The organism is Tangfeifania sp. (genome assembly GCF_055108615.1).
In genome coordinates this window covers 1-50,682 of sequence record NZ_JBSQIC010000019.1, presented here as the reverse complement: position 1 = coordinate 50,682, position 50,682 = coordinate 1, and the positions used below count along the sequence as shown (strand labels likewise).

General features: G+C 42.4%; 41 protein-coding genes and 1 pseudogene. 12 read left to right on the top strand and 30 right to left on the bottom strand.

The window, feature by feature from the left end; translation table 11 throughout:
* Window positions 1-191 precede the first annotated feature (191 nt).
* The 3 genes from ACTCNA_RS06375 (at window position 192) to ACTCNA_RS06365 (ending at window position 1,741) form a co-directional block, all read left to right on the top strand.
* Complete coding sequence (locus ACTCNA_RS06375; protein ID WP_462947068.1) at window positions 192-407, top strand: hypothetical protein; 216 nt, start codon at window positions 192-194, stop codon at window positions 405-407.
* A complete protein-coding gene (locus ACTCNA_RS06370) occupies window positions 397-822 on the top strand; it encodes a putative toxin-antitoxin system toxin component, PIN family (RefSeq protein WP_462947067.1) in 426 nt (141 codons plus the stop codon). Before ACTCNA_RS06375 ends, ACTCNA_RS06370 begins: the two co-directional genes overlap by 11 nt.
* A 358-nt stretch (window positions 823-1,180) precedes the next feature.
* Window positions 1,181-1,741, top strand: coding sequence for a helix-turn-helix domain-containing protein (locus ACTCNA_RS06365; protein WP_462947066.1), 561 nt, complete (start codon window positions 1,181-1,183; stop codon window positions 1,739-1,741).
* 30 nt (window positions 1,742-1,771) lie between these two features.
* Here the strand turns inward: ACTCNA_RS06365 and ACTCNA_RS06360 are convergent, their stop codons facing one another.
* From ACTCNA_RS06360 to ACTCNA_RS06335, 6 genes are all read right to left on the bottom strand, one after another.
* On the bottom strand, window positions 1,772-3,388 hold the full coding sequence (locus tag ACTCNA_RS06360) for an amidase (protein WP_462947065.1): 1,617 nt from the start codon (window positions 3,386-3,388) through the stop codon (window positions 1,772-1,774).
* A 122-nt stretch (window positions 3,389-3,510) separates the two neighbouring features.
* Window positions 3,511-3,969 carry a Spy/CpxP family protein refolding chaperone gene (locus ACTCNA_RS06355; protein ID WP_462947064.1) on the bottom strand — a complete coding sequence of 153 codons (459 nt, stop codon included), beginning with the start codon at window positions 3,967-3,969 and terminating at the stop codon, window positions 3,511-3,513.
* Window positions 3,970-3,998: 29 nt separating this feature from the next.
* Window positions 3,999-4,535, bottom strand: coding sequence for a Spy/CpxP family protein refolding chaperone (locus ACTCNA_RS06350; protein WP_462947063.1), 537 nt, complete (start codon window positions 4,533-4,535; stop codon window positions 3,999-4,001).
* A 4-nt stretch (window positions 4,536-4,539) separates the two neighbouring features.
* Window positions 4,540-4,971, bottom strand: coding sequence for an anti-sigma factor family protein (locus ACTCNA_RS06345; protein ID WP_462947062.1), 432 nt, complete (start codon window positions 4,969-4,971; stop codon window positions 4,540-4,542).
* Window positions 4,972-5,020: 49 nt separating this feature from the next.
* A complete protein-coding gene (locus ACTCNA_RS06340; RefSeq protein ID WP_462947061.1) occupies window positions 5,021-5,599 on the bottom strand; it encodes an RNA polymerase sigma factor in 579 nt (192 codons plus the stop codon).
* A gap of 120 nt (window positions 5,600-5,719) precedes the next feature.
* Window positions 5,720-8,116: a penicillin acylase family protein gene (locus tag ACTCNA_RS06335; RefSeq protein ID WP_462947060.1), complete on the bottom strand. Its 2,397-nt coding sequence runs from the start codon at window positions 8,114-8,116 to the stop codon at window positions 5,720-5,722.
* A gap of 234 nt (window positions 8,117-8,350) precedes the next feature.
* Here ACTCNA_RS06335 and ACTCNA_RS06330 point away from each other — a divergent pair.
* Both ACTCNA_RS06330 and ACTCNA_RS06325 read left to right on the top strand, forming a co-directional pair.
* Window positions 8,351-8,686 (top strand): annotated as a pseudogene (locus ACTCNA_RS06330) (DUF2147 domain-containing protein); the annotation flags it as partial.
* Between the two features lie 77 nt (window positions 8,687-8,763).
* Window positions 8,764-9,597, top strand: coding sequence for a hypothetical protein (locus ACTCNA_RS06325; protein ID WP_462947059.1), 834 nt, complete (start codon window positions 8,764-8,766; stop codon window positions 9,595-9,597).
* Here ACTCNA_RS06325 and ACTCNA_RS06320 read toward each other — a convergent pair.
* The 7 genes from ACTCNA_RS06320 to dxs all read right to left on the bottom strand — a co-directional run bounded on the left by ACTCNA_RS06320 (window position 9,594) and on the right by dxs (window position 18,233).
* Window positions 9,594-10,895: a DNA methyltransferase gene (locus tag ACTCNA_RS06320; protein ID WP_462947058.1), complete on the bottom strand. Its 1,302-nt coding sequence runs from the start codon at window positions 10,893-10,895 to the stop codon at window positions 9,594-9,596. The genes ACTCNA_RS06325 and ACTCNA_RS06320 overlap by 4 nt on opposite strands.
* Before the next feature lie 542 nt (window positions 10,896-11,437).
* Entirely contained in the window at window positions 11,438-12,637 is a 1,200-nt protein-coding gene (locus ACTCNA_RS06315) for an amidohydrolase family protein (RefSeq protein WP_462947057.1), read from the bottom strand.
* Window positions 12,638-12,639: 2 nt separating this feature from the next.
* Window positions 12,640-13,032, bottom strand: coding sequence for a DUF4296 domain-containing protein (locus ACTCNA_RS06310; RefSeq protein ID WP_462947056.1), 393 nt, complete (start codon window positions 13,030-13,032; stop codon window positions 12,640-12,642).
* Window positions 13,033-13,122: 90 nt separating this feature from the next.
* On the bottom strand, window positions 13,123-14,484 hold the full coding sequence (gene radA, locus ACTCNA_RS06305; protein ID WP_462947055.1) for a DNA repair protein RadA: 1,362 nt from the start codon (window positions 14,482-14,484) through the stop codon (window positions 13,123-13,125).
* Entirely contained in the window at window positions 14,484-14,981 is a 498-nt protein-coding gene (locus ACTCNA_RS06300; protein ID WP_462947054.1) for an adenylyltransferase/cytidyltransferase family protein, read from the bottom strand. Before ACTCNA_RS06300 ends, radA begins: the two co-directional genes overlap by 1 nt.
* Before the next feature lie 108 nt (window positions 14,982-15,089).
* Window positions 15,090-16,274 carry a sensor histidine kinase gene (locus ACTCNA_RS06295; RefSeq protein WP_462947053.1) on the bottom strand — a complete coding sequence of 395 codons (1,185 nt, stop codon included), beginning with the start codon at window positions 16,272-16,274 and terminating at the stop codon, window positions 15,090-15,092.
* A 51-nt stretch (window positions 16,275-16,325) separates the two neighbouring features.
* Window positions 16,326-18,233 carry a 1-deoxy-D-xylulose-5-phosphate synthase gene (gene dxs / locus ACTCNA_RS06290; protein WP_462947052.1) on the bottom strand — a complete coding sequence of 636 codons (1,908 nt, stop codon included), beginning with the start codon at window positions 18,231-18,233 and terminating at the stop codon, window positions 16,326-16,328.
* 113 nt (window positions 18,234-18,346) lie between these two features.
* Between dxs and ACTCNA_RS06285 the strand changes: the two genes are divergently transcribed.
* Window positions 18,347-19,309 carry an OmpA family protein gene (locus ACTCNA_RS06285; RefSeq protein WP_462947051.1) on the top strand — a complete coding sequence of 321 codons (963 nt, stop codon included), beginning with the start codon at window positions 18,347-18,349 and terminating at the stop codon, window positions 19,307-19,309.
* 4 nt (window positions 19,310-19,313) lie between these two features.
* On the opposite strand, the gene ACTCNA_RS06280 is transcribed toward ACTCNA_RS06285, so the two are convergent.
* Complete coding sequence (locus ACTCNA_RS06280) at window positions 19,314-20,084, bottom strand: type III pantothenate kinase (protein ID WP_462947050.1); 771 nt, start codon at window positions 20,082-20,084, stop codon at window positions 19,314-19,316.
* A gap of 195 nt (window positions 20,085-20,279) precedes the next feature.
* Entirely contained in the window at window positions 20,280-23,477 is a 3,198-nt protein-coding gene (locus ACTCNA_RS06275) for a UvrD-helicase domain-containing protein (protein WP_462947049.1), read from the bottom strand.
* 196 nt (window positions 23,478-23,673) lie between these two features.
* Here ACTCNA_RS06275 and ACTCNA_RS06270 point away from each other — a divergent pair, with 196 nt between their 5' ends.
* A complete protein-coding gene (locus ACTCNA_RS06270; protein WP_462947048.1) occupies window positions 23,674-23,967 on the top strand; it encodes a hypothetical protein in 294 nt (97 codons plus the stop codon).
* 472 nt (window positions 23,968-24,439) lie between these two features.
* Window positions 24,440-25,342, top strand: coding sequence for a hypothetical protein (locus tag ACTCNA_RS06265; protein WP_462947047.1), 903 nt, complete (start codon window positions 24,440-24,442; stop codon window positions 25,340-25,342).
* Window positions 25,343-25,350: 8 nt separating this feature from the next.
* Here ACTCNA_RS06265 and ACTCNA_RS06260 read toward each other — a convergent pair whose 3' ends face one another.
* Together ACTCNA_RS06260 and ACTCNA_RS06255 are read right to left on the bottom strand one after the other, a co-directional pair.
* Window positions 25,351-26,301 (bottom strand): aldo/keto reductase, encoded by a 951-nt coding sequence (locus ACTCNA_RS06260; protein WP_462947046.1) that lies wholly within the window; start codon window positions 26,299-26,301, stop codon window positions 25,351-25,353.
* Between the two features lie 107 nt (window positions 26,302-26,408).
* Window positions 26,409-26,621 carry a dodecin family protein gene (locus tag ACTCNA_RS06255; protein ID WP_462947045.1) on the bottom strand — a complete coding sequence of 71 codons (213 nt, stop codon included), beginning with the start codon at window positions 26,619-26,621 and terminating at the stop codon, window positions 26,409-26,411.
* 117 nt (window positions 26,622-26,738) lie between these two features.
* Between ACTCNA_RS06255 and ACTCNA_RS06250 the strand changes: the two genes are divergently transcribed.
* Entirely contained in the window at window positions 26,739-27,284 is a 546-nt protein-coding gene (locus ACTCNA_RS06250; protein ID WP_462947044.1) for a nitroreductase family protein, read from the top strand.
* A gap of 80 nt (window positions 27,285-27,364) precedes the next feature.
* Here the strand turns inward: ACTCNA_RS06250 and ACTCNA_RS06245 are convergent, their stop codons facing one another.
* The 7 genes from ACTCNA_RS06245 to ACTCNA_RS06215 form a co-directional block, all read right to left on the bottom strand.
* A complete protein-coding gene (locus tag ACTCNA_RS06245) occupies window positions 27,365-27,538 on the bottom strand; it encodes a hypothetical protein (RefSeq protein ID WP_462947042.1) in 174 nt (57 codons plus the stop codon).
* A gap of 71 nt (window positions 27,539-27,609) precedes the next feature.
* A complete protein-coding gene (locus ACTCNA_RS06240; protein WP_462947041.1) occupies window positions 27,610-27,891 on the bottom strand; it encodes a hypothetical protein in 282 nt (93 codons plus the stop codon).
* 47 nt (window positions 27,892-27,938) lie between these two features.
* Entirely contained in the window at window positions 27,939-28,925 is a 987-nt protein-coding gene (locus ACTCNA_RS06235; RefSeq protein WP_462947040.1) for a DUF6427 family protein, read from the bottom strand.
* An 8-nt stretch (window positions 28,926-28,933) separates the two neighbouring features.
* Window positions 28,934-30,202 (bottom strand): phosphoribosylamine--glycine ligase, encoded by a 1,269-nt coding sequence (gene purD / locus ACTCNA_RS06230; protein WP_462947039.1) that lies wholly within the window; start codon window positions 30,200-30,202, stop codon window positions 28,934-28,936.
* Window positions 30,203-33,280: a protein O-mannosyl-transferase family gene (locus ACTCNA_RS06225; RefSeq protein WP_462947038.1), complete on the bottom strand. Its 3,078-nt coding sequence runs from the start codon at window positions 33,278-33,280 to the stop codon at window positions 30,203-30,205.
* A gap of 107 nt (window positions 33,281-33,387) precedes the next feature.
* Window positions 33,388-33,915, bottom strand: a complete 528-nt coding sequence (locus tag ACTCNA_RS06220) for a purine nucleoside phosphorylase YfiH/LACC1 family protein (RefSeq protein ID WP_462947037.1) — start codon at window positions 33,913-33,915, stop codon at window positions 33,388-33,390.
* Window positions 33,908-34,585 (bottom strand): Crp/Fnr family transcriptional regulator, encoded by a 678-nt coding sequence (locus ACTCNA_RS06215; RefSeq protein WP_462947036.1) that lies wholly within the window; start codon window positions 34,583-34,585, stop codon window positions 33,908-33,910. The genes ACTCNA_RS06220 and ACTCNA_RS06215 overlap by 8 nt, the downstream gene beginning before the upstream one ends.
* A gap of 268 nt (window positions 34,586-34,853) precedes the next feature.
* Here ACTCNA_RS06215 and hcp point away from each other — a divergent pair, with 268 nt between their 5' ends.
* The 3 genes from hcp to fbaA all read left to right on the top strand — a co-directional run bounded on the left by hcp (window position 34,854) and on the right by fbaA (window position 38,228).
* Complete coding sequence (gene hcp, locus ACTCNA_RS06210; RefSeq protein ID WP_462947035.1) at window positions 34,854-36,515, top strand: hydroxylamine reductase; 1,662 nt, start codon at window positions 34,854-34,856, stop codon at window positions 36,513-36,515.
* Window positions 36,516-36,706: 191 nt separating this feature from the next.
* A complete protein-coding gene (locus tag ACTCNA_RS06205) occupies window positions 36,707-37,003 on the top strand; it encodes a hypothetical protein (protein ID WP_462947034.1) in 297 nt (98 codons plus the stop codon).
* A gap of 145 nt (window positions 37,004-37,148) precedes the next feature.
* Window positions 37,149-38,228 carry a class II fructose-bisphosphate aldolase gene (fbaA, locus tag ACTCNA_RS06200; protein ID WP_462947033.1) on the top strand — a complete coding sequence of 360 codons (1,080 nt, stop codon included), beginning with the start codon at window positions 37,149-37,151 and terminating at the stop codon, window positions 38,226-38,228.
* Between the two features lie 158 nt (window positions 38,229-38,386).
* On the opposite strand, the gene ACTCNA_RS06195 is transcribed toward fbaA, so the two are convergent.
* From ACTCNA_RS06195 to ACTCNA_RS06170, 6 genes are all read right to left on the bottom strand, one after another.
* Window positions 38,387-41,779, bottom strand: a complete 3,393-nt coding sequence (locus ACTCNA_RS06195; protein ID WP_462947032.1) for a 3-keto-alpha-glucoside-1,2-lyase-like domain-containing protein — start codon at window positions 41,777-41,779, stop codon at window positions 38,387-38,389.
* 60 nt (window positions 41,780-41,839) lie between these two features.
* Window positions 41,840-43,111, bottom strand: a complete 1,272-nt coding sequence (locus tag ACTCNA_RS06190) for a Gfo/Idh/MocA family oxidoreductase (protein WP_462947031.1) — start codon at window positions 43,109-43,111, stop codon at window positions 41,840-41,842.
* Window positions 43,112-43,404: 293 nt separating this feature from the next.
* Window positions 43,405-44,340 carry a 3-keto-disaccharide hydrolase gene (locus tag ACTCNA_RS06185; RefSeq protein WP_462947030.1) on the bottom strand — a complete coding sequence of 312 codons (936 nt, stop codon included), beginning with the start codon at window positions 44,338-44,340 and terminating at the stop codon, window positions 43,405-43,407.
* Window positions 44,341-44,358: 18 nt separating this feature from the next.
* Window positions 44,359-45,657 (bottom strand): Gfo/Idh/MocA family protein, encoded by a 1,299-nt coding sequence (locus ACTCNA_RS06180; protein ID WP_462947029.1) that lies wholly within the window; start codon window positions 45,655-45,657, stop codon window positions 44,359-44,361.
* Between the two features lie 81 nt (window positions 45,658-45,738).
* Window positions 45,739-47,337 (bottom strand): RagB/SusD family nutrient uptake outer membrane protein, encoded by a 1,599-nt coding sequence (locus ACTCNA_RS06175; RefSeq protein ID WP_462947028.1) that lies wholly within the window; start codon window positions 47,335-47,337, stop codon window positions 45,739-45,741.
* A 22-nt stretch (window positions 47,338-47,359) separates the two neighbouring features.
* Window positions 47,360-50,275: a SusC/RagA family TonB-linked outer membrane protein gene (locus tag ACTCNA_RS06170; protein ID WP_462947027.1), complete on the bottom strand. Its 2,916-nt coding sequence runs from the start codon at window positions 50,273-50,275 to the stop codon at window positions 47,360-47,362.
* Window positions 50,276-50,682 lie beyond the last annotated feature (407 nt).

Genomic DNA, 50,682 nt, shown 5'->3' with positions numbered 1-50,682 from the left:
TCATTTTTATTTAGAATAAATCTACGTTTGATATGACTTTAATTCTCAGCGCATTGTTGTATTTTGCATCAACGATGGATAAAATACTATTACGTTATGGCGCATGTTAAGGAAAACCAGAATCGCAAAATAGGCATAAAAATAGTCGAGCCATTTCAGAATTTCTTACATTTGATAAAAAATAAATTGCCATGGAATCTTTAAGAATTGAAATATTAAATCCTAAAGCAAAACAGTTGCTTAAAAACCTTGCTGACATGGAATTAATCAAAATAAAAAAAGAAACGGTCAAATCCGATTTTTCTGAATTACTTGACAAACTGAGGAGCCAATCTAAAAACACTCCTTCTTTAGACGAAATCACTAAAGAAGTTGAATCAGTTAGAAAAACCCGATATGAAAAGTAAAAAAATTATTCTTGACACGAATCTTTGGATTAGCTTTCTTATCACAAAGGATTACAGCTTTTTAGATAGATATATTGAGAATGGAAAAGCAATACTTTTTTTCTCCGAAGAATTGATTCAAGAATTTTTAACAGTTGCCAAAAGACCAAAACTTCAAAAATATTTTACAGACAAAGACATTGAACACCTGCTTCACACCTTTGACAATTTTGGGATTTTAATAAAAGTAACTTCCCAAATAGAATTATGCCGTGACTACAAAGACAATTTTTTATTGAACCTGGCAGTTGATAGTAAAGCCGACTATCTTGCCACTGGAGACAAGGATTTACTGGAAATTAACAACATAGAAAAAACCAAAATTCTTACAATTCGGGAATTAAAAGACAAACTTAAAAAAAACACGACACCATAACAAAGTGCAAATGTAATGCGGGCGGGCGTGGTGTTCCAGCGTTTCCGCTTTGTTCAACCACCGCCAATCCGTCTTTGACAGATGACGGTTTTAAAATGATGTTTAATAAAAAGCCGGCTTGGCTCCGTGCAAACTTGACTGGTAACTGTTTCATAATCCCGCACTCCACTTGCACCAGCCGTTACCAACCATAGAAATCAAGCTACCCACGAAGACAAAAAATAAGATTTTAGTTTCATGTATTGTGAAACTTTTGTTTATATTTGTTGTTGTAAAATATAAGATTTGGAATTACTAAGAAAACATAAGCTGATTAAGCTCAAACAAAAGAACCGCGGGAATAAAAAATTGATTTAAAATGGATAGATTTTCAATACAAAACATACAGAGATTAAATTCATTAGAGAGTGAATTGGATTTTGAAAAAGCATCCTCGCTATTTCTAAAATTACGAGTGCTTGAAAAAGAGGATGAATCATATAAACCAATCCGAAAACATCTTCGCAATCTGATAAAAGACTATGAAGAAAAAAATTGGGATGATGAAAATTCTATCACAGATAATCAAATTAAAGATAGCGATTTAGCAGAAACATTGGTGCAAGCTGAAAACGACTTCTACGAAAAGAGAAAAGAACGAATTAAAGCAAAATTAAAAGAGGCAGGGTTAACTCAAAATGATTTAGCAAAGATTTTAGGTCATCGAAAAAGCTATATGTCGGAGTTGATTAATGGATTAAGACCTTTTTCAAAAGAGGATTTAATAGTTATAAACAGACTCTTTAAAATAAAATTGGAGGATTTAATCCCAACTTTTATAAAACAAGACAGAGCATCACATATCAAAAGGACTTTAGAATCATTGTCGCATAATAAGATAAGGCTAACTAAAAAAGATTTTGATTTACAAATGGTCTGATAATGAAAATTTAAACTACGGTTGGTAAATTTAAGTTGATTGATCCATCAAACTCCCCAAAAACCCCGGCGCTTTCCGGTGTTTCGTTGCCTGCTCAAACGCGTAGGCAATTTTCAGCAACGTTGGTTCGCTCCAGGCTTTTCCGAAAAATGAAATTCCCACCGGCAAGCCGTGTACAAACCCCATAGGAACGGTAATATTCGGATACCCCGAAATGGCTGCCGGAGAAGAGCTGCCCCCGCTGAAATGGTCGCCGTTTACCCAGTCGACGGTCCAGGCCGGACCGTTGGTTTGCGCAATTATAGCGTCCAGATTGTGTTTTTCCATCACTGCATCGATGCCTTCTTTTCCGGCAAATTGTTTTGAATTCTTCAGCGCTTCCAGGTATTCTTCGGTCGTTAAATCACCTTTTTCAGCTGCCTGCTCAAAAATTTCCTGCCCGAACCACGGCATTTCACTATCCGCATTTTTTCTGTTGAATTCAATGATTTCCTGCATAGTATTCACCGGAGCATTCGGATGTTCTTCCAAATATTTATTCAGGTCGGCTTTAAATTCATACAGCAGCACCTGGTAGGATGGACTTCCCCATTTACCGTTGTGTTCAAATTCTACGTTCTCAATTATCTCCGCGCCGTTGTTGCGTATAGTTTCCACCGCTTTTTTAAATACCTCATCCACTTTTGCATGGAAACCTGTCATTTGCGAAGCAATTCCGATACGCATTCCAGCCAGTCCGTTGTTTTCCAGAAATTGGGTGTAATCCGAATAAATTTTCCCCTGCTCAAGGTGTGTTTCTGCATCTTCGTTGTCGAATTCAGCCAGTGCCCCCAGCAGAAATGCGGCATCTTTCACGGTTCGCGCCATCGGCCCGGCAGTGTCCTGGCTGTGGGCAATGGGAATAATTCCACGGCGGCTCCACATTCCAAGCGTCGGTTTAATCCCAACCACACCGTTTACGCCCGACGGACAAACAATCGATCCATTGGTTTCGGTGCCAATGCCGATGGTGCATAAATTGGCTGCGACAGCCGCACCTGTTCCCGAGCTCGAACCACACGGACTACGATCCAGAATATACGGATTGCGCACCTGCCCCCCGCGGCCGCTCCATCCGCTGGAGGAGTTGGTAGAACGAAAATTGGCCCACTCGCTCAGGTTGGTTTTTCCGAGCACAACAGCGCCAGCATCCCGCATTTTCTTTACGATAAATGCATCCTGTTCAGCAATATGCCCTTCCAGTGCCAGCGAACCGGCCGTGGTTTGCATTTTATCGCCGCTGTCGATGTTGTCTTTTATCATCACCGGAATTCCATGCAACGGACCACGAACTTTTCCGTTTTTACGCTCTTCATCCATCTTGCGGGCAATTTCCAATGCATCCGGATTAATTTCCATTACGGCTTTCAAATGCGGATCGACTTTTTCGATTCGGCCCAGGTATTTTTCACAGATCTGCTCAGAAGTCAATTCACCTGATTGCATTTTTTGCTGAAGGTCGTCAACGGTGGCTTCATTCAGTTCGAAATCTGAAAAATCAGTTTTTATCGCTTTGTTTTTTGAGGTGGAAGTGCAGGCAGTTGCTCCGCCCAAAGCCAATGCGGAGCCCCCGAGGGCTGTTGTTTTGAAAAAATTGCGGCGTTTCATTTCAGTGGATTTTGTTAGTTCAATTCAAAAATAAGAAAAGCCTGAATAACGGAACTGAAACGCCTGTAATAATTGAAAAAAAAAGTGCCTGAATAACTTTCCAGACACTTTTTCAAACAAGATTACCAGTTCCCGCGATATCCGCAGCCTCTTCCGCCACGTCCCTGGAAACCAGCCTGACCTCTTCGTCCCTGCGCAAAACCTTTTCTTCCGTAATTATTGCGGGACTGCAATAAATCGTACTGTTTTTGCTGTTCTTCGGTCAGCAGGTTGCGAACTTCTTCGCGGTGTGCCCTCACTTTTTTCAGCATTTCAGTACGGATTTCACTTTTCTCAACGGGCTCAAATGTTGAACGTTGCTGCACGCGCAACTCAGCCATAGTTTCCTGGTGAGCCGCTTCCAGTTCGGTAATTTTAGCCTGCTGTTCTTCAGTTAAATCCGGTAAAACAGCGAGGCAGGTTCCCTGACCATAACCGTAACCATATCCCGGTTGATTTACACTTCTCCGGCCCTGGGCCAGTAACGTAGTTGATGTTAACATTAGCGCGATAAACATCCAAACAAAATTTTTCGTTTTCATTTTTCTTAATTTTTAATTATACCTAATTTCTATCTGTTGCCAAACCTGTTCCGCCTTCCCCGTTGCGGGAGTTTTACGTCCTCTTCCTGCCGGAGCATCGACATAAATATCTCATTGAGTTTTTGCCGTTGCCCGGGGTTGCACTCTTCCTCCATTTCGCGGTAATAGCCAATGGTTTCTTTTTTCAATTCAGTGTGTAATATTCCAATTTCTTCTGTAATTGAATTCAGTTTTAGTGAATCGGGAATTTCCTTTCCCAGCTCCTCAATCATTTGAATTCGTAACCCGGCAAGCTGATTGGTAATTTGCCACGCACTGCGGTTGAAATCACGGTTCAGCTCCCTGAACACCTTTACCTGGGCGGGTTGCAAATCAAGCTGCTCCCTGAAAAAACGGGTGCGCTGCTGTGCCGGAACTTCAATTTCGGTTTCTTCACTGTTTACTTGTTCCAGCAATTTTTTATCCTGCTGTTTATGATAAATAAATGAAACCCCCATTGAAATATTGGTTGCCAGCAGAATGACAACCAGCCAGGTAAGTATGCGGTATTTATTTCTGGTTATCATGATTTTACTCCATTAAAAATGCTTCAATCGGCTCGGCTTCCATTTCATTCAAGTACGGAACTACCTGTTCCTGCTGATAATAATCTACATCGGTATCTGCGGGTTGCCCGATTTTAATTCCGGTATAAATTCCGGCCAAAAGCAACAGCGAAAAAAACGCCGGTTGTAACACCCTCACCACAAACGGATTGCGAATAAACTGCGCCGGGTTTTCGGTTTGTGATTCTAACCGGGCTTTAACACGGGTATAAAAAAACGGATTCACTTCAGGCGATTTTTCTTCCTGCAAAATAGTTAGCGTTTTGCTCATTTCGCTGGCAAAAGCAGCGCATTCATCACACTCAGCAAGGTGTTGCTTTACCTGCTCCATCTCGTGATGGGGCAAATCGCCTTCCAGGAAAAATATCAGCTTTTTATGTAATTTTTTGCATTGCATTTTTATTATCGTTTATTGTTTTGACACATTCTTTTTTAAAAACTTGCGGTTAAATGCATTTCTTTTTATAACAGGTGTACAATTTTTTCTGAAGGTTTTTTTTGGCGCGGTGAATCAGCGACTCCACCGACGACAGGGAAACCTGCATGACTTCCGAAATTTCTTTGTACGACAAATCTTCGTATTTATTCAGTGTGAAAGCTACCCGCTGGTTTTTGGGCAGCGAGTCGATGGCCTCGTGCAAAAGTGCCGTACGCTGGTTATTTTCAAGGTCGGAATCCGGCGAATCGGTTTCTCCTGAAATTTTGTAAGCATCTTTGTCGTCGGGGGCGTTTGCTTCGTCAACCGACCGAAACCATTTCCGGCGTTTATTGTCGCGAATAAAATTGAGTGAGCGGTTCACGGCAATCCGGTAAAGCCAGGTGGAAATTTTTGAATCGGCCCTGAATTTATGAACGGAACGAAACACTTCGATAAAAACATCCTGGGCAATATCTTCGGCATCTTCGGTGTTGTGCACCAACCCGAAACAGGTATTTACAACCAATTGCTGATATTTTTCAACCAGTTGCCTGAAAGCTTTCTCGTCTCCTTCCTGAAGTTTTTTTATGATTTCGGCCTCGCTCATTCAAAAATTTAATACTGAAATTTACGAATAAGACACGGCACCTGAAAAAAACTTGCGTTCGTTTTCAAATTTCCCTAACACTAACCTGGCAACCTAACCCGGATTATTCACAAATAATCCCTATCTCCGATCAACTGGCTGAAGTTTCATTCTAAAACGGGCAGCTTTCTCAACTTTGTCAGTGCTGAAAGGATCAGCATGATACTGGTTGTTCAGGTACATTTCGGTTTGGTCGAGGTAAAAGTCGCTGGCAGGAATTCCGCTGGTTCCGGTTGGAATTACCGTTTTTGAAGCGTCCCAGTCGGATACATCAAAAATATGGCGGTGCGATGCGCCGTGGTTTACGTTATACAGGTTATTGTATGAATAGGCAAAAGGACACACCGTGTGGAAACTTCCGGGCATTTCGAAAGGCCCGCGGTTTAAGCCCAGTGCTTTGTCGAGCATTTTCACCACCCCAAGCGGATGGTTCAGCGTGAAAGTGTGAATTTTTCCCCAGTTCCAATTTTCCGGATCGTCGCCCAGCCGGCCGGAAAGTTCTTCTACAGTTTGGCTGAAAGAGCGGTTGACGATATCGCTGTAGGTTTCTGTTTCGGACGTGGTTTTATCATCGATCCAAGCAGAATTTTTATCCGGAAGCAGGTTCAGCATTAAATTCTCCAGCAAAATTCGCTGCCCTTTAACCGATTCGAAAAGCTCTTCAGAAAGTTCATCTTTAATAATATTTTCGGCCACTTTGCGGTAAAGCACATCAAAAACTGAGGCTGCCTGGCTTTCTTTGGCCATTTCATAATCCCAGTTCCTGAGTTTCTCCAGTGCGGCTTTCTCAGCGGGAGTGCGGTTACTTTCCCCGTTCAATTCAACTAAAAAAACAGGTGTCATCAACTCCGCTTTTTTCGATTTTACATCACCCTGCATCTCCTGAAAATCTTCAATGCCCAGTTTTTCTTTTGCTTCGAGCATCTCCCGGATGCGGTCGATGCGGTTTGGTGTGGCATACCAGTAACTGATGTAATGTGGGTAATCCTCGGAAACTGTTTTATTGTTGGCCGAAGAAACATATCCCCGTTCGGGATTAAATTCATAAGGCAATTCTTCGAACGGTACCAGTCCCTGCCAGTCGTAAAGCGAGGAGTCGCCGGGATAAATCTCAATGCCGCTTCCCTCGCGCACGGGGACACCGGCTGAGCATTGCAGCCCAATGTTTCCGGCAGCATCGGCATATACAATGTTTTGGCTCACCGACTTAAATGTTTTTACCGCATTTCGGAAATCACTCCAGTTCTGCGCCCGGTTGAGCATATAAATCGTACGGATTTCATCGCTCATTTCATTGCCAATCCAGTGAATGGAAAGTGCTGTTTCGTCAGCATCTTTAAACCGGTTGACAATGGGGCCGCGGTGGGTGAATTTCAGGGTTTCGTTAATTATTTCTCCCTCTTTTGTGTGAATAAGTTCTTCCTGAATGACGAGGTCTTTCCACTGCCCGTCGAGCAAATATTGCGTAGAATCTTCGTTCAGTGTTTCAGCATAAAAATCGAGGTCGTCCACCGCCACGTTGGTCATTCCCCAGGCAACAGAACCGTTGTGCCCGCAAATAACAAACGGCTGTCCCGGTAAAACAAGGCCGGTAACATTTACGGAGCCCTCGGCCACTTGGTGCATCTGGTACCATATTCCGGGCGCGAACAAGCCCAGGTGCATGTCGTTGGCCAGCAGCGGCATGCCGGTTTTGCTTTTGGCTCCCGAAACTGCCCAGTTGTTGCTTCCCAGAAAAATTCCGGCTCCAAGCTTTTCCAGCTCATGGTTTGCCGACAACAAGGTTTCCCCGGCAGAAATATTCACCGCATTAAAATCAGGGAAAATGGTTGTTGGGTGATTTTCCATTTGGGGAATCAAATCGGCAACCAGCTCCTGGCCCACTTCATTTTTCACATTCTGCAAAACCATTTCGGTGCCCCATCCCGAGGTGAGGTCCCACGACATGTAGCCAATCAGGTCAATGGAATGCACCGGTTCCCAGCGATCAGGATGATAACCCAAAACTTTAAACTCGGGTGGCAGCGGGAATTTTTGCATGTAATAATTTACGCCTTCGCAAAAAGCTTCTAATGTGGCCTTCACTTCGGGCGATGATTGCTCAAGTACTTTTTCCGACTTTTGCCTGATGCGCAGTGAACGCATGAGCAAATCGGTTTTCAGCTGGTCTTTTCCCAGGATTTCGGACAACCGCCCCTGAGTTACACGACGCAATAAATCCATTTGCCACAGCCTGTCCTGTGCCATAGTAAATCCCACCGCCCGGTAAAGATCCGCTTCACTTTTTGCCTGGATATGCGGAATGGCAAAGGAATCGCGCAATACGGTCACTTCTTCTTCCAACACCGGTAAATACAGGTTTTTATCATAATCCGGAAGCGCTCCTTTTCGCAGGTTGTTTAAAAAGAAAAAACCAGCTATTGCTACAAGGACAATTACTCCTGCCACTCCTGTTAAAATGCGTTTAAATATTTTCATCACCCGGTTTTTTAATTTGAAAAAAAGAAATTGTATTTTATGTTAATTCTTACTATTTTTAAACTCTATAAAATTAATAATCAATTTGATAAATACGAAACAGTCTGAAAAATAAAAATTACAGCTATGAAAAAACTTATTATTCTCATTTCCATGGCAATTTATACTCTGTCAGCAATAGCCCAGGAGGCCGATAAAATTACAGGTGTGTGGTAGAACGAAGAAAAAACGTCGAAAATTGAAATTGAGAAAAAGGATGGCAAATACATTGGTGCCATCGTTTTCATTATTCCTGAAAATTATGAAAACGGCGAGCCGCCAAAAGACGATGAAAATCCGGATGAATCGCTTCGAAACCGTTCGTTGCTGGGCTTACAGATTTTGAGCGGCTTTGAGTACGATGCCAAAGAAGAGGAATGGAAAAACGGTGAGATTTACGATCCAAAATCCGGGAATACCTATGATTGTTACGCCTGGCTTGAAAGTGATGATCTGCTGAAACTTAAAGGTTTTGTGGGCGGAATACGCTGGCTGGGAAGGAGTTCGGAATGGTACCGAACAGAGCTGTAAAAAACTTATTTCACTGAATTTAAAAACAATAACATGTTTTGTATCTTCAAAAAAATGAATAAATAAAGGCAAGGTTTATGAACAGAACTATTGATATAGAAAATAATCGAAATGAACTAAATGAATGGGTTTTAAAAAGTGTCGAACTTTTTGAAAGCACCGCATATCTGGATAACATCTTGAAAGTGTACCCATTACAAACTGCAAGACCTGAAAGATTAAACTCTCAACTTCGTCGTAGAATAATTTCCGCACATCAAGGGCGGAGAACTCAAGAGTTGATTGAAATTCTCCAAAATGAAGTAAAGTTTCCATATGATGAGCCTTTATGGTACTTAATTAAAAACATTCAGGGGTGTTTAAATAATAATCCACAACAAATTCAAAGGATTGCTAATTCTCTCTATGCAATGACTGCAGAAGAAACTGTAATTAGACTTGAATCTGCACCAAAATTGAATACTCAAATGGGGCCAATGTTTACCAATTGGTTGAGAAATAATTTCAATTTATTAGAGATTGACGATTTTAGAAATTCTACAAGTGGCATATATATTTTAAATTCCTCTGAAGAAATAGCTAAATCTTTTATAATTGATGAGCTAAATCAAAATTTAGAAAAACGACCTGACCTTGTTGCAAAAGTAAATGAAACATATATCGTTGGTGAAGCAAAATGGATTGGTTCACCAGGGGGTAATCAAAACAAACAAGTTGTTGAGGTAATCAATTTGTGTAGGAACCAACGAGGTAGTGTAAAAAGAGTTGGCATAATTGATGGTTTCCCTTGGGCTTTAAGGAAATCAGATGGAACTATAATAAATGATAAAACATGCGTTCAGGTTCAAGAATGTGAATATGATATTGTGAGTGCATTATTGCTTACCGAATACTTAGAGTCTTTCCTTTAAACTATAGAATGGTATTCAAAGTAATTACACTTAATATTTTCTTGTTTGAAAGTTTTTTTTATCACATTGTAGGAATGAGGAGAATTATCAATTCCAATCCATTGCCTATTCAATTTATTCGCAACCTTTAAAGTGCTTCCTGAACCTGCAAAACAATCTAAAACTAACGAATTTTCGTTTGATGAATTTAAAATTATTCTTTCGAGCATATCATTATTTTTTTGGGTAGGGTAATCGACATAAGACAATCCTTTGTCTTTATATTCCCAGACATCTTGAATTTTAAAACCTTTATGGTCAGATGCTAAAACAATTTTTCTTGGATTTCCATTTTCAGACCATTCAATGAGTCCTTTATTATCAAGTTCGGTCAAAACTTCACGGCTATATCGCCAATGACGCCCTTTAGGTGGCTTAATCCCTTTCCACTCTTTTCCAGTATCACCATTTAAAGTTTTACCTGGTGCATGAATTGGATTAGTCGTATAAAAACCATATTTTGGATGTCTTTTAGGAAATAATTGCCTCCGTTTGTATTCTGACATTTGATCTGTAACATTGTTCCAAATATTTTTGTCCCTTTTTTTTGCATAAAATAAAATCATATCAGAATAATTGCCATATGCATTGCGAGCAAAATTTTTTGGGTTGCATTTTATTCTTGTTATATCGTTTATGAAATTATTATACCCGAAAATTTCATCCATCATAATTTTAACATAGTGGCCAATTTTTTTGTCAATATGCAAATATATACTTCCATCATCTGAAAGTAATTCTCTCAATATAATCAATCTTTTTCTTAAAAAATCTAAGAATGCACTATCAACCAGTTTATCTGAATATGCGTTTTCCTCTTCAAATGAATTATAATCTTGTCCAGTTCCAAAAGGAGGATCAATATATATTAGGTTGATTTTGTTTCTATGTGTTTTTAATAATTCTCTTAAAATATATAAATTATCACCAAAGATGAATTTGTTTTCTGCTTTATTGTGCTGTTTTTCAATACAAGTAACAACTCCATTATAATTGTGATACAACACTTCAAATTCATCTGATTTATCAGAATACTCTAGTGTGCAATTTTTACTTTTTTTTAAATACGCAACTTCTGGATCATGCGCAATTGAGTTATTAGACAAAAATGATTCAAAGTCTTTAACTGAAATTCGATAGCTTTTATTTATTTTTATAGCATTAAGTTCCTTGTCTTTGATATATTTTGAGACAGTTTGGCGCGTAACTTTCAAATTGTTAGCGATATCTTCTACTGTAAGAAATACTGATTGACTCATATATATGAAAATTAACCTGTTTTAACAAAAATTTACCAGTGACAAATATAAATAAAATAGAAATGGCACACAACATTACTTAAGGATTTGATATTAGAAAGAACAGATAAGGAAATTTTAGTAAGGTTGCCAGCTATGTTGATTTAACCGAGCTTCAAGATATGCTTGACTATCTGGAATACAAAGAGACAACTGCAAAGTCGAAAGCAACTCAAAAAGATGTTAATGAACTTTCAGAAACTGTAAATCAAAACATTTGGACCAGATTAAAAAGAAAAAGAAATCTAAAATGAAATCAATTCTGCCAGTAATTCTCATAATTTGCAGCTTTTATTCTGGGCGATTCGCTTGATGAAAAAGTGGATCGGTATCTGGAATCAAAAAGATCAAGTTCCAGGGACCAATAAAGCATTAATGATGAAACAAACGCATGTAATACTACTTTTGTTTTTAATTCCGAATTTGGAACAAACCTTTTCACCGAATGCATTAGAAAAAATTTTAGCGTGGATTAGTTCCGTCATTCAAAAATGATTAACCTATTACGTTCGCATAATCAGTTTCAACTGACACTTATCCGTGAGTTTCAGGTTTTTTAAATCGGTGCCGGTAATGAGGTTTACACCCGGTTGTTTCCCCGGTTCAAAACTACCATAACGGTTTTCAACCTGAAGTGCTTTTGCCCCGTTGAACGTGCTCCACAACACCAGTTCTTCCAGTGTAATTTCAGGAAAATGTTGTTGAAGCGTTATCATTTCGGCAAGCACCGAAAGTTGTTTGTTGGAGGCGAGGCTGTCGGTTCCCAGGCAAATATTCAGCCTGTGTTTTTGAAAAAGCGGAACCGGAGGAAGTGTATTCTCAATGTATAAATTGGAGTTGGGACAAAGCACGAAAAACGTATTTTCAGATGTGCGTTGTTGCTTCAGTTCCAGAATATCAGATTCTTCTGTAAACGTATTATGAACCAAAAGCAGGGGATTTTGCGATGGTAAATAGTTCAGCGTTGTCAGCAGCGGGCTTTTGCCTGTTGGCCTCCAGTGCGAAATGTCTATTCCCAGGTTATCTTTTAAATGGCCGGCAATGGGACCTGAACCATCACTGAAAAACTGTTCTTCTGCCCGGCTTTCCTGATTGTGGATGGAAAGCAGGCTGTTTTTACCACGTGCGTTTTCGCTTATCTTTTTGAAAAGCTCCGCCGAAACGGAGTAGGGTGAATGCGGAACAACTGATGCGCTGAGGCCAAATTCATTAAACATCTCTTTCACAAAATTCGCCATGCTGAAAGCTCTTTCAGCACGCGAAGGATGAAACCCAAAAGCCTCTGCAAATGTGTGATAATAAATTTTGCTGTTTTGTTTTGTTTGAAGCGTTAAAGTTGAATTGGAAATATCGCCCACAACCACTGTTCCCTGGGCCTGTAAACTACGTTTTGCCTTTTCGGCTGCCCCTTCCACGATTTCAGGCTCTACGTTTCTGAGCCGGTTAATAGCAGCGAGAAAACCACCCATTCCGGATTTTTCTGGGATTTTTCCTTTCAGGTGCGATAATTCCAGATGACAGTGGACATTAACAAAACCCGGCACTAAAATTCCGCTGTACTGTTCCAGGCCAGCTTCTTCTTCTATCTGCCCGCCGGTATCGATTAACTCAATAATTTTTCCGTTATCGGTACAAACCAGAATCCCGTTTTTCAGCGGTGCCCGGTTCCCCGGGAAAATGTATGTGGCAGAAATTTTTCGCACTGCTACCGGTTCTGAATATCCAGTTCCTTTTGTTCCTTTCTCCTACCTATAAATTCTTCTTCCATCTCGTTGAGAAGGTTCATTGATTCGCGGTACATTTTTTCAAATTCACGGGGTTGGCTGGCGTAAAAAACATACGATTTTTCAAAAACCGTATCGGCCACCTGGTATTTATCGAGCACTGAGTAGTAAAAATCGGCAGATGAACTTTGTTCCACCAGCGAGTCGCGGTGTCTTTGCGTGTTGAATGCCGCTTCGGCCAGATGAATATCGGCCAGCATTTCAATCATTTTTTCCCTTTCAATCAGGTTTTCCGGTTTTTCAACAACAGGCTCGTCGCAACCTGTAAAACCCCATAAGAGAATGGCAACTAATATGTAAAACAGTTTCTTCATTTTAAAACGGGGTGCAAATTAAAAATAGTTTACGTTACCGGCAATAAGCTTTCCGTTAAAAAAAGCTATTTTATGGAAAGAATAACTCGTTTACTTCCTGAAAATTATGCGAAAAACCTCTTCCACCCGGGCAACTTTTTCAATTTGAATGTTGAAAGCTGAAGCATCGAACCCTTTATTTACAACGGGAATGAATATTTTGTTGAACCCCAGTTTGGCCGCTTCGGCAATGCGCTGTTCAATACGGTTTACACCGCGAATTTCGCCGGTGAGGCCCACCTCTCCTGTAAAACATGTTTTGTGGTCAACCGCCACATCGATGTTGGATGAAAGAATGGAACAAATCACCGCCAGGTCGGTGGCGGGATCATTAATTTTCAGCCCGCCGGCAATGTTCAGAAAAACATCTTTGGCCAGCAGTTTAAACCCGGCGCGTTTTTCGAGCACCGCCAGCAACATGTTGAGCCTGCGCAAATCGAATCCCGTGGAAGAACGCTGTGGGGTTCCGTAAGCGGCAGAACTCACAAGCGACTGAATTTCAATCAAAAAAGGCCGGATGCCTTCGATGGTGGCCGCAATAGCCGTTCCGCTTACATCGTCGCTCACTTTGGAGATGAGTTGTTCCGAAGGATTCAGTATTTCCTGCAGGCCGTTGCCGCGCATCTCAAAAATTCCCAGCTCGTTGGTGGAGCCATAGCGGTTTTTATTGGCCCGTAAAATCCGGTACATGTAGTTGGTGTCGCCTTCAAACTGCAAAACGGTGTCCACCATGTGTTCCAGCACTTTTGGTCCGGCAAGGCTTCCTTCTTTGTTGATGTGCCCAATGAGAATAACAGCCACATCGTTTTTTTTGGCAAACTTCAGAATGGCCGAAGTACATTCGCGCACCTGTGAAACCGAACCGGGCGACGATTCAATCACTTCGGTAGAGACAGTCTGGATGGAATCGACCACCAGCAAATCGGGCATTGTTTGTTCGGTTTGGGCAATTACATGTTCCAGCGAAGTTTCACTCAGGAAAAGGCAGCTGTTTTGCTTCATTTCCAGCCGGGTAGCCCGAAGTTTTATTTGCTGCAGGCTCTCTTCACCCGAGATGTACAGAATTTTTTTGTTGGGCAAACCCAATGCCATTTGCAACACCAGTGTTGATTTCCCAATGCCCGGCTCACCGCCAAGCAGCACAATTGACCCCGGAACAATGCCTCCGCCCAGCACACGGTCGAATTCATTAATCCCTACCGGGAAGCGCTGGTTTTTTTCAGCTTTTATATTTTCAAGTGTGAGCGGCTGATTGCCTGAAAGCTGAACCGAAACTTTTGAAGTTGATTTTTTCTTTTCAACCACTTCTTCAATATACGTATTCCACCCGCCGCAAGAAGGGCACCGTCCGAGCCACTTTGGCGACTGCGCCCCGCAATTCTGGCAGGTGTAAATTGTTTTTGTTTGGGCCATCAATCCAGGATTTTAATTTTGTTAATAATATCCGAAGTAGAAATCCCCGGAACCAATTCGAGCGTTTCCACTTTCCCGCCGTTTTCGAGCACGGTGTCATGCCCGGCAATTTCATGAATGGCATATTGTTTCCCTTTTACCAAAACATCGGGCAAAATTTGGGCAATTAATTCGGCAGGTGTTTCTTCATGAAAAATAATAACAGCATCGACAAAAGAGAAAGCGGCCAAAACAGCTGCCCTCGATTTTACATTTAATATGGGCCTCCCTTTTCCTTTGAGCAGTTGTACCGATTCGTCAGAATTCAAGCCAACAATCAGCCGGGTTCCCATTTTTGCCGATTTAATCAACGAATCGATGTGCCCGTGGTGAATAATATCAAAACATCCGTTGGTGAAAACGACAGTCTCTTTTTGCGATTTCCAATTTTTTAATTCAGGTTCAAACGACTGAAAGTCAGCATGAATTTTTGAAAAAATATCGGTTTTGCGGTTCATACTATTTTAACTCCAATTTTTCGAAAACCAAAGGTATGGATAAATTTAAGGAACATCTTCTTGCAAGAAAATTAAATTCTTTCCTGCATTTGGTAACATACAATTCGGTTATTTGTTAAGGACAATCCGGAAGGTAGTTCCTTTTCCTGATTCAGACCATTTAATAAAAATTTTACCATTATGGTAGTTTTCAATTATGCGTTTTGCCAGCGACAGGCCAAGCCCCCAGCCTCGTTTTTTGGTGGAAAAACCGGGTTGAAAAATGGTTTTTTGCTGCGATTTCGGAACGCCTTTTCCGGTGTCGGTAATATCAATCAATACGTTTTCATTTTTTTCCTGAAGCTCGAACGTAATTTTCCCGTTGTTGTCCATTGCATCAATTGCGTTCTTACACAGGTTTTCAACAACCCACGAAAAAAGTGCAGCATTTAGCGGGGCTTCCACGCGGTCGCCTTCTGAAAAATTCATTTCAAATTTCACCTTTTCAGAAGAACGGGTTTTGAGGTAGCTAACCGTTGAAAGCAATACCTCAACCAGATTGGTCGTCAGCAGCTCGGGTTTTGAGCCGATTTTGGAAAAACGCTCGGTAATTTTTTCGAGCCGTCTCGTGTCATTTTCAAACTCATCAATCAGTGCCGGATCAACATTCTGCATTTTAAGCAGCTCAATCCAGGCCATTAGCGATGAGATGGGAGTGCCCAACTGGTGCGCGGTTTCTTTCGACATGCCCACCCAAACCTGGTTTTGTTCGGCGCGCTGGGTGGCATCAAAAGCAAAATAGGCAACAATAATGAAAATGATTATTACAAAAAGCTGGACCACAGGATAGTACCTCAGGTTGCGCAAAATATTCGATTCGCGGTAATAGAGGTACAGCGTGTTTTCGTCGGATAGCACAATGGGTATCGGTTCTGAATACCCCTTCATTTTTTCCAGCTCATTTTTCAGCACCTGTTCGCGCCGGCTTTCGCTGTAATTAATGTTCGCATCGGTATTAAAATCACCGTTTTCATCAACAATAATTATAGGAATTGTTGTGTTTTGCTCGGCAATTTCCTGAAGTAAAGTCAGATAAGAAGTATTCAATCTTTGCACGGCAGCCTGGTTGGTGCTTTCAATTACCGGTTCGGCAAATCGTTTGGTGGCTTCGGCCCACAATTCCACTTTTTTTCGTTCTTCGCGGGCCATTTTTTCGGTAAGCCAATTGGTGTACAGCAACGATGCCACACCGATTATAATTGCACTTAGCAGAAGTAAAATTTTCCCGCGCTTTCTTTTCAGATAAATATCCAACGTGCGATTGTTTTAATTATTTATGTTGAAAACGACGGGAAAAATAATTTATTATCGGTCCATCATTTTCATTACTGCCGCTACTACTCCATTTGCATCAATACCGCATATTTTGTACAATTGATCGGGAGTGCCCTGTTCTATAAACCTGTCGGGAACACCTAATACCTTCACATGTGCCGAATACCCTTTTTCGGCCATAAATTCGAGCACGGCACTGCCAAATCCACCTTTAATTACGCCGTCTTCAACCGTTAAAACATAGTTGTACTTTTCGAATATTTCATCGAGCATGGTTTCGTCGAGCGGTTTTACAAACCTCAGGTCGTAATGAGCGGCTGAAATATTTTTATCCTTCAGCGCCTTAATTGCCATTTGTGCATGAATTCCTGTTTTCCCAATGGTGAGAATGGCAACATCATTGCCTTCTGAAAGCTGTCGTCCTTTTCCAATTTCAATTTTTTCGAAAGGCAGTTTCCAGTCCTTTTTTATTCCACATCCTCGCGGGTATCGAATTGAAAACGGTTGGTTAATTTCTTCAAGTTGGGCAGTGTACATCAAATTACGCAGCTCTATTTCATCCATAGGAGCCGAAACAATCATATTGGGAACCGAGCGCATGTAGGCAATATCAAACACTCCGTGGTGTGTTGGCCCGTCTTCACCAACCAACCCGCCGCGGTCGAGACAAAAAACCACATGCAGGTTTTGTGTTGCCACATCGTGCACCAACTGATCGTAAGCGCGCTGCATAAAAGTGGAATAGATATTACAAAAAGGCACAATCCCCTGTGTGGCTAAACCTGCCGAGAAAGTTACGGCATGCTGTTCGGCAATGCCCACATCAAAAGCCCGGTGTGGCATTTTTTCCAACATCAGGTTCATGGAGCAGCCTGTGGGCATGGCTGGTGTAATTCCTACAATCTTCTCGTTCATTTCGGCCAGCTCCACCAGTGTTTCACCAAATACATTCTGGAACTTAGGTGCTTTATCAACCTGGCATCCACACGACAAAATTTCACCTGTATTTTTGTCGAATAATCCAGGGGCATGAAATTTTGTTTGATTCATTTCAGCGTGGCTGAAACCTTTTCCTTTTTGGGTTACAATATGGAGCAGTTTCGGCCCGGGAATATCTTTTAAATCATTTAAAGCTTCAGTAAGATATTCAACATCATGCCCGTCAATTGGCCCGAAATAACGAAAATCAAAAGCTTCAAAAAGATTATTTTCGGTGAGCAGCATGTTTTTCAGTGCATGCTGGTTTTTCTGAATGAACTTGCGGGTTTTCTTCCCAAAACCATCGAGTTTTCCCAATCCTTCCCAAACGTCTTTTTTAACTTTATTGTAGGTTTCCGACTTTGAAATATTCATCAGGTACTGGCCAATTACGCCCGTGTTCGGGTCAATGGCCATATTATTGTCGTTAAGAATAACAAGCAAATCCGATTTACTGGCCCCGGCATTATTCAGGGCTTCAAAAGCCATTCCGCCTGTCATGGCCCCATCGCCAATTACAGCTACAATTTTTCTGTCGTTTTCATTTTTCAACCCGGCAGCAATTGACATACCCAGAGCCGCCGAAATGGAGGTTGAAGAATGGCCGACACCAAACGTATCGTACTCACTTTCATCACGTTTTGGAAAGCCACTGATGCCATTCAGTTTACGATTAGTATGAAAATTTTCCCGCCTGCCGGTTAAAATTTTGTGTCCGTAGGCCTGATGGCCAACATCCCATACCAGCAAATCGTAAGGTGTGTTATACACATAATGCAATGCAACCGTAAGTTCAACAACCCCCAGGCTTGCCCCCAAATGCCCGGGATTGGCAGAAACTTCATCAATAATATATTCTCTCAATTCATCGCAAACCTCAGAAAGCTTTTCGGGGGCCATCTTCCTCAAATCAGCAGGAGTTTTTATCTGTTCCAGTATTTTTTCCTTCGTCCGTACCATATATTTGTGTGAAAATCTTGTCAAAGTTATAACAAAAACTGAAAACCCATTTGTTCAAAAAACGAAAGGGTACAAAATTTGTTCTAATTTAGCCAATATAAAAATTTAAAAACATGAGAACTGTTCACAAAATATTATTTTTTAGTGGTTTGTTTTTTTTATCGTCCTGCGTTTCAACAAAACAATTTAACCAGGTACAGGACAAAGTCAAAGCACTTTCCCAGGAAAACGAACAACTCAAACGGTCGAATGCTGATCTTGAAGTGGCCAACACTGAATTAAAAAGTGCGAACGAACAGCTGACTGCCAAAAACAAAGATTTGGAAGCCCGGCTGGAAGAAGCACTTTATAACCTGAACGTTCAGAAACAAAAGGTGGAAACGCTTGAAAAAGAACAGGCCAGCTTAAACCGGCAACTCGATATATTGAAATCAGGCAGTTCGGAAGAAATTGAAAATTTGCTGGATGAACTCCAAACTACCCGGCGCGGTTTAACCTTGCGCGAAGACCGTTTGCGTGAAGCAGAAAAAGAACTGAAAGAACGCAATGAGCGGCTAATTGAACTTCAGGAAGTTCTGGCCCAAAAAGACCAGGCAGTGAAAGACCTGAAAGACAAAGTAATGCGGGCACTTACCGGTTTCACAGATAACGGCCTGACGGTTCACGAGAAGAACGGGAAAGTTTACGTTTCGATGGACGAAAAATTACTGTTTAAAACCGGGCAGTGGAATGTTGATCCCAACGGACAAAGGGCTTTACGCGATTTGAGCCAGTTGCTGGCCGAAAACACAGATGTCAACATTATGGTGGAAGGCCACACCGACAATGTTCCCATGCACGGCTCCGGAGCTGTTAAAGACAACTGGGATTTAAGCGTGATGCGTGCCACAGCTGTTACCAAAATTCTAACGCAAAACGGGCAGATTGATCCTTCGCGGATTATTGCTGCGGGCAGAAGTGAGTATGTTCCGTTAACCACCAACGAAACAGCTGAAGGCCGGCAAATGAACCGTCGCACCGAAATTATTCTTACCCCACAGCTGGATGAACTGCTGGAAATTTTGGAGGCAAACTGAGATTTCAATCGCAAACAAGCCTGTTTATTTCGTACAGCCCATCCAGCGTTAACAGCAGCTCCACATTTTTAATGTTTTTAGTTAGCGGAACAATCACCGAACTCAAACCGCCGGTGGCAACAACTGTTAGCTTTTCGCCAAGATCATGCTGCGTGCGTTCAATCATAGAATCAACCAGACCGGTAAACCCGTAAACAATGCCTGATTGGATGGCATGTACCGTATTTTCGCCCAATACCGATGGCGGAGGTGTTAAATGAATTTGCGGCAACTGGGCAGTTTTACCTGACAAAGCAGCAACAGCAGTTTGCAAACCGGGTGCAATGGCCACACCCTTTATTTCAGCATTTTTGCCGATTGTAGTAAACGTGAGGGCAGTGCCAAAATCAATGACCGTAGTTAGTTTTCCAAATTTTTGATAAGCTGCAACCGCATTGGCTACCAGGTCGGCACCGATTTCATACGGATTCAAAATTTTGATGGGCAGTTTCGGGTAAATGTCGGGATCAACAACTGTAATTTTTGTTCCGTCGAACAACCCCGGAAGCATTTCGGTAAACGGACGAACCAGCGACGGAACCACGCTGCTTAAGATGATGTTGTTTACATCGGTCTTGCTAATTTTACCTGCCGAAAGCAACGAACGAAAAATAACTTCATACTCATCGGCAGTTTTTTTATGGTCGGTTTGAATGCGCCAGTGGTTTTGCCACTTCCCGTTATCGTTCACTCCAAAAACGATGTTGGTGTTTCCTATGTCAATTGCCAGTAACATAATTCTTTCATTAAATCCCAAAACACAATGGTCAAATTCCAAATAAATTCTAAACTACAATATACAAATACCAAACAGTTACCAATACTGTAAATCCTTAATATAAAACCAATCTGTAAGTTTCGAAAATTGAATCATTTGATTTTGATAATTATTTGTTTTTTGGAATTTGCTTATTGGTATTTTCATTTTTTCTCAAAACAAACTTAGCTGATTATCCTTCTCCCCCGGCTTTTTGTGTGGTTTATTTTTAATTTGCTGAATAAGCTCCTGCTGAATTGTACTGAGGAACGGACTTTTAGGCAGGTTGAACTTCCGCCCGCGCAGGATTCGGCTCCGGGCATGGGTGAGATACAACAGTTGTTTGGCGCGGGTCATTCCCACGTAAAGCAGGCGCTTTTCTTCCTCCTCGTCCACTTCAGTTTTATACAGATTGTAAGGCAGCAGGCCCTTTTCGCAACCGGGAATAAAAACACATTCAAATTCAAGCCCTTTCGATGCGTGCAATGTCATTAGCGAAACAGCTTCGAGGTTTTTCAGGTGAATGTCAGCGCCGGAACCCAGCTTTGCATAATTGAGAAATTCACTCCAATTTTTCATGTTCCCGGCCATACCGGTAAACCGTTCCCAGTTTTGTTCATCAAATTTTTCACCCGGGAAAAACGAATCTTTCAGGTAATTTAGAAAGGAAACTGCATCCAACTTTTTGATCTCCTCCTTTGCCATTTCAAACTGCAATTTCGAAAATGCTCTTTTCTTCAGTTTGAAAACAGGGGCAGCTTTTTCAAAACTACCGGATAAAAAAACGCTTAGTAAATTGATGAAACTCTGAAACGGTTCTTCCCTGAAAAACGGCACTGTTCCCACTTCCTGGTAAGGAATGTGATGATCGTTCAATGCTTTTGCGATGGCCTCAAACTGGTTGCGGGTGCGGCATAATACGGCCAAATCGGAAAGGCTTGAAATGCCTTCGTTTTTTTCACCGCGGGTAACAGAACTGTCAATGGAAAAAAAGTTGACTCCACCCACCAGTTCCACAATCTGGCGGGCAATGAATTCAGCCTCGGCAGCGCCAGTAGGTTGTTCCGAAACAGAAACCTGAACACCATCTGAAAGTCCTTCCAAAAAACCGGCAGTATTATCCAACACATTGGCCGAAGCCGAAAGGATGGTTTGCGAGCAGCGGTACGATTGTTTCAGCCTGAAAACTTTTGCCCCAGAATAATCGTCGGTGAAACGCTGAATGTAGCCTGCGTTCGCGCCACGAAATCCGTAAATTGACTGGTTGGCATCGCCTACCACACAAAGATTCGAAGATGAATCCGGGGCAAGTTGTCGCAACAAGCGATACTGTGCATCGTTGGTGTCCTGGTATTCATCCACAAAAATGAACCGGAATCGCTTTTGGTAAGCAGTTTTTACTTCTTCATTTTTACCGAAAAGCTGCAAAGGCTTAACAATCAAATCATCCAAATCGAAAGCATCGAACTTCTGCAATTCCTTTTCATATTTCGTGAAACTGGAAGTTTCCGGTTTGGTGCCATTTTTTATTTCCGAAATTTCGGCGCTGATCTTTTTAGCTTCGCCGGTTTTCAATTCAGAAAAAGATTTGATGATTTCCAGTTTCAATCCCTCATCTGCCAAAATAAAATCTTCAGTTCGGTTAAATTCTGTGTGGTGGTCTTTTAAAACAGAAAGACCGAATGCATGAAAAGTAGCCACAGTAACCAGACTGGCTTTCGTTTTATTTTCCAGCAGAATTTCCAGTCGCTCCCTGAGTTCGCCAGCGGCTTTGTTGGTAAATGTAATGGCCAGGATTTCTTCAGGTTTTGCCATGTGTTTTTCAACCAGCCAGGCAATTTTACTGGTGAGGGTTTTGGTTTTGCCCGTTCCGGGGCCGGCAATAATCAGTGCTGGTCCTTCATCGTATTTTACTGCGGCAAATTGTTCCGGATTTAAATTGTTGTAAACCAGTGCTTCTGTGGTTTCTGCTTTGTATTGCTCTTGCTTTTCCGCCGCCAGGTTTTCAATCTGATCGTTTTGGTGCAGCAACTTTTGAATGCCTTTTAAATCGAATGGAATAAACGCCCGTTTTTCAGGCGGTGCCGGTTTTTCCACCTGGAAAAGTGACCCGGTTGTTTCGAAGTTTTTCACTTCGCCCGGTTTAAAAACACTGATAACACCGTATTCCCCGTCGTATCCTTCCTGAATGTATATTTCGCGGTTGCGCATCCGGCGAACAGCCTCAGCGAGTGTTTCCGATGTTTTTGACTTAATCTCTTCCAACGGAATTTCGAGTAAAATATCCAGCTCGTTTCCCAGTTTTTCCAAGGTATGCATGTATCCGGCTTCCACCTTTTTCGATTTCGCACCAACGCCTTCAACTTCTGCCAGCATTTCCTTTAGCGGAATGATGGAACGGAATGGCAATTTATTGGGACGACTTTCAATATTTTCCCTGTCGGATAATTGGATCACGCGGTTCATCACGCCAATTGTCACCGGCTTTCCGCAAACCGGACAGATGGACTTGTTGCGCAGGGTTTCGGCCGGCTTCCAGCATACATTGCATTTCCGGTGGCCGTCGTAATGGTATTTTCCTTCCTGCGGAAACATGTCGATAGTCCCGAGATATTTTCCCGGATTTCCGGTTCGCAGTGTTTCTGTAATGGAATGATAGCTCGGTTCGGTATTGAAAACATTTGCATTTCGTCCCAATTTCTCAGGTGAGTGGGCATCGGAATTGGAAACCAGCGTAACCTTGTCGAGGAACGAACAGAGCCAGTTCATGGGCGGGTCGGTGGAAAGGCCGGTTTCAATGGTGTGGATGTGCGGAGACAAGTCTGCAAAGCACTCCTCCAGCGAATAGAACCCCGATTTGGAGCCCAGCATGGAAAACCAGGGTGTCCAGATGTGTGCCGGAATAAAGTAGTTGTTTTCGCTGCAATCGAGCACAATTTCGATGAGGTCGCGGGAGTCGAGCCCGAGAATTGGCCGCCCGTCGGAGGTGAGGTTGCCGCCCAGATTTACCAGTTTTTGGTTGATTTTTTCGGCCTCTTCAAATCCGGGAGCCAGTACTACGTTGTGTACTTTACGAACTTTTCCTCCGCGCTTGTAAATATTACTAATTTCAGCCGTGAGCAAAAACCGCGAATCATTATCGCAAAAAGGTGAATCGAGCCGGTATTCCTTTTTCAGTTTAAACAACCCGTTACCGTCGGGTTCGGTTTTTTCTTTCAGCTCGGCCAGCCACCCGGGATGTGTAAAATCGCCGGTGCCAACTATTTTAATTCCTTTCAGCCCGGCGTAATAATCGAGGTATTCAGGCGTGAGCGTTTTGCTGGTTGCCCGCGAAAAATGGGAATGAATATGTAAATCAGCTATAAATTTCATGTTTAATTTTATTCCTTAAAAGATAACAGATTTAAACTATGCCAAAGAAAAATCCGGTAACTATTTTTGAAATTTAGTCATGCCCTCACACAATGTGAGGGCATGACTACCTGAACCAGATATGATTTTTGATGGATTATAAAACTGAAAAAATTGCTACCTTGCAGGTTCAAAGAAATCTAATTCAAAACAGATTATGGCAAGTATTAAAGATTTGAAGAAAGACATTGACCTGTTAATGTCGTTGGTATTAAACGATTGTTTTTACGTATTGGAATATAATCAGAAAGTAAATCAGGATGCTGTAATGAAAATTGCCACAGAGGTGGTGGAGAAACATCGCGATTTCCGCAAGAGGGCCAACCATCCTGACGGGAAAGACAATCCCAAACTTGTAAAGAAATATTACAAAGACCTCAATACCGACTTGCTTGCTACAGCCGACGAGGAGCTCGAAAAGCTTTCGTCTGAAATTAAAAAAGTGAGTTAATTTTCTTTCTTAACCACTTTAAACAGTTTTTACCGCTTCGCTCGATTTTTCCAATTTTAATGGTGGATGGCAATACCAGCTTTTAGTTGAAGGTTTCTACACCCACCTCAACAATCCGTTTGCCAACGAATACGGTACTCCGGATGAAAACGGTGTGGTAATTTATACCCGCGTGAATGCTGAAAAAGGGGCATTATTCAGCTAAACAGCGGAATAAAAAACATTGCCAACAGCTATCAGGACGATTTCGACTCAGGAATTAATCGCGATCCGGCTTATATTTACGGGCCACTCAATCCCCGCACATTTTATTTTGGGTTAAAAATCGGGAATATGTAATTCAAAACAATTAATAATTATTTCCTGCTGAGGTTGCTATAAAAAAGGCAACCTCTTATTTGTGGCACACAAAAGATTTGTAATTTTACGCCGTTCTTGAATAAAAGACAGGTTCTTATATAAAATAGCGAAAATGAATGATTTGGATGCCCAAAAAAAAGTGAATGCAAAAGACCGAAGGAACAATATTATTGTAATTACTCTTTCGGTTCTCCTTGCGGTAGTTGTAGTTCTCTACTTTTTACAAAACCGCGAGCATAAATCAATTTTAAATGAATTGAATGCCGAAAAAGACTCCATACGACTTGAATTAAATAATTTAGTTACCAGTTACGACTCACTTGAAACTGTTAGCGACACGCTTAGCGAACAACTTTTTGTGGCGCAAACCAAAGTAAAAGACCTTTTGGTGGAGGTGGAACAAACCAAAAAAGTCAGCCTTGAAAAAATTAATGCCTACCAGAAACAGGTAACTACATTAAGAGGAATCATGCGAGATTTCGTGGTTCAGATTGATTCATTAAACCGCCGCAATGAAGAACTGATGGCCGAAAACCTTGAAGTAAAAGAACAGTACAAGCAGGCTGAAACAGAAAAACAACAACTGAGTAAAGAAAAACAACAACTGGAACAAAGCCTTCAGCGTGCCTCCAGGCTGCAGGTAAGGCAATTACGTGCCGAACCGCTTAACACAAGAAGTCAGACTACCCGGTTTGCGCGGCGGACTGATAAAATCAGGATCTATTTTATTTTGGGTGAAAACGTGGCCGCCAAACGCGGGCCAAAAAATATTTACGCACGCATAATGCGCCCCGATGAGCTTTTAATGAGCAAATCGGAAAACAACCTCTTCAGGTACGAAGACCTGAAAATTCAATATTCGGCCATGCGCGAAGTAGTTTACGAAGGACATGACCTGCCGGTAGCTATTTTTTGGGACAATTCCAACGAACCTGAATTAATGACCGGAGAATACACCGTTGACATTTTTGCCGACGGTTACAATATTGGAACCACCACCTTTGAACTGAGGTGACACGCCGCTTAAGCGTGCATGAAAACAGGTGCGGTTACTTTCGACAGCGATAAAAGTTTGTCGGTTTCAGCCCCGGAAATTGGCTCGTAGTTGTTCATAAATTCAAGCGCTTTTAAAAACAGGGTATTTTTTCCCGGAGGAATGGCAGCCGTAATATTTTTCGACAATGTATATTTTAACGCCATCTTCATAATTTCTTCATCTTCTATGGGGCGGTACCACACATTTTTGTATAATTTTTCTTCTCCGTCTTTCAGCCGGGTGAGTGCCATTGCTTTCAGGGCCAAAATGCCCATTCCGCGTTTTTCGGCTTCGGCATAAACCTGTGGCCCAAAATCGCCTCCATGCCAGCAGGCAAAATTAATGGGGAACAATACCGAATCGAAATCATAACTATTCATTGCCATGAGTGCTGACTCAACCGAGTGTGCTGAAAAGCCGAGGTGTTTCACTTTTCCGTCGAGTTTGGCTTTAACAAAAGTTTCCATGGCACCACCGGGCGCAAATACTTTTTCTGTTTCTTCAACAGAAGTAAGTGCATGTAGCTGGTACAAGTCGAAATGATCGGTTTGTAAAAGTCTTAAAGAATTTTCCAGTTCCTCCTGGGCTCCTTTGGCATCGCGCCTGTTGGTTTTACAGGCCAGGAAACAATTTTCACGATAAGGCTTCAGTGCGGGCCCCAGGCGTTCTTCGGCATTCCCGTAAGTGGGCGCAACATCGTAATAATTCACACCCAGCTCGTATGCTTTGGCCACCAACTCGTTGGCAAAGTCCTGCGGATTGTCGTTCAGCATAATTCCACCAAACCCGATTACTGAAAGTTTTTCGCCTGTTTTTCCCAAAACCCGTTTAGGAATATGATAATCGGCCGAAAAATCGTTACCAAAACTGCGAATGCCGGGAATTGTAAGGGCAAGCCCACCCAAGGCACTGTTGCGGATAAATATTCTACGTTTCATTGTTTTTTGATATTATTGATTTTTACCAAATTAGAAAAAATCGGAAAACTAAAAAAACAAAGGGCGTTTAAAATTACGCCCTTCAAGAAGTAATTAAATGTTTGTCATTAATCGTTCTGATATTTAAACGAAACTTTCAGCTTTACACGGTAAAATTCAATTTTTCCTTCATTCAGGTGCAAGTCCATTTTTTTCACTTCGGCAATTCTTAAATCGTGTATCGATTCGGATACACGGTCAATTGCATTTTGAGCTGCTTTTTCCCATGATTCGGGGCTGCTGCCAACTACTTCAATAATTTTATAAACACTGTCTGACATAACTTAAAATTTTATGGTTTTACATTATAACTACTAATATGTACGATAGAATTTTTGTTTTGTTTAATCGAAAGCTGAAAGAATTCAATTAATTTCGGAGTTCAGAAAAATAACATTATGGATTTTCAGGAATTAATCAAGCTGAGGCAAAGTGTGCGTCGTTATCAAAATAAGCCGGTTGAACGCGAGAAAATTGAAATACTTATAGAAGCGGTCCATCTGGCACCGTCAGCCTGCAATTCCCAACCCTGGAAACTGATTATTGTTGATGAACCGGAGCTTAAGAACCAGGTGGCCAAAGCCACGTTCAACAAAGCAATTTCGTTTAACAAATTTGCCACCGAAGCGCCGGTGATTGCTGTTTTGGTTATTGAAAAAGCCAAACTGATTGCCCGGATTGGCGGCGGTATCAAAAATAAGGAATACCCGCAATACGACATTGGAATTGCTGCCGCCCATTTTTGTTTGCAGGCCGCAGAACTTGGTTTGGGAACCTGCATGATTGGCTGGTTCGATGAAAAGAAAATCCAGCAGTTGCTTCACATTCCGCAAAAGCGCAAAATCGGGTTGCTGATAACGTTTGGTTATCCGCCAGCAGATTATAAATTGCGTAAAAAAATCCGCAAACCCACGGATGAGATTTACGGATTTAATACGTACTGACTTAATCTGGTTTTTGGAAGCAAATTCAATCACTTGCTCAATACTTTTTTTGGCCAGGATGGCGCTTACGAATCCTATATCTAACCAGATGTTCTGAAAATAATTGTTTTCAATGAGCCATTCTTCAATTTCGGGACGTGGGTTGCCCCAGCCGGCAAATCCCATAAATTTTCCGGGCACTGCATTTTGTTCGGGCAGTTTTGCCCCGATGTGATGGCGAAAACCAACGCGTTGGCATTGTAAATTGTACTCATGGGTTTCAAATCCCAATGGCATTCCAGGCATCTCAGTTTTCCGTTGATGAAATGTGCAGCCGAAAAGTTACTCAAACTGGCACCGCCGTCAAAATGAACCAGCAGGCTGTTTCCTTTGAAAGGGCCGAAAAACGGCAGGCACGAAAAATATGTGCCAACTCGTGGTTGAGAACATACGCTTCTTTTTCCTGTCCAAACCACCAGTATTTCCCTTTTTCAAGGTCAGTGGCAAGCCGGTTGTTAAGCGGCGCTTCAAAGCGCACTTCGCCACCGGTAGTAAGAAAAGTGCGGCCAACCACGTTATCAGTAAAAACAAAATCGTAGTTGCCGTCGAGCATCTTTTTTTGTTTCAATATCTCTTTTAAATGGCCAGTGTCGTTTTTTTTTTATTCATGGATTGTTAGCTTAAAAACTGCAGCGCAATTACAATAACAAGCAGCAACGAAAAGAGCAATTCGCTCCAAAACCGGCTTTTCAGAAAAACAAAAAAATTGGATATTTGAAACGTTACGGGAATGGCAATAATCATCAGCATTTCCTGCGAAGTTGCCGGCACAAAAATATAACTGAGCACCGAAAAAAGGAACAGGAAAAAGAAAACGGTGAAAAACTTGCGTGTGCTCACTTTTTTGGTGTTGTATTGCTGAAGGATTTTGATGCTGCCTAAAAATGTTAAAAAAATGAGCACTCCAAGAAAAGCCTGCAAGGGAATATCATTTTTTAAATAGCTGCTGGGGGTTACAATATTCAATTCGAACGTTTTCAGTAATTCAAGAAAATGGTTGGTATAAAAAGCAAAAGCAAACGCCAGGATAAATGGGACGATGAAACCGGTGATGAGGATCACGAATTCGCGCCAACGGGTTTCACGGGTTAAAATGCCGGTGCCAATTAAAAATGCCGGCAATAGAATTATGGCATTGAAATAAAATAGTGAAGCTACACCCAGCCATATTCCAGTGTCGAACAAAGCTGTGTAGGGCTTTACTTTTCCGAAAGCGCTGAAAAAACGAAAGATGGCAATCAGGTAAAAAATAGTTGCAAAATAAACCGGATGGAGGGTGTGCAGTTGGGTAAATCCTCCAATAAGAATTACAAAAAGAGGGGCGGGCAGCATGGTCCTTACGCGGATAAAACTGTACCGGTTGTTAATTTGCAAGACCAGAAAAGCCATTAAAATTAAGAGCAACAATGCAATCAGGCTTTGCAGAAATGCTGAATTCTGAAGCAGCTGTGCTACAGGCCGGTAAAATAAATTTTCGGTTTCGCCCCTGTTAAACGGATAAACTTCGGGGTTAAAAAGGCTTTTCAGCCAGAGAATAACTGCAAACAAAGGGAACAGGATGAAGTTTACAGCACTGTTTGATTTTAATGTACGAAGTATCATACCTTTAATTAAAGGTCGAATCCTAAATCTTTCCGGTAATATTTTTTATCGAACTGAATGACTTCAGCATTTCTGTATGAAGTTTCCAGGGCTTCAGTTTTGTTGTTGCCTGTAGAGCTTACGGCCAACACCCGGCCTCCGCTCGTCACCACCGAGCTGCCTTCGGGTTTTGTCCCGGCGTGAAAAACAGTGCTGTTGGCCACTTTTTCCAAACCGGAAATTTCCAGCCCTTTTTGGTAGCTTCCCGGGTAGCCGCCAGACACAATCATTACGGTTGCAGCTGTTTTTTTGTCGATTTCAATTTCTTTTTTGGCAAGCGTTCCGTCGGCAGCACCTTCGAGTAAATCAACAAAATCAGATTTCACGCGCAGTAAAATGGCTTCTGTTTCGGGGTCGCCAAGCCGCACATTGTATTCAATAACAAATGGTTCGCCGTCCACATTTATTAAGCCGAAAAAGATAAACCCCGAATAGTCAATTTTTTCCATTTTCAACCCGTTGATGGTAGGCTTGATAATGCGGGTTTCCACTTTGTTCATGAACTCGCGCCCGGCAAACGGCACGGGCGAGATGGCGCCCATTCCTCCTGTGTTCAGGCCGGTGTCGCCCTCGCCAACGCGTTTGTAGTCTTTGGCTTCGGGTAAAAGTTTGTAGTCTTTGCCATCGGTTATCACAAAAACCGAAACCTCTGTGCCGCTCAAAAATTCTTCAACTACTACTTTGTTGCTGGCCTCCCCGAATTTTCCTTCCAGCATCTCTTTCAGCATGGTTTCTGCTTCGGAAAGCGAATTGAGAATCAACACTCCTTTCCCGGCTGCCAACCCGTCGGCTTTCAGCACATAAGGGGCTTTTAATGATTTCAGAAAATCAATTCCCTGGTTGATGTTTGCATTGGTTACCGATAAATATTTTGCCGTGGGAATATTGTGGCGCATCATAAAGTCTTTGGCAAAATCTTTACTGCCTTCCAGTTGAGCTCCATTTTTTTTAGGACCCACCACTTTTACATTTTGAAGTTCGGGATCGGCCGATATAAAGTCGTGAATGCCTTCAACCAGCGGCACTTCGGGGCCAACCACCACCATTTCTGCCTGCTTCTCGACAATGGCTTTTTTTATATTTTGAAAATCGTTTACTCCAAGGGGAATGTTTTCACCTAACTCGCTGGTACCTGCATTGCCGGGCACGAAAAAAAGTTTCCCGGCTTTTTTGCTTTGTTTTATTTTCCAGCCCAGGGCATGTTCTCTTCCACCGGAGCCAATGATTAAAATGTTCATTTAATTTGAATTATAAGATTCAAAATGCTTTTGCAGCGTTTCGCCTATTTTCGCCGAAAGTTCGGAGTCGCCATTGTTGCGGGCGGTCCTTTCCATTCGTTGCAGGTAAAACAGGTTGCGTTGTATTTCTTCATTAACCGACTGCCTGAATTTGCGGTCGAGTGAAAGGAAGTAGCTCAGCTCATCGTCGAACGTCGCCACTGCTTCTTCGAAAGCAGTTCTTGCTTTTTCAGGAGCTCCGGCTCTGTAATAATTTTCGGCAAGCTGAATGCCAAAAAATTCATACGGAACAATTTCGGGCGGCACCAATTCAAAGCCACGGTCGATAACTGCAATGGCCGAATCATTTTTGTTTTCGGCAATCAAACCGTCGGCTAACCTGCTGAATGAATTTCGGATGTTGGTCATCATTCTCCGGTTGTTTTCATCAATGTAAACATCCGGATCGTTCATGTTTCCGTAGGCAAATTTATTCATCAGGTTATCGTACATTATTTCAGTCTCCACACTTCCGTACGACAGTCGTTCGGCTTCACTCTCGCCTTTAATGGGCACAAACCGGTACCCAAAACCTTCTACCCTGAAATAATCCTCCAGGTTCATGTATTTGTTTCTGCCAACTGTAATGGCCCAGTAAATGGGGCGTTCCCAGTTATTGGTAGCGAGCAGATCCAAAATCATCATTTCATCTTTGGGCAGGTAATTTCGGTCCGATAAATCGATAGTGATGGAATCGACAATTTTATCGTAATCTTCCGGTTTCACCACTTTGTTTTCAATTACAGCCTCTTTATCCACCTTAAAGCTGATTACTTTTTTGGGAAGATAGGCGGCATTGTCGGCCTGCCTGAGTTTCGTTGCAGGGTTATCATCGGCAATAAAATCAACAGCTTCTTTCAGCCCAATACTTTTTCTCGAAATCCGCGGGTTATCCATCAGGTAAACCACATCGCGGGTACCCTGGCGGTATTTTTCTTCATCCATAGAAAATGGCATTGGCTCAGAATCGTAGGCCTGCCGGCGCATTTGGTTAATGTACCAGTCGGTTTGCAGGTAACTGAGGTTACACACGCGAACATCGGTGCGTACGCCTTCCACCTCCTGGTTGTACCAGAGCGGGAAGGTGTCGTTATCGCCGTTGGTGAAAATAATACCGTTGGGCTGGCAGGTTTTCAGGTAGTTGGCACCCAGGTCTCTTGCGGTATAACGATTCGAGCGGTCATGATCGTCCCAGTTTTCGGCGGCCATAATTCCCGGCACCAAAACAAGTGTGAGTGCGCCTGCAACTCCGCCTGCAATGGTTTCGGGCATGTATTTTTTCAGTGTTTCAATAATGCCCAGCACTCCCAGGCCAATCCAAATGGCAAATGCATAAAACGAACCGGCGTAGGCATAATCACGTTCTCGCGGCTGGTGCGGATACTGGTTCAGGTAAATTACAATGGCCAGGCCGGTCATGAAAAACAACAGGAAAACCAGCCAGAGGCCTTTTTGTCCTTCTTTTCCTTTTTTGTACTGGTAAAAAATTCCAAGAAGTCCCAGCAGCAACGGAAGGAAATAATAGGTGTTGCGGGCTTTATTGTTTGCAAAACGGTCGGGCAGGTTGTCCTGATCGCCCAGTCGCCATTCATCGATGAAATTAATGCCGCTTAACCAGTTTCCGTGTAGCAACCCGCCGTGCCCTTGAATATCGTTTTGGCGGCCCGCGAAGTTCCACATAAAATAGCGGAAATACATGTGGCCTACCTGGTAGCGGAAGAAAAACCGCATATTTTCGGAGAATGTGGGTTTTACAATGATTTCTGTATTACCACTTTCATTACGGTGCTGAATCCTGCGTCCCTGAATTTTTCCCCATTGCTGATAATCCTGCGCATGGACCGGATCCATGCTGCTCCACATTCGTGGAAAGAAGGTTGTGAATTTATCATCGTAATTCGGTACAACTTTCCGGTCGGTTTCTACATATTTTCCGTCAATTTGGGAATAAACCGGTTTGCCCTCTTTGTAGCGCTCCTGCGGATTGAGCGGCGAATTATAATACTGTCCGAAAAACAATGGCCGCTGCCCGTATTGTTCCCGGTTAAGATAGCTTAACAGCGAGAAAACATCTTTGGGGCTGTTTTGATCCATCGGCGGCATGGCTGCCGAGCGTATAATGATGAGTGCAAACGAAGAATAACCGATAAGAATTACAGTTACCCCAACAATTACAGTATTCCAAAATACCATATTCTTTCTAATAGTATAGCGGATACCATAAACTATTGCTGCAATAATTAGTGCAATGTAAAACAAGGCTCCCGAATTGTAGGGTAGCCCGAAAGTGTTGACAAACAGCAGTTCGAACCACGATGCAACAGTAATCACGCCCGGGATAATTCCCCACATGATAATTCCCACAATCACCACTGAAATAACCAGTGCAGCAATAAAACCGTTGCGTGTAGTTTTGTATTTTCTGAAATAATAAACAAAAACGATAGCCGGAATGGCCAGCAGGTTAAGTAGGTGAACGCCGATTGATAATCCTATGATATAAGCAATGAAAATTAACCAGCGATTGGCGTGCGGGCGGTCGGCAATGTTTTCCCATTTCAGAATGGCCCAGAATACTATAGCCGTGAGCATGGATGAAAAGGCATATACCTCGCCCTCAACTGCAGAAAACCAAAAGGTATCGGAAAATGTATAGGCGAGTGAACCTACCGCTCCGGCAGCCATAATGGAAACGATGTTTCCTGTGGTTACATTATCGTTGTTGGCAATCAGTTTTTTTGCCAGGTGGGTAATGGTCCAAAACAGGAATAAAATGGTAAAGGCACTTGCCAGGGCCGACATGGCATTCACCATAACGGCAGCTTTGTCTGGGCCGCCAAAAAGCGTGAAAAACCGGCCGAATATCATAAAAATTGGTGCACCTGGCGGGTGGCCTACTTCCAGTTTAAACGAGGTGGTAATAAATTCGCCGCAGTCCCAGAAACTGGTGGTGGGTTCAATGGTCATTAAATAAACAATGGCCGAAATAATAAAAATAATCCAGCCGGTAAGCCTGTTTGCCAGTTTGTATTTTTCCATTTTTTTGTATTTACTTTTTTTCAGGAAACATGATTGCTGCGAAGATAGTTGTTTTCGTTCAAACTGAAATAAATGAACCCGTTTTTAAGGATTATAAACTGTTTTGTTCAACACAGCATAATTCCGGAAACTATCCTGCCGGTTTCAATCCCATCGCGGCGTGCTGAGTAATATTTTTCATTTTCTTTGAAAGTACATTCCCCTGAAATTTCTATGTTTTCAACAGTTAAGGTTGCAATTTCTGTCACGGTGCCTCGCCAGCCCGCGTGAACTGCTGCAATAACACGACTAACCGGGTCGAATAAAAGAACGGGAACGCAATCGGCTGTTTGCACACACAGGCATATCCCAGGCTGGTTGGTTAGCAAGGCATCGGTTTCGGAAATTTCATTTTCAGGAATGTGGTTCAAATTAACTACACAGTTGGTATGTGTTTGTCCCGGAAAAACCAATTGACTGGCATCAATTTTTAAAACATGGGCCAGTTGTTCGCGGTTTTCTTTTGCCAATTCAGGCTGGCCTCCGGTAAACCGCAAATTGGTAACTCCGGGGAAAGTTGATTTGGTAGTGCTAAATGCTATTAAGTTGGAATAAGGCCCAAACTTTTGGTAGGTAACTAACTTGCTTCTATCCATTTCTGAGCAATTCATTTAGTTTTTGTTTATTCAAAAGGGTTACCGTCTTTTTATCAATGATAATGAGTTTCTCTTTTTGCATTTCGCTCAGCACCCGCGCCAGCGAAGGCCGTGTAACGCCAAACAGGTCGGCCAGTTGCTGCTGCGTGCTGTCCAGTTGAAACGAATGCAACCGGTCGCCGGCTTTTTGCAACAGGTAGTGAGCTATCTTTTCCTTGATGGTTTTGAAACTTAAAAAATGAAGTTTTTGAGAAATAAACTGGGTGCGCGACGAAATACTGTCCAGGTAATTTTTAAGCACCACCTGATTAAGCTGCATTAACCGCAATAATTCTGAAATTGAAATTGAAAAAATTTCCACGCTGTTATTGGCAGTCACTGTTACCGGAAATCGATTTTCGGAACCAAATAAAAATGCAGTTGCCAGCGGTCGCGGAGCTTCAATGTCTTCAATTTTTATTGTTTTGCCCGAATAGTCAATCATTTCGCCCCTCACACTCCCTGAAAGAATGATAAAAAGACTGGAAATTTGCTCACCGGCAATGGCTACAATATCGCCCTTATTAAATTTTTTAACCTGGTAATGAACCTGATGAAGCAATTTGCGGATTTCGTTTTCGGGAACTCCTTTAAAAACAGGGCATTTATTCAAAAGTTGATAATTTATCATTTGTGTCGAATTTGTAACAATTGATACAATTTATCCAACGGTGTATGCCTAATTTTGTTTCACGGAAAAAGAAAAAAATGATAAGAGAAATTGTAAAAATTTCGGTTATTGGAATTAAAGGTGAGGTGTTATCAGAAGAATGGGCCATTTAATATTTGGATGAAAAATAGTATAACAGGGACAGGACAAACACGTAAATAATTTTATGTGTCAGTTCAGAAATTGATTTGAGTGAATGAAAAGTATTAAACATTAAAAAAAGAATAGTATGAGTATGTTTTGTTTTCAGTGTCAGGAAACATCCAAGGGCACCGGCTGTACAGTAAAAGGAGTTTGCGGGAAAACCAATGAAGTGGCCAACCTGCAGGATACTTTAATGTATATGCTGAAAGGAATCAGCTGGTTTAACGAGAAGTTGAGAAGTAAAGGACTGAACCCCGGTAAAGTGGATAAATTTGTGTTCGACGGGCTGTTCAGCACCATTACAAATGCCAATTTCGACAAAGCCAGTTTCGAGAAAAGAATTAATGAAGCCCTTGCGCTTAGAGATGAACTGCATGAAAAGTGCAAAGAAAACAACATTGAGCTTCCTGGAAACCTTCCCGGGTTTGCAACCTGGAATGCTTCTTCCATAGAAGAATTTGAAGAAAAGGCCAAAGAGGCGGGTGTGTTAAGTACCGAGAATGAAGATGTTCGCTCGCTGCGCGAACTGGTAATTTATGGTGTAAAAGGGCTGGCAGCTTATGCTGAACATGCCTGGAATTTGGGCCATAAAAAGGATGAAATTTATAAATTCATGCAGCGGGCACTGGTTGCAACCACAGAGGATTTGAAAGTTGACGAGTTGGTTGATTTGGTATTGGAAACCGGTAAATACGGCGTAGATGTGATGGCGCTGCTCGATGAAGCGAACACATCCAGCTACGGAAACCCGGAAGCTACACAAGTTAATATTGGGGTGCGCAACAATCCGGCGATCCTCATTTCGGGTCACGATATGAAAGACATGGAGGAACTGCTGAAGCAAACCGAAGGAACCGGCGTGGATGTATATACCCACAGCGAAATGCTGCCGGCGCATTATTATCCCGCTTTCAAAAAATACGACCACCTCGTGGGCAATTACGGTGGCTCGTGGTGGAAACAAAAATCAGAATTCGAGTCGTTTAACGGGCCAATTCTTTTTACCACCAACTGCATTGTCCCTCCTTTGAAAAATGCAGGTTACAAAGACAAAATTTATACTACCGGAGCTTCAGGGCTCGAAGGTGCAACCCATATTTCTGAACGCAAAAACGGCGGGATGAAAGATTTCAGTGCCATCATCGAACACGCCAGGAAATGTGATCCGCCGCAGGAAATTGAAACCGGTACAATAACCGGGGGGTTTGCGCATGCACAGGTGTTTGCGCTGGCCGATAAAATTGTGGATGCGGTGAAAACCGGGGCTATCAAAAAATTCTTTGTAATGGCCGGCTGCGACGGTCGCATGAAAAGCCGCGAATATTACACCGATTTTGCTGAAAAATTGCCAACCGATACTGTGATTCTCACTGCTGGTTGTGCCAAATACCGTTACAACAAATTGCCGCTGGGCGACATCGGTGGTATTCCACGCGTAATCGATGCCGGTCAGTGCAACGACTCCTACTCATTGGCAGTAATTGCCCTGAAACTGAAAGAAGTGTTCGAGCTGAACGATATTAACGAACTGCCCATTGCCTACAACATTGCCTGGTACGAACAAAAAGCGGTGATTGTATTGCTGGCATTGCTTTACCTCGGGGTGAAAAATATCCACCTCGGGCCAACACTTCCCGCATTCCTTTCGCCAAACGTTGCAAACGTGCTGGTAGAACAATTCGGAATTGCCGTAATTAACGAGCCGGAAGCTGATATTAAAATGTTTATGGAAGAAAGTGCTGCGTAAGAATTTTCTGTTTTAAAAAATCAAGGCTGCGTATAAATTACTGATTCACGCAGCTTTTTTTTTTGAAAACTGTAGTATGCAATCAATAATTTCAGCAGTTTTTAATTTCCATTCCAATTTATATTTTTGCTTTTTTTTGCATTAAGGTATTAAAATTGCAGTCGGATAGTTTAATAAATAGAGGTTTTTAAATGGTTAAACTAAAACCAAAACATATAAAATACATCCGCCTGGTGGTTGGATTCATCGTTTTTATCCTGGGAGCAATTTTCATGTTTTTTCCATTCATTCCACTGGGGTATCTGTTTCTGGCAGCAGGCTTGTTTTTAATGGCCTATGAAATTCCTTTTCTTAAAAAGCTTATAGATAAATTAAAGCGCAGGGATAAAAAAGACAGGATTGAAAAGGTGGAAGAAAAAGTGGAGGAAGCAGAAAATATTGTCAGTCAAAAGATTGAAAACTCAAATTCAGAAAACAATCAAACCTGATTTGGGTCTTCCTGTTAACCTAAATATTAAATAATAAAGAATTTAATCTTAGTTAACACCCGATTTTTGCAGCACCGCAACTGAAATTGTAAATTTGGGAAAACATGTAATTGCGAAGAAATCAATAAATTAAAAAGTAAAAATTATGGGAAAAATAGCTGATGCTGTAAAACCGGGTGTTGTAACCGGTTCCGACGTACAATACATTTTCAGGGTAGCACAGGAAAATAAATTTGCGCTGCCTGCTGTAAACGTTATAGGTTCATCATCGATTAACGCTGCAATGGAAGCTGGCAAAGCTGCCAATGCACCAATTATTATTCAATTCTCGAATGGCGGTGCCGCATTTAATGCAGGCAAAGGTTTGAAACTCGAAGGGATGCAATCGGCCATTTTGGGGGCTGTTGCCGGAGCAAAACATATCCACACGCTGGCCGAAGCTTACGGAGTACGTGTGATTTTGCACACCGACCACGCAGCAAAAAAATTACTGCCCTGGATTGACGGACTGCTCGATGCCGGTGAGAAATATTTCGAAGAAACCGGAAAACCACTTTTCAGCTCGCATATGCTCGATCTTTCGGAAGAAACACTGGAAGAAAACATGGAGATCAGTAAAAAATACCTCGAGAGAATGAGCAAAATGGGAATGACACTCGAAATTGAGCTCGGTATTACAGGGGGTGAAGAAGACGGCGTTGACAATGCTGATGTTGACAGCTCGAAGCTCTACACACAGCCCGAAGAGGTATTTTATGCCTACCAGGAACTGAAAAAGGTGAGCCCGAACTTCACAGTTGCCGCCTCGTTTGGTAACGTGCACGGTGTTTACAAACCGGGTAATGTAAAACTGCAACCGGTGATTCTGAAAAATTCACAGAAATACATCAAAGAAAAACTCAACCTCGACGATGACTTCCCGGTTGATTTTGTTTTCCACGGTGGTTCAGGTTCATCGCACGAAGAAATTCGCGAAGCCATTGATTACGGTGTAATTAAAATGAACATCGATACCGATACGCAGTGGGCATTCTGGGATGGCGTGCGTGCTTACGAAGCTGAAAAGCACGACTACCTGCAATCGCAAATTGGTAACCCGGAAGGGGAAGACAAGCCAAACAAAAAGATTTACGACCCGCGCGCATGGCTGCGTAAAGGTGAAGAATCGATGATTGCACGCCTGCAGAAAGCTTTCGAAGACTTGAATGCAGTTAACAGCTTGTAATAAGAAAATTAAATTTAGATTTTAATATAAAAAGGGTGTCACTCCGCGTGATGCCCTTTTTTTGCATTAATTGCTTAAAATAAGGTTGATTTATTTTTCCAAAAATAAAACGGGGCTCCCGAAAGGAAACCCCGTTTAAATATAGAACAAATTAACACTTATTCACTTAAGTCTTTTATCCTGATATTCCTGAATTTCAGCGGTGAACCGTGCCCCAGGAACCCGATGTAACCTTTTTCGCGGTCGAGGCCGGGATGTGATTTTCCGTCGAGTGTACCGTTTTTGCTGGCTTCGTCAATGTTGCCTTCCAGGATTACTTCCCCGTTGAGCGTAATTTTGATGTCGTTTCCTTTCAGCACCACTTCCTGCGTGTTCCATTCGCCCACGGGTTTCAGGAACCCGCGTTTGGCAGGAATTACGCCGTAAACTGAGCCATGATATTGGTATTCGTGCAGGTTGGCGTAAATTGGCGCGGTGTTGTCCAGAATTTGCAACTCCATGCCCACATAAGCAGCATCGCCCTCAAGCGGTGCCCGAACTCCGAGCCCGTTGTTGGCACCGGGAGTCAGTTGAAATTCGAACCGGAAAATGAAATCGCTGTATTCTTTTTCGGTGTACAAATTTCCGTGTCCTCCCCTTTTCGGGTTCACCACCAGTTCGCCGTTTTCGGCATAATAATCGGTTTTATTACCCTGCCATCCGTCCAGGTTGCGGCCATTAAACAGCGATACAAACCCTTCGGCTTTTTCTTTTTCTGTCAGGCCAATTTCATCGGTATTTATCTCTTTCACATAAATATCGCGGAAAGCCAGGTTTGTTCCGTGGGCCTGCAATTCAATCGGGCCGGTCGGAAAAATCGGCTGACTGCGGTCCCAGTAATTTTCAAGCGGAACGTTATCCACTACCAGTTCGCCGTTGAGGTAAACAGTTACATTTTCGCCAATCATCGTAATGTGGAATGTGTTCCATTCACCTACCGGATTGTCGGCTACTTTCAGTGGTTTGCTTTCGTATTTTTGGTTGTTATACAAGCCACCCGAGCCAACCTGTGCACCAACTTCAACGCGCGATGTATCCCAGATTTGCACCTGTGGTGTTCCGCGCAAATAGATGCCGCTGTCGCCTTCTTTGGTGATGCGCCAGTCCACAATTAGTTCAAAATCGCCGTAGTCTTTTACCGAAACAAGGTTTGCTCCTTTTCCACTAAAAACAATGGTATTGTCTTTTACAGACCAGAATTCATGCAAATTCTCATTGGCTTCTTCCTGTTTACGCGCCAATTCTTCTTCGCTCATTTTTGCACGCGAAATCGGGTTGCCAACCAGGCCTTTCCAACCGTCAAGATTTTTGCCGTTAAACATGGCAACAAATCCTTTCTCATCAGGCATTTCGGCCAGGTAATTTTTTACCCGGATGATGTCGTATTCGCTCTCTTCACCTTCCAAAACAGAAGCTACGCGATTTAACAATTCGCGTACTTTCTCGCCGGTAAAACCGTTCTGTCCGTTATTGTCGGGCAGTGCAATCCGCATGATGGAGCGTGCGGCAGTTTGCTGCAAATCACTGTCATTTAGAAAATCTTCGAGATAAACCATCGAAAGGAACGTTTTCAGGTTGCCAATCGATTCAATGACGCTTCGTTTTTCATTGACAGTTTCTGCGTACGGCATAATTTTCCGGTACTGCAGCAGTTTTTGTGCATCGGGCAGCGGAGTGCTGCGCACCTGACGAATGAAACTGGCAAATGCCTGTTCGCGGTACTCGCCGGAAGCAGTTTGGCAAATTTCGTACAACGATGCCGCAGCCGAATAATCTTTCCAGTTGGTAAGCGCTTCAAAAGCAGCATTTTTCAATGTCCCTGATGAACTTTCAAAATAACCGACAACAGTTTCCAACGCAACATCTCCGCCAACTTCGGGCAGAATGGCAACGATTCGTTCTTTTTTGCTGGTGCGGTCGAGCGCCTGCAGCAACTGACCATTTTCAGTACTTTCAATATCAACATCTTTAATGGCCGCCACAATTGCCGCCTGAACCGCCTCAATTTCATTTTCATTCTGAACCGCCAGTAACTTGTCAATTAGATTATTGATGTTGTCGTAGGAAGAAACATTTTGAAGTGCAGCAAATGCGGCTGCTCTCACCTCATCTTTTTGCGTGTCAGTCAGCGCATAAATTTCATCGAAATACTGGCTGCCCGATTTAGCGCCGATAATTTCCACAAATGCAGCTTTCACTTCACCGCTGGTTTCACCGAGTTGTGCAGCAACCGGTGCCAGGTGCGCTTTGTCGAGCAGTTGAAACAATGCAATTTTTGTAGCTGTCAAATCATTGCCTTCTGCCAGGTGAGCAATTAAAACAGGAACAGCTTCCGTGCCCTGCAATTTTACGAGCGCAGTAATTGCTTCTTCTCTTACAACTGGCACTGATGCGTCGAGATTGCTTTTTACAAAATCCACCGCGTATTCATCGCCTCTTCGTCCGAGCATGCTGATAATTTCGGCTTTTACTTCGGGGCTGGCCGACTTTGCTTTTTCAACCCACTGGCGGGTAGCTGCAATTCCGCCCAAATCTTCTGCCAGGTTTAATGCAGCATAGCGAAACGGTTTGCTGCTGTTATCCATCGCATTGAGCAACAGGGGTAAAGCTTCGTAGCCAAAATGTTTGGTGGATATAGCAAGCGCTTTTGAATAATTATGCAATTTTTCTCCTGCTGAATTGGCTTTAAAAACGGCTTTAAGCGCTTTTTCAGACAGCTTGAGTTCATTGTTTTCAGCCAGCCTGCCGGCATAGTTCAAAAAAGCATCTGCCGCATGAGTTGGTTCATATTCAAAATCAACATCTTTTGCTGCATCGAGCATTAATTTGTAAGAATCCGGTTGACCTATAGCGGCCAAAGCTTCCAGCGAAACTTTTCTTAATTCCGGGTTTTTGGTATCTGCCAAACGGGTAATTTCAGGCAGAGCGGTTTTGCAATTCAACTGCCCCAGTGCGCGTACCAGTGTTACCTCTGTTTTTTCGTTTGCATTCGAAAGCCCCGAAAGCAGCGCCATTGCAGCTTCCTTGTTTCCAATCGATAAAAGCGCCTGGGTGGCAGGTTCAGCCAAATCTTCATCGGCCAGATAAACCTGTAATGTTTTCACAGACTCTTGGCCGCCTACCAGGTTGAGTTGATTCATCAAAAAAGTGATGACTTCATTATTTGTTTGTTGTTGGATTGCATTGAGCAACGCCGTTTCAACATAGCTGCGTTCTTCTTCCCTTCCAAAATCGCTGGCATAGCGGGCCACGCTGTTGATGGCAAACCGAACTGCAGTGTCATCGCCAACTCCTGCCGGAGTGAGCAATTCGGCCATTTTTCGGAAACCTTCCGGACCGAGTTCAACAATTTCAGCCATCACCCGGTCGCGATGAATCAAATCGTTGGTGGGCATCTGCGCCAGTATGTCGGCCACTTTGGTATCCAGTGTCCGGTTATCCTGTGCAAAGCTGCCTGCCGAGAACAGCGCAAAAATCAGGATTGCTGTATATTGAAATATTCTTTTTTTCATCTTTAATTTCGTCTTTATGTTGTTATTTCTTTAAAGTCCCCTTTGGGGATTTAGGGGCTTCTAAATTGACCACGGTGCCCGCATCGGTTGATTAATCATTTGGTTGGCACCTTCATCTTCGATAAATTCAAGTTTATCGGGATTGAAATTCAACGTGCGTCCCAGCCTTACTGCTGTTATTCCCAGGTTCACCAGTGTTGCCGACCAGAATCCGTTGGTTTCATTCAGGGCAAATTTTTTACGGGTTTTTACCGATTCGGAGAAGACAGAAATCTGCGGTTCCGGGTCAGGCAGGGTTTTCAGGAACGACTGCAGGTTGGGAATATCAGACCTAAACCCGCGATAAATTTTACCGTTGGGGCCTTCAATGTAAGCCGCATCTTTGTCTTTGTTTTCACCGTCGAGAATAATCTGGCAGCCATCGGCGTAAGTGTATGTAATCCTTCGCCACGAGCCCACTGCATCGTAATGTTGCTGCGGGGCATCCACTTCAATTTTCACCGGAGCGGTGCCGTCTTTTCCGAGCAGGTACTGCACCGGGTCGAGGTAGTGCTGCCCCATGTCGCCCAGTCCGCCGCCGTCGTAGTCCCAGTATCCGCGGAATTTAGAGTGAACACGTTCCGGGTTGTACGGTTTGTAAGGAGCCGGTCCGAGCCACATGTTGTAATCGAGGTTTTCCGGCACGGCCATTGGTTTCAGGTTGTGTTCGCCACTCCAGTAAAATTTCCAGTCGTAGCCGGTTACCCCGCTCACGGTAAATTTCAGCGGCCATCCAAGGATTCCACTGTCAATCACTTTTTTCAGCGGTTTTACATCGGTTCCCAGTCCGTAGAACGTATCTTTAAACCGGAACCAGGTATTCAGGCGGAACATTCGGCCGTGTGCATTTACGGCTTCCATCACTTTTTTGCCTTCGCCAATGGTGCGGGTCATCGGTTTTTCGCACCAAATATCCTTGCCGGCTTTGGCTGCTTCAACCGACATGATTCCGTGCCAGTGCGGCGGAGTGGCAATGTGTACAATGTCCACTTCGGGCAGGTTCACCAGTTCCCTGAAATCGTGAATTTTTTTCACGTCGTAACCAATCTGGTTTTGTGCCAGTTCCAGGTGCTTTGTGTCCACATCGCAAATAGCCACCACGCGGGTGCCTTCGTAGGGAATATGGCCGCGGCCCATTCCGCCCACACCAATAATACCTTTTGTAAGTTGATCAGACGGAGGAATAAATCCGTTTCCTCCCAATACATGGCGCGGAACAACGGTTAATCCGGCTCCGGCAACCAATGCGCTTTTCAGAAATCTTCTTCTGGATGATTTTTTATCGAAACTCATTGTATTGATTTTATAAGTATTTTAAATTGAATTCGACTTCTTTTCGGAAATAATTCCAAAGATAATATTTGCTTTTGAAAAAAATAAAAAACTTTTGCGACAAAAACCTGATGGCACTTCAAATAGATTAATATTCAATGATTACCAGTTTTTATGACTATGCTTGAACTTATTCAGTTTTACAAAAAATAAATGTGACAAATTTGAAAGGGCTAAATTATTTGGAAAATTTGGGATATGTAAGATAACACCAAATTTCATCCAATAAACGCATTTTGGTTCAGTAATTTTTTTTAATTTTCGTTTTTTGTCATTTTTAGCAACCACTCAAGGTATTGAGAAGCACTAGCTTCTGAACAATTTCTTAAGCTTTTCTCCAGTCTTTTGGCAACTGCATCTTTTTTTGCTCCTGAGCTATCGGGAGCGGTTGATTCGGCAACAAGGTCAAAAAGCACTTGTTTGGCCCCGCTTTGTGCCACCGGACTTTTAGCGGAAAGCAATTGAGCAAGCGGCTCAATCATGGGAGCTCCAATTTTAAGGGCAGCTTCATGGGCTGGTTTTCTATACCGGGCATCTTCTTCAAAAAAACCTGCCTTCACATACTCCGGCTCCAAATCGAGATTTCGGATAGAAATATTCCTGAAACGGGCAGATTCTCCTTTTTTACTGTGGTTCGACTGAAACCCGATTGCACCGGTAATATGTTTATTTTTCATGCTTCCCACCGTATCGATATCTGCCTCGGTAGCTACTTGCCCGTCAACCGAAACAGTAATTAGGTTCCTGTCGCACCTGATTTCCATTTGGTGCCAGATTCCGGTGGTTTCGTCGGGACGGTTGGTAACAGCTACATGTCCGTAAAGTGACCCCGTGCAATGTAAATCATCGCGGTAGGGTGTCCAGGGTGCCAAAAGCTGCACCTCCACGCCAGTCTCCCAGGGATTTTCGTGATTGCAACGGATTAAAACACCGCTGTTTCCTACCTCTGAGAGCAGGTATTCGAACCGAAAAATATAATTGGCAAACGCTTCTTTTGTAAAAATATCGCTGCCGTTGGATGGTTCGGCAACCATAATACCATCAATTACTTCAAAACCGGGCACTTCACCGGGCATTGTCCAGCCCGTAAGGTCTTTCCCATTGAAAAGGGAAATAAATTGCTTGTGTTCCTGTGAAAATCCCCCAATTGAAAATGCTAAAATTATTGCAAGAGCTAAGATTCTTTTCATCAGAATTGATTTTTGATGTTAATAATCCGGAAGTTTCCAGGGAGAACGGTATTTTCTTGCCAGTAAAAAGTTGGCCGCAGAGTCGTTTTTGAATTCTTCCCGGGTACTGTCCCAGCTGAGTTTACGTTTCAGCCTGAATGAAATAAGTGCCAGGTGCATGGGAAGCGTCATTTTTCGGGCATACTCCAGGTTGCTTTCGGGTTGATTACGCAATTTTACAGCATCGAGAAAATTACGCTGGTGCCCCGGCGATCGGGGTAAAGTTTTAGGAACCTCTGGCAAATCAGAAAAAGTTTCGTTCCCGATTTTAATGATGCGATTTTCATAATCGCAGGTCAGTGTGCCTTTTTCGCCCTCGAAATGAGCCCCAATGTGCATATTTTCAGCATTGGGCACCTGGGGTGGTTTGGTGGTCCAGAAAACGTCCAGGTCTTTGAATTTGAAGTCCACGTCAATCCATTTTGGGGTGTCGGCAATACCGTCGTCGGGAACTTCGCCGCGTGCATCAATGGAAGTCAGGTTTTCCGGACTGACTGACATGTACATGATATCGGCAATGTGGCACCAGAAATCGGCAAAAACACCGCCTGAATAATCGAAAAAGCTGCGAAAGGTACCATGGCATTTAACCGGGGTATATTCAGAATAGGGAGCCGGGCCGAGCCACATGTCCCAGTCGAGATGTTCGGGAGGCGTTTCGTTGGGAGGAAAACCCAGTCCTTTTGTTCCGCCTGTTTTCCACAACCTGACCGTGTTTATTTTTCCCAATGCGCCCGATTGTATGATTTCGGCTACACGGTGGTAATTTTCGCCGGCATGAATTTGCGTCCCCAACTGAAAAATACGGTTGTGGTATTTCATTGCTTCCAGCATCACTTGTCCTTCTCTGGGGGAGTACGACAAAGGTTTTTCGCCATACACGTCTTTACCCGATTCAAACGCCATAATGGCCACCATCGCATGCCAGTGGTCGGGTGTGGCACAGGTAACCACGTCAATATCTTTTCTGTCGATGATATACCTGAAATCAGAATACAAATCAGGGTTTGCTGACGGATTGCGCGACTGGAGCAGCTTTTTTGCATCGTTTAGCCGGAGTTTGTCCACATCGCAAAGTGCAATTGTTTCCACATCGGGAAACGCAGAAAACCAGCGGATGTGCGAACTGCCCATATTTCCGGTGCCAATATGTGCCACTCTGATTTTGTCACCAGGAGTTATTTTTGTGATGGCATTTGTTGCCAACGGTAACCCCACCAGGCCGATGCCTGTTGTTTTTAAAAATCTTCTTCGGTTTATTTTAGTTATTGGTTTCATTCGGTGCAATTTAGCTAAAAAATAAAAATTGAAAAAGAGGGTCAATTTTTTTCATTAACCCTCTTTTGTGCTATAAATTTATTAATAACCCGGATTTTGCCTTAACCCCGGATTAACCCGTAAACTATTTTCATGGAAAGGCCATAAATAGTTGTGAGAGTTGAATGACCTGTCTTCGATTTTCAACGATACCAGCTGTCCGTTTTCTTTTCGGGTATGGCCCAATGCGGGTTGATTTAATACCTCTTCGGCAGTGTGCCATCTGATGATATCGTTATACCGCAATCCTTCGGCGGCAAATTCAACTCGACGTTCATTCCTTATTAATTCAATCCAGTCTTGCTGGCTGTATGAATCATACTTTGGCAGCGTAACATCCGCCTCGCTCATATCCAAACCTGCCCGTTCTCTAACCTGGTTTATGCAGCTTTTGGCCAGCTCATCTACATCGTTCATCATGATTTTTGCTTCTGCATATGTTAGCAATACCTCGGCATAACGTAAAAAAGCAAATTCCATATTTCCACTGCTCTTAAATGCATCGGCTTCCGAAACATACTTTTTGAACCAATATCCTGAGCTACTTGCACGTTGGTTTTCGTAGAACATGGGATTATTTTCATTGTAAATATCAATGGTATCACCATAGAAAATATCGCCGTGCCCCATTATACTTGAACTGTAGCGTGGGTCACGATTAAGCGATGGATTTAATTCGTATTCTTCTTTTGAATGTAATGGGCAATCGTTGATTGGATTACCCTGTAGGGTCCAATAGGAATCAACCAGCGATTTTAGCGGAACGAGATAAGACTGACCGGGACCTGTGCGATAGTGCGGTCCGAGATCCCTGAAACCATAGGTTGCCCTGTTTCCGTTACTTTCCCTGTTCAGGTGCATAATAAATTCGTTATTGTTTGAACATGCCTCATATTGGAATAGATCGCCATAAACAGGATGCAACGAATAATTTCCACTATCCATAATTTCTTTAGCCAGCCGTGCTGCAAGTTCGTACCGTTCGTTATACAGTGCATAACGCATGGTCAGCGCTTTGAGTGAATATTTATTAAACATGTATTTGTCAGTAGTATATTCTTCGGCAGGTAATCTGCTGGCTATTTCTTCGGCAAGAGGGAAGAGTTCATCTAAAATTTCCTCTTTTGGCGTAGCTGGCTGAGTGGCATCAGCTAAATCGGCAGGTTCCAGGTGAAATGGCACATCACCCCAGCGGAAAGTCAATTTGAAGTAATGCCAAATGCGTAATGCTTCAAGAATACTCTTGTATTTTTGTCGTACAGACTCATTCTCAACATAAGGCACATCGGCATTAGCAATAAAAGTGTTCAAACGCCCCAGGTGTTTCATCTGTAACTCGTAATAATAGAGGAAAGCATCTGTATTGCTATTGAAGTTGCCATTTGCCAATCGTTGGTGGTGGTCTCCCTCAAGTCGGCTGTAGGCATTGTCCGATTTACCGTCATGCATGTAGATCATGGTCCTTCGGTTTGATGTTAAAGTAAAAACATCAAGGTAGCTACTGTAAATCACTCTTCGCAGGTCTTCTTCATCATTGAAAAATTCAACAAATGAAGTGGCTGTGGGATCTCTTTTATCCAGAAAATCTTCGCATCCAACTAACGTAGTTGTTATAAGCAGAATTAATATTATTTTTTTCATCTTGAAAAATCTATTTAAATTTTTAAAATATTGTTGCTTTTACACCGATACTATATGTCGCCATCCTTGGATAATTGCCATTTCCACCATTTCTTTCAGGTTCCAGCCCTTCCCAGTTGGTAAAGGTGATGGCATCCTGGGCATTGACATAAAAGCGTACGTTTCTGATATTATCCCCTATTTTTGGTATAGAATAACCTAACTGGATGGTTTTCATCCTGAAAAATGAAGCGTCACTTAACCATACATCGCTAAGGCGGGCATTTGTGCTTGAACCTGTCCATACGCGGGGGAAGCGGCTGTTCTGATTATCAGGAGTCCAGCGGTTTTCCATGTAATATTCCCGGGGAGCCCCCAGTGAATTACTTGAACCATCCATTAATACAGGATAACCTTCCATTCCGTTCAAACGACCGGTACGTTTACCAACACCCTGACCAAGGATTGAAAAGTCCCAGCGCTTATATTGCAGATCGATACTTACTGAATAATTATAATGCGGGAATGGATCGCCAAGAATTACTTTATCCTGGTCATTTATAATTCCATCGTTGTTTTGATCGACATATTTGATGTCACCCGGAAGGGTATTGGGCAATTTGGCCTCGGTTGCTTCTACATCAGCTTCGTTGCTGAAATAACCATCACTTTCATATCCGTAATAATTATCTACCGGAATTCCCTTAAACCAAATTTTATCGTTATTATTTTTGAAAATTAAGGTATCAGATTCTGCATAACCGGCTTTCAAAACCTTGTTTTGATTGTCAAAAACCATCGCGCCAATACTATAGGAGAATTCACCTATTTTGTCTGACCAGTTTGCAGAAACTTCCCATCCTTTATTTTCAACTTCACCAATATTAACTGAAGAAGTTAGATAATATGACCCAGTGAGTGGCGGGACCGGGAAATCAGAGTAAATTAAATCATAAGAATACTTATTGTAGGCATCAAATGTGATGTTCAGCCTGTTTTTGAGGGTGGTAATATCAACTCCCAGGTTGGCCTGGCGTTGTTTTTCCCATGTAAAATCTGGGTTGGGCACACGCATTGTCCAGCCCCAGGTATTCACAATTTCCTGCCACAAATAAGGTGAAACGTTTTCATTTCCAATTAAACCATACGAAGCACGTATTTTAAAATTATCAATAATTCCCTGGCTTTTTAGTGATTCCATAAAACTTTCGTTATGAAGGTTCCATCCCAAAGATGCCGAGGGGAAGAATCCCCAGCGTTTGCCTGGCGCAAATTTACTGCTGCCGTCGGTTCTCACTGTGGTTTCTAAAAGATAGCGGTTATCAAAAGAGTAGTTTAATTTTCCGAAAAATGAAGATTTCGCAATTTCCCGGTAATCGGTGTAGGTATAATTCATTATTTCAGAACCAACTACTAAATAAATTTTATCCTGTTCCTGGCGTAAGTTTTTTTCGTAGTTCAGAAGGCCTCGTGCTGTAATTTGACTCACACTTACCCCCTGAGAAGCCCCTACTGCATTTGACCAAACATCGACAGGTTTGCCATCGCCATCAAAAAATTTAAAGGTTTCCCTTTTATATTTATCCGCTGATTTATTAATCATATACGACACATTACCTGAAATATGCAGATTGTCATTAATGTAATATCTTGGTCTCAGGTTGATTGTACTTCTGTCGTGCAGGTTGTTTTTTGTTCCTCCATATTTAATTGAAGCCATTGGGTTCATGTTATTATGAAGAATATAATGGTCTTCAATGTCTAAATTTTCTTTGTCATAGAAAATGTCTTGTGTTGGGTTCATTCGCCAGGCAATTTGATAAAGGCCATGGCCATCGTCGTTGGCATAAAGCCGGTCAACCTGGAGCCTGTGGGCATAGAAATCGGCAAGGAGCACAAAACGATCAGCAATATTAATGTTTGTGTTAAATCGTGCACTAAATTTCTGTGTCCCTTCAATAGTATTTAGTCCACTTTCTTCCACGTATCCTAACATTAAGTTGAATGTGCCGACACCCCCACCACCGGAAATGTTTGCCGAAGTATTATGCGAGTAAGCTGTTTTCTGCATAACGGCATCCAGCCAGTCGGTGTTGGTATAATTGCCGTTATCAGCCATTGAAATTTCTTCTTGTGTAAAAAGAGGCTCTTGTCCCTGCATTTGCCTGGCTTCGTTATTTAGGCGCATGTAATTGGAGGAGCCTACGAAATCGGGCAAATCAATTGGTTTTTGAAAAGCCGCCCAACTGTGCAGGTTAACTTTGAATTCACCGGTGCTACCGCGTTCTGTTTCAATAATAATTACACCGTTGGCCCCCCGGGAGCCATACATCGAAGCAGAAGCCGCATCTTTCAATACGCTGATACTCTTAATCTGATTTGGATCGATATCGGTTAACGATTGTTCCATTCCGTCCACAATTACCAGTGGTTCAGCGTCCTGTAAGGTGCTAAGCCCTCTGATAGAGATTGTACCCGGCACACTACCCGGCAAGTTGCTCCCCTGCATAAGTGTTGCACCGGCTACGGTACCACTAAATGCTTCCTCGAGCTTAAATATAGGACGGTTTTCTACTTTATCCATTTCAACCGTTTCAACGGATGAAGCAAGGTGTTGTCGCTCAACCGAGTTGTAACCCATGACCACAACTTCGCCCACATCAATGTTGTCTTCTATAAGTACTACATCAATCTGTGTTTTACCAGCTGTGTTTATTTCATTGTCTTTATATCCAAGGCTACTGAAAATAAGTGTAACATCTTCATTAACTGATAATTCGTATTCTCCCAGTTCGTTGGTTGCAGTCCCTATTGTTGCACCTTTGATAACCACATTTACGTACGGAATGGGGTCTCCTTTTGTATCAGTAACGGTACCATGTACCGTTTTTTGTTGCGCCCATCCCTGAAAAGCGAAAAACAAAAATGCTAGTAACGTTATAATTTTCAACTTATTCATTGATTTAATCTTTAAAATTTAAATTGGATTTTATTTACTCAAACAAGTTTGTGTAAAATTTTGAAAACATGTTTTAATCTGAATTTTACTCTTTTCGAACAATTTTTTAATGTTTTTTACCAAAAATAGATTTTGGCTATTTTTTCATAGCTACCTCCTTCCTGTTTTTTATGTTATTTAACTAAGCTTTTCTATGGGGTATTATTGTTAAGTGCTTGAACTGAAATTCTTTCTAAATCCATGCTTCTTTCTTTTGTTTATGTTATTGCAAAGAGGGCATAAAAATAATAAACTTAAACATATTTTAACCTTAAATCCGCAAAAAAGTTATTAACAAAAGCAACCAAAACATTGTGTATAAATATTTTACACAACATTTGGCTGCTGAAAAATTTCACCTATTTTAG

What these genes read in the sequence shown, in the direction of transcription:
- ACTCNA_RS06365 (WP_462947066.1), top strand. Translation starts at nt 1,181, where the DNA reads ATGGATAGATTTTCAATACAAAACATACAGAGATTAAATTCATTAGAG.
- ACTCNA_RS06235 (WP_462947040.1), bottom strand. Translation starts at nt 28,925, where the DNA reads ATGATACTTCGTACATTAAAATCAAACAGTGCTGTAAACTTCATCCTG.
- ACTCNA_RS06260 (WP_462947046.1), bottom strand. Translation starts at nt 26,301, where the DNA reads ATGAAACGTAGAATATTTATCCGCAACAGTGCCTTGGGTGGGCTTGCC.
- ACTCNA_RS06375 (WP_462947068.1), top strand. Translation starts at nt 192, where the DNA reads ATGGAATCTTTAAGAATTGAAATATTAAATCCTAAAGCAAAACAGTTG.
- ACTCNA_RS06255 (WP_462947045.1), bottom strand. Translation starts at nt 26,621, where the DNA reads ATGTCAGACAGTGTTTATAAAATTATTGAAGTAGTTGGCAGCAGCCCC.
- ACTCNA_RS06265 (WP_462947047.1), top strand. Translation starts at nt 24,440, where the DNA reads ATGAATGATTTGGATGCCCAAAAAAAAGTGAATGCAAAAGACCGAAGG.
- ACTCNA_RS06285 (WP_462947051.1), top strand. Translation starts at nt 18,347, where the DNA reads ATGAGAACTGTTCACAAAATATTATTTTTTAGTGGTTTGTTTTTTTTA.
- ACTCNA_RS06220 (WP_462947037.1), bottom strand. Translation starts at nt 33,915, where the DNA reads ATGGATAGAAGCAAGTTAGTTACCTACCAAAAGTTTGGGCCTTATTCC.
- ACTCNA_RS06345 (WP_462947062.1), bottom strand. Translation starts at nt 4,971, where the DNA reads ATGCAATGCAAAAAATTACATAAAAAGCTGATATTTTTCCTGGAAGGC.
- ACTCNA_RS06310 (WP_462947056.1), bottom strand. Translation starts at nt 13,032, where the DNA reads ATGAAGAAACTGTTTTACATATTAGTTGCCATTCTCTTATGGGGTTTT.
- dxs (WP_462947052.1), bottom strand. Translation starts at nt 18,233, where the DNA reads ATGGTACGGACGAAGGAAAAAATACTGGAACAGATAAAAACTCCTGCT.
- ACTCNA_RS06245 (WP_462947042.1), bottom strand. Translation starts at nt 27,538, where the DNA reads ATGAGTACAATTTACAATGCCAACGCGTTGGTTTTCGCCATCACATCG.
- ACTCNA_RS06275 (WP_462947049.1), bottom strand. Translation starts at nt 23,477, where the DNA reads ATGAAATTTATAGCTGATTTACATATTCATTCCCATTTTTCGCGGGCA.
- ACTCNA_RS06190 (WP_462947031.1), bottom strand. Translation starts at nt 43,111, where the DNA reads ATGAGTTTCGATAAAAAATCATCCAGAAGAAGATTTCTGAAAAGCGCA.
- ACTCNA_RS06300 (WP_462947054.1), bottom strand. Translation starts at nt 14,981, where the DNA reads ATGAACCGCAAAACCGATATTTTTTCAAAAATTCATGCTGACTTTCAG.
- hcp (WP_462947035.1), top strand. Translation starts at nt 34,854, where the DNA reads ATGAGTATGTTTTGTTTTCAGTGTCAGGAAACATCCAAGGGCACCGGC.
- ACTCNA_RS06270 (WP_462947048.1), top strand. Translation starts at nt 23,674, where the DNA reads ATGGCAAGTATTAAAGATTTGAAGAAAGACATTGACCTGTTAATGTCG.
- ACTCNA_RS06215 (WP_462947036.1), bottom strand. Translation starts at nt 34,585, where the DNA reads ATGATAAATTATCAACTTTTGAATAAATGCCCTGTTTTTAAAGGAGTT.
- ACTCNA_RS06205 (WP_462947034.1), top strand. Translation starts at nt 36,707, where the DNA reads ATGGTTAAACTAAAACCAAAACATATAAAATACATCCGCCTGGTGGTT.
- ACTCNA_RS06335 (WP_462947060.1), bottom strand. Translation starts at nt 8,116, where the DNA reads ATGAAAATATTTAAACGCATTTTAACAGGAGTGGCAGGAGTAATTGTC.
- ACTCNA_RS06355 (WP_462947064.1), bottom strand. Translation starts at nt 3,969, where the DNA reads ATGAAAACGAAAAATTTTGTTTGGATGTTTATCGCGCTAATGTTAACA.
- ACTCNA_RS06195 (WP_462947032.1), bottom strand. Translation starts at nt 41,779, where the DNA reads ATGAAAAAAAGAATATTTCAATATACAGCAATCCTGATTTTTGCGCTG.
- ACTCNA_RS06350 (WP_462947063.1), bottom strand. Translation starts at nt 4,535, where the DNA reads ATGATAACCAGAAATAAATACCGCATACTTACCTGGCTGGTTGTCATT.
- ACTCNA_RS06320 (WP_462947058.1), bottom strand. Translation starts at nt 10,895, where the DNA reads ATGAGTCAATCAGTATTTCTTACAGTAGAAGATATCGCTAACAATTTG.
- ACTCNA_RS06370 (WP_462947067.1), top strand. Translation starts at nt 397, where the DNA reads ATGAAAAGTAAAAAAATTATTCTTGACACGAATCTTTGGATTAGCTTT.
- ACTCNA_RS06280 (WP_462947050.1), bottom strand. Translation starts at nt 20,084, where the DNA reads ATGTTACTGGCAATTGACATAGGAAACACCAACATCGTTTTTGGAGTG.
- ACTCNA_RS06185 (WP_462947030.1), bottom strand. Translation starts at nt 44,340, where the DNA reads ATGAAAAGAATCTTAGCTCTTGCAATAATTTTAGCATTTTCAATTGGG.
- ACTCNA_RS06360 (WP_462947065.1), bottom strand. Translation starts at nt 3,388, where the DNA reads ATGAAACGCCGCAATTTTTTCAAAACAACAGCCCTCGGGGGCTCCGCA.
- radA (WP_462947055.1), bottom strand. Translation starts at nt 14,484, where the DNA reads ATGGCCCAAACAAAAACAATTTACACCTGCCAGAATTGCGGGGCGCAG.
- fbaA (WP_462947033.1), top strand. Translation starts at nt 37,149, where the DNA reads ATGGGAAAAATAGCTGATGCTGTAAAACCGGGTGTTGTAACCGGTTCC.
- ACTCNA_RS06175 (WP_462947028.1), bottom strand. Translation starts at nt 47,337, where the DNA reads ATGAAAAAAATAATATTAATTCTGCTTATAACAACTACGTTAGTTGGA.
- ACTCNA_RS06250 (WP_462947044.1), top strand. Translation starts at nt 26,739, where the DNA reads ATGGATTTTCAGGAATTAATCAAGCTGAGGCAAAGTGTGCGTCGTTAT.
- ACTCNA_RS06325 (WP_462947059.1), top strand. Translation starts at nt 8,764, where the DNA reads ATGAACAGAACTATTGATATAGAAAATAATCGAAATGAACTAAATGAA.
- ACTCNA_RS06180 (WP_462947029.1), bottom strand. Translation starts at nt 45,657, where the DNA reads ATGAAACCAATAACTAAAATAAACCGAAGAAGATTTTTAAAAACAACA.
- ACTCNA_RS06225 (WP_462947038.1), bottom strand. Translation starts at nt 33,280, where the DNA reads ATGGAAAAATACAAACTGGCAAACAGGCTTACCGGCTGGATTATTTTT.
- ACTCNA_RS06170 (WP_462947027.1), bottom strand. Translation starts at nt 50,275, where the DNA reads ATGAATAAGTTGAAAATTATAACGTTACTAGCATTTTTGTTTTTCGCT.
- purD (WP_462947039.1), bottom strand. Translation starts at nt 30,202, where the DNA reads ATGAACATTTTAATCATTGGCTCCGGTGGAAGAGAACATGCCCTGGGC.
- ACTCNA_RS06340 (WP_462947061.1), bottom strand. Translation starts at nt 5,599, where the DNA reads ATGAGCGAGGCCGAAATCATAAAAAAACTTCAGGAAGGAGACGAGAAA.